We start from the raw sequence: 45,407 nt of genomic DNA, 5'->3' as shown, positions 1-45,407 counted from the left end.
GGCTCATTCTATGGACCTAAAATGACAACAGATGAACTGACAACATACAGACGGTATGAAACCACGATCCGCAACAACACCGGCTATGCGACCGGGTTACGCCCGGTCAGGATCAAATGCCGGTTCGGCGCAGGGGAAGTCCCGAACGACAGATGTCTGGTGGTGACGGATGCAGCTGGCACGGTTTATCCATGCCAGTGGGCGGGAGAGCCGGATTTCAACCCGCGCCGGGGTCGCAATCTGAGTTACTGGGGCGATGACTCCCTGCGCAGCGGTGAGCTGCTTATTCTGGATAATCTCGCCGCCGGGGCAGCAAAAAAATATGTGGTTAAAGCCTACCCGACAGAGCAGTCTGCTTCACTGTACAGCCGCACGGTAAGAGAATCGTCCACCAGTTTTCTGGTGACAGCAGATGACGGGACTCAGGTACGTTTTGACAGCGTGGTAGGCTGGCTGCCATACAAACTGACGCGGGACAGCATCACCTATACCAACATTTGTCAGCAGCTTTATGCGACCGTAACGGGGACGGCGTGGTCGTATGTCGCGGCGGGATATACGGATTACCGTTATCAGGTTATCAGCGACGGACCGTTATTTACCGAAGTGGAGACCACCTTCTTTAATGGTGCCCAGACCGGAAATGTGGCGCTCCCGGTTGGGGTGATTAAGCACACATACCGGACGAAGGTCTTCAGGAATGGCTACGTACAGATTGATGCATCCGCTCGTCTTCTGTCAGCCCTGGCGGCGAATATACTGTTTGCGTGTGTGACGCGGATCCAGCTGAACTCCACAGCGACAAAGGCGTACCGCGCTGATTACAACTCGGTGTGGACGGATAACTCGGTTGTCCGGTCAATCGCTATCCGCTACGCCGGAGGGGATGCTATCCGTGACTCGGCGGAATCCGCCACGCTGGGAAACCGTACGCCTGTGGCAGGCCTGACCACGAATACGACCTATTCCCGTTTTGACGGGGGGTGGACGGCGGGGACGTGGAACGCATCAGCATCAACGCTTGGCGCACCGAAAAACTGGGCATGGACAGTGGGATTTAGTATTAACCTGAATGAGTCAGTGACCGATCCGACGGCATTGTCTGACATTGAACTGAACCCCCCGGTGGGGTTTGCGTCAGGAGAGTCGGTTTATCCGCGATTCAGGCAGGCGAAACTGATGAGTCGTCTGGGGGATACTGTCAGCGGTATTGCAGCCTGGAATACGCTGGACGCGACCAGCACCGACAACGGCAACGGGATGTTCAACACGATTGCCGGTGACATCGTGCGCATGCTGCATCTGAAAATCGGCACACTCGATACGGTCTATGCGAAGTTCGACGCCTGGGCAACTACATGGTACGGTGGTATCAGTAATATCCATCTGGGTGCTGCCGCTGACTCTAAGGGGCTACAGTTTGCGTCACGACTGGTGCTGCCGCAGTTATGGTGGCTGTACAAACTGGCGGTGCTGAATGGAGATACTGAAAAGCAAACCGAACTGAAAGTGGCTATCGGTAATATGGCAGCTGATTGCTATTCGGCATTCGGTACTGTTGGTTCAGCAAACAGCAACTTTTATGCAGCAGCGTTCCGTTCCTGGGCGATGGCGGTGGCAGTTGGAATTGATCCGTCTGGCAACTACACAGCCGCGATGGATATGGTTGACGGGCAGTTTTCCAGCTCAACCTATTTTGCCGGAGTGAAAAACATTATTACCGATAATGTCACTGAGAATGTTCCGAAGCGTCGCTATCTGCATTATCAGGTGTATGCCTGGAACAACTACCTGATCGGATGCAAAGCAGCGGGACGGGCATCGGTCCTTAACATGGAAACCTATGCGTTAAATGCTGTATCGGGTTACGGTGGGCTGAAGGAAGTGGACTACTGCATAGCCGAATCGCGTCGCGGGCAGCCGACAACGGTTGGATTCATGCTGTACCCTCTCCTGCATTCTGGTGATAACTCCTGCCTCGAAGCAGCTGAGCGCCTGCTGGATGCTTTTGATGAGTACGGTGGGTCAAATACCAATGGGCAGATTAAGCTGTGGGATCTGGATTTCTTCTCAGAAATTTCAACGACATTCTCAGAATATACCTTTGCCTGCAATATTATGGCTGATGCATGGATGCAGTACTGGATTGATAATAACTGATAATCAAACTTGCGGCTGTCATGGAAATTGATAGCCGCAACCTTTCTTGATCTTCTCGCTCAATGAAATTACTGTATATATAAACAGTATTTATGGGAGGGGAGATCATGCTCAGGCAATCAGACATCAATCAGGCGTTTCGGGAGGCAATTCTTCGGAACTCGAAAGGCTATCAGTATCTACACACACGAGACTTCATCTCTTGTTTGATGCTGCGGGGCATTCATTTCTCAGAGTCAGAAGCTAACCGCTGGATTGAGCGTTATCAGAGTTGCTTCGCTGACAAAACTCCAGAGCACACAGAAAACCGGTTGTGGATTCTCCGCAACATGGGGAGGGTGATGTAATGGGCCCATTTCCATCACCGGCAGCTGATTACATCGAGTCTGCGTTGACGGTAACCGCTGCGTGTGACATCGGCGCTAACTCGCAGGTTATCCAGACTGACCGCGGCTATGTTGTTTTGGACTTGTCGTTAAAAGTGACGCAGGGAAGCGTTGTGCTTATCCGTTGCGCGGGCGAACTGCAATTCGCAAAGCTGATGGGACAGTCGTTTATCACAGTGGAGGGAGAGAGTATTGAAGGGGAGGCGCTGGATGATGTCGAAGTGCTCGGAGTCGCAACCCATGCGATTAACGATCTTAGGCAGGATGTAAGTCCTGTCTGATGTGTCTGATTACAGGTCAAAAAGGAGTCTTAAGTAATTGATATATAGTGACTGGATTTGTAGTGAAATGTAGTAAATTGCAGTGTATTTTTTAATCTCCTTTCTTGTTAACTTGTTGATGTTTATTGTTATTTCATGTTTTTCTTTCTCTTTATGCCTGAAAGCGCCCGCTATTGCAATCGGCGAAGCGGAAACTCTTCGCGGAATTAATATCTTGCAACGATTTCATCGTCGCTGAAAAAAACAGGAAGGCGCCTCGCGTGCGACACAAAGCACAAAGACTTCTCGCCGACGGCTGATGTACACTGTGCGCCAACGTCAGCGGTTTACACAAGGTGAAAACGTGGAATTACTTGCTCAATATGGCCTGTTTTTGGCCAAAATCGCGACCATCGTTGTCGCAATTGCGGTTATCGTCGCCATTATTGTTAACCTGACTCAGCGCAAAAAACAGCGCGGCGAGCTGCGGGTCACCAATCTTAGCGAGCAATATAAGGAGATGAAGGAAGAGCTGGCGGTTTCGTTGCTCGATGGGCCGCAGCAGAAGCTGTGGCATAAAGCGCAAAAGAAAAAGCTCAAGCAGGAAGCAAAGGCGTCAAAGGCGCGGGCGAAGCTCGGCACACCGGAGCCGGACGTCAAGCCGCGCGTTTGGGTGCTGGATTTTAAAGGCAGTATGGATGCCCATGAAGTCAGCAGCCTGCGCGAAGAAATCACCGCCGTTCTGGCGGCGGCAAAAGCGCGCGACCAGGTCGTCATTCGCCTTGAAAGCCCAGGCGGCGTGGTTCACGGTTACGGCCTGGCGGCTTCGCAGCTGCAGCGCCTGCGCGACAAGCAGATCCCGCTAACGGTCGCGGTCGATAAAGTCGCGGCCAGCGGCGGCTATATGATGGCCTGCGTGGCGAACAGAATCGTCAGTGCACCCTTTGCTATCCTGGGCTCTATTGGCGTTGTGGCGCAAATTCCCAACATCAATCGCTTCCTGAAAAATAAAGATATCGACATTGAGCTACATACGGCCGGGCAGTACAAACGCACCCTGACGATGCTGGGTGAAAATACCGAAGAAGGGCGGCAGAAATTTCGCGAAGACCTCAACGATACTCATCGGCTGTTCAAAGATTTTGTCCACCAGATGCGCCCCGGGCTGGATATCGAGCAGGTAGCGACGGGTGAACACTGGTACGGCGTTCAGGCGCTGGAAAAAGGCCTTGTGGACGCGGTGGAAACCAGCGATGAACTTCTGCTGGGGCTGATGGATAAGCACGAGGTTATCAGCGTGCGCTATCAGCAGCGTAAGAAAATGCTCGAGCGGTTTACCGGCAGCGCGGCGGAAAGCGCCGATAAACTTCTGCTGCGCTGGTGGCAGCGCGGGCAAAAGCCGCTGATGTAAACAAACAACGCGAGGCTTCGGCCTCGCGTTGTTGTCATGGCCCTGCAGGCAGCGGTTAATCCGCCAGGTGGTACTTATCAGACAGCTCGTGTGCGAGGTATTTAAACATATTAAATACCGCCGTACTCTTCGCCGTTGGCAGACCCTGCTCGTCAAGATAGAACTCGCCGCTGAACACCAGCACGCCGTTACGCTGAACGACGTCGGTGGCCTCGATCCCGGCTAACGTATCTTCATGTTCGCGAATGAGTTTGTTGGCTTTTTCCAGAAGCGTCTGGCGATCGATGGGTTGGGTTGTACCTTGCATAAATGCCTCCTGTGTTTCTTCGCGGCTAGTCTACGCCGCGCGGCGGCGAGGGGCAAATTTTCCATTGATCTTGCAGGGGTAATCGCAGAAGCCTAATAAACATCAGTTTAGTGGCGGGATTTGCTTTTGCATGCTAATAAAGTTGCGTAACGAATTTTATCAGGTACAGTGTGACGCTTTCAGCGATCTGGCAACAGATTTGCTTGACATTCGGCCAAAAATTATTCGTGCTATGTCGCCTGGCGAGAAAAAGCCAGCAAACTCAGCTATCTGGTTTATGGATGCGAAACCGGTGCAAGGGGTTGATATCCATCGATAACGACGCAACATAGGTTGTGACGTGTCGCCAGTGGATGGTGAATCAATGTGCGATGTATTCCTGGATGAATCAAATTAGGTAAAGGTGAATATGGGTAAAGCTCTCGTTATCGTTGAGTCCCCGGCAAAAGCCAAAACGATCAATAAGTATCTGGGTAATGACTACGTGGTTAAGTCCAGCGTCGGTCATATCCGCGATTTGCCGACCAGTGGCTCAGCTTCCAAAAAGAGCGCCGACTCTACCTCCACCAAAGGGGCTAAAAAGCCTAAGAAGGATGAACGCGGCGCTCTGGTCAACCGTATGGGCGTGGACCCGTGGCATGACTGGAATGCGCACTATGAAATACTCCCGGGTAAAGAAAAGGTCGTTTCTGAACTCAAACAGTTGGCGGAAAAAGCTGACCACATCTATCTCGCAACCGACCTTGACCGCGAAGGGGAAGCCATCGCATGGCACCTGCGGGAAGTTATCGGCGGTGATGAACAGCGCTATAGCCGCGTGGTGTTCAACGAGATCACGAAGAATGCGATTCGTCAGGCTTTCGAAAAGCCGGGCGAACTGAATATTGACCGTGTCAACGCTCAGCAGGCGCGCCGTTTTATGGATCGCGTGGTGGGCTACATGGTCTCTCCACTGCTGTGGAAAAAAATTGCCCGCGGTCTGTCAGCAGGCCGCGTCCAGTCGGTTGCGGTGCGTCTGGTGGTCGAGCGCGAGCGCGAAATTAAAGCGTTCGTTCCGGAAGAGTACTGGGAAGTTGATGCCAGCACCACGACCCCTGGCGGCGATGCGTTACCGCTGCAGGTCACGCATAACGGCGATAAGCCGTTCCGTCCGGTAAACCGTGATGAAACCATGGCGGCGGTCGCGCTGCTTGAGAAAGCCAGCTACAGCGTGCTGGAGCGTGAAGACAAGCCGACCAGCAGCAAGCCGGGCGCGCCGTTTATCACCTCCACGCTGCAGCAGGCCGCCAGCACGCGTCTTGGCTTCGGCGTGAAGAAAACCATGATGATGGCGCAGCGTCTCTACGAAGCGGGCCACATTACCTATATGCGTACCGACTCGACGAACCTGAGCCAGGACGCGCTGAGCATGGTGCGCGGCTACATTGGCGACAACTTCGGTAAGAAATATCTGCCGGAGAGCGCGAATCAGTACGCCAGCAAAGAAAACTCGCAGGAAGCGCACGAGGCGATTCGTCCATCCGACGTCAACGTGCTGGCCGAAACGTTAAAAGATATGGAATCTGATGCGCAGAAACTGTATCAGCTGATCTGGCGCCAGTTTGTCGCCTGTCAGATGACGCCTGCGCAGTACGACTCCACCACGCTGACGGTGAAAGCCGGCGATTTCAAACTGAAAGCCCGCGGCCGTACGCTGCGCTTTGACGGCTGGACCAAAGTAATGCCAGCTCTGCGTAAAGGCGATGAAGACCGTACTTTACCGATGGTCAATAAGGGCGACAGCCTGAGCCTGGTCGAGCTGACCCCTGCGCAGCACTTTACCAAGCCGCCGGCGCGTTTTAGCGAAGCCTCGCTGGTTAAAGAGCTGGAAAAACGCGGCATCGGTCGTCCGTCCACCTATGCCTCGATCATTTCGACCATTCAGGATCGCGGCTACGTGCGGGTGGAAAACCGCCGCTTCTATGCGGAAAAGATGGGCGAAATCGTCACCGATCGTCTGGAAGAGAACTTCCGCGATCTGATGAACTATGATTTCACCGCGCAGATGGAAGACCGCCTCGACCAGGTGGCTAACCATCAGGCCGAGTGGAAGCAGGTCCTCGACAGCTTCTTCGGAGACTTTACCTCGCAGCTGCAGACGGCAGAGAAAGATCCGGAAGAGGGCGGCATGCAGCCGAACCCAATGGTGCTGACCACCATCGACTGCCCAACCTGCGGGCGCAAGATGGGGATCCGTACCGCCAGCACCGGCGTATTCCTCGGCTGCTCGGGCTACGCGCTGTCGCCGAAAGAGCGCTGTAAAACCACCATTAACCTGGTGCCGGAAAACGAAGTGCTCAACGTGCTGGAAGGCGATGACGCTGAAACCAACGCGCTGCGCGCTAAACGCCGCTGTAAAAAATGCGGCACGGCGATGGACAGCTACCTCATCGATCCGAAGCGCAAGCTGCACGTCTGCGGTAATAACCCGACCTGCGATGGCTACGAGATCGAAGAGGGCGAGTTCCGCATCAAGGGCTATGACGGCCCGATCGTTGAGTGTGAAAAATGTGGCTCCGAAATGCACCTGAAGATGGGGCGTTTTGGTAAGTATATGGCCTGCACCAACGACGAGTGTAAAAACACCCGTAAGATCCTGCGTAACGGGGAAGTGGCGCCGCCGAAAGAAGATCCGGTACCGCTGCCGGAGCTGCCGTGCGAGAAATCGGACGCTTACTTTGTTCTGCGCGATGGCGCGGCGGGCGTCTTCCTGGCTGCCAACACCTTCCCGAAATCGCGCGAAACCCGCGCGCCGCTCGTGGAAGAGCTGTACCGCTTCCGCGACCGCCTGGCGGAGAAGCTGCGCTATCTGGCCGATGCGCCGCAGCAGGATCCGGAAGGCAACAAAACGATGGTGCGTTTTAGCCGTAAAACTAAGCAGCAGTACGTTGCCTCAGAGAAAGATGGCAAAGCCACCGGCTGGTCAGCTTTCTATATAGATGGCAAATGGACTGAAGCAAAGAAGTAACTGCTATCATCTGATAAAAGGGCCGCGCCGCGGCCCTTTTTTGACATCACATGTTGTTGATATCCAAGATATTACTCTGTTCCTCCTCTCTCCTTATAACCGCCTTATTATTTTTTGTTAGTATCTATACACTGTAGATATAAATGATATAGTGGTTATAGCTAATCCCTTTTTTATTATCTTATCGTCTTATACATCACCGTCATCAGGATACGTTGTGGCGCCAACACGGCGAGTCGCAGGGAGGTTCGGGCTAGCCCGTCCACCGCCAAGTGACCTGAGCGTAAAATGTATTAAGCGGGTTTATTTTACGTGCTATCGGATATCAGCCATGAAACTACAGCAGCTCCGCTATATCGTTGAGGTTGTTAACCATAATCTGAACGTCTCCTCCACGGCCGAAGGCCTGTACACCTCACAGCCGGGTATCAGCAAGCAGGTTCGCATGCTGGAGGATGAGCTGGGAATTCAGATTTTCGCCCGCAGCGGCAAACATTTGACCCAGGTCACGCCCGCAGGCCAGGAGATCATACGCATCGCTCGCGAGGTCCTGTCGAAGGTCGATGCGATCAAATCGGTAGCGGGTGAGCATACCTGGCCTGATAAGGGGTCGCTGTACGTAGCAACTACCCACACCCAGGCCCGCTACGCGCTACCGGGCGTTATCAAAGGCTTTATCGAACGCTATCCCCGCGTCTCCTTGCACATGCATCAGGGGTCGCCAACGCAAATCGCCGAGGCGGTGTCGAAAGGCAATGCTGACTTCGCTATCGCGACCGAAGCGCTTCATCTTTATGATGATTTGGTGATGCTGCCGTGCTACCACTGGAACCGCTCCGTGGTCGTCACGCCAGAGCATCCGCTGGCGTCGCGAGAGTCGGTATCGATTGAGGAGCTGGCGCAGTATCCGCTGGTGACCTATACCTTCGGCTTCACCGGTCGCTCCGAGCTGGATACCGCCTTTAATCGCGCCGGCTTAACGCCGCGCATCGTATTCACCGCCACCGACGCCGATGTGATTAAAACCTACGTGCGTCTGGGCCTTGGGGTAGGGGTAATTGCCAGTATGGCGGTGGATCCGGTTTCCGACCCGGACCTGGTGAAGCTGGACGCCAATGGTATTTTCAGCCACAGCACCACGAAAATAGGTTTCCGTCGCAGTACCTTCTTGCGAAGCTATATGTATGATTTTATTCAGCGATTTGCGCCGCATCTGACCCGGGATGTGGTCGATACCGCCGTTGCTTTGCGCTCAAATGAAGATATTGAAGCGATGTTCAAAGATATTAAATTACCGGAAAAATAACCACATAAAAAATAATGGCATCCTCTCGGGGATGCCAAAGCCTATAATGGCCTGAAATGGAATATCTAAACCTCGTCTGAATCACAATTTTTGTTAACTCCTCGTACCACATTTGCAAATATACCTGCCGCGATCAAATTAATGATGAAAGATATCTGCTGAAAAGCGAATTCACTGGATTAATAGGCAATCCATAATTAAGATTTATCTGTGGTTAGTAATTCTTAGCGATTGGTGGTGAAAAAATGATTAGTGATATCGATTATATGAAGTTTGCGATGTCACAGGAACGTGACAAGACTGAGATAGATCCAGTTTTGAGAAGTAAGGCCTGGAGCGCCGTTATCCTTGGGCTTGCGATGTTCTGGAGCGTCATTGCTCTGGTTGTCTGCAACGTTTGGTTACTAAGCTAGAGCACCTTCCAGTCATAGCGGTTATGTCAGTTTTATGACAAGTGAATTATTGAGAATTATTTCTATCTGATAAAATAGCGGTAATAAGGAGGATATAATTTTTCCCTTTTTAGACTCGCTCGATAAACTTTCTCTATTGGACTAATCGCCAGAATAATGGCGATTAGTCTTTCTTTGTACTCGTGTACTAATACGTCGCGCTCGCCGACGCAAACCTGACTTATTCAATCCTTCTCAATATATCCGCCCTCATTATTCAAATTTCCTGTCTTAATGCGTTACGCCTATTTTAGCAATTTGAGTTGTTATCAAAATGTTACATCAAAGATGTGTTATCTTTAATAATGACCCTGAGGAGGATCAGGGGATGCTATCCCTAAGGTAAAGGAGGAGCTATGTCGTCAACCCTACGAGCAGCCAGTAAGGATACGCTCCAGGTTAAAGATAAAACCTGGCATTACTACAGCTTACCGCTGGCCGCTAAACAACTGGGCGATCTCTCGCGCTTGCCCAAATCGCTCAAAGTGCTACTGGAAAACCTGCTGCGCTGGCAGGACGGCGATTCCGTGACCGCCGAAGATATTCATGCCCTGGCCGGATGGCTGAAGCATGCCCATGCCGACAGGGAGATTGCCTACCGTCCGGCGCGCGTCCTGATGCAGGACTTTACCGGGGTTCCTGCCGTGGTGGACCTGGCGGCGATGCGCGAAGCGGTCAAACGCCTGGGCGGCGATACCGCTAAAGTGAACCCGCTTTCGCCCGTCGACCTGGTGATTGACCACTCGGTCACCGTAGATCGTTTTGGTGACGATGATGCTTTTGAAGAGAACGTCCGGCTTGAGATGGAGCGCAACCATGAGCGCTACGTCTTTTTGCGCTGGGGGCAGCAGGCATTCAGCCGCTTCAGCGTAGTACCGCCGGGTACCGGTATTTGCCACCAGGTAAACCTCGAATACCTTGGCCGGGCGGTGTGGAGCGAACAGCAAAACGGCGAGTGGGTGGCTTTCCCCGACACCCTGGTCGGCACCGATTCCCATACCACGATGATTAACGGTTTAGGCGTTCTGGGCTGGGGCGTCGGCGGTATCGAAGCGGAAGCCGCCATGCTCGGTCAGCCGGTTTCCATGCTGATCCCGGACGTTGTTGGCTTCAAGCTGAGCGGCAAGCTGCGCGAAGGCATTACCGCGACGGACCTGGTCCTGACGGTCACCCAAATGCTGCGTAAACACGGCGTTGTGGGTAAGTTTGTTGAATTCTACGGCGATGGCCTCGATTCTCTGCCGCTGGCGGACCGCGCGACGATTGCCAATATGTCCCCGGAGTATGGCGCGACCTGCGGCTTTTTCCCGATCGATGCGGTAACGCTTGACTATATGCGTCTGACCGGCCGCAGCGAAGAGCAGGTGGCGCTGGTAGAGGCCTATGCGAAAGCGCAGGGTATGTGGCGTCAGCCCGGAGATGAACCGGTATTCACCAGCACGCTGGCGCTGGATATGGGAACCGTTGAAGCCAGCCTGGCCGGGCCGAAACGCCCGCAGGACCGCGTAGCGCTCGGCGATGTGCCCCAGGCCTTTGCCGCCAGCACCGAGCTGGAAGTTAATCACGCGCAGAAAGATAAACGGCCAATTGACTACACGCTGAACGGACAGCAGTATTCGCTGCCTGACGGCGCGGTGGTGATTGCCGCCATTACCTCCTGTACTAACACGTCGAACCCCAGCGTCCTGATGGCCGCCGGCTTGCTGGCCAAAAAAGCCGTTGAGCGGGGGCTGAAACCGCAGCCGTGGGTTAAAGCGTCGCTGGCTCCCGGGTCGAAGGTCGTTTCCGACTATCTGGCCCACGCAAAGCTGACGCCGTATCTTGATGAACTGGGCTTCAATCTGGTCGGCTATGGCTGTACCACCTGCATCGGTAACTCCGGACCGCTGCCGGACCCGATCGAGCGCGCAATCAAGCAGGGCGATCTGACCGTCGGGGCTGTGCTCTCCGGGAACCGCAACTTTGAAGGACGTATTCATCCGCTAGTAAAAACCAACTGGCTGGCGTCGCCGCCGCTGGTGGTTGCCTACGCCCTGGCGGGGAATATGAATCTCGATCTGACCCGTGAGCCGTTAGGGACGGGTAAAGATGGTCAGCCGGTGTATCTGAAGGATATCTGGCCGAGCGGAATCGAAGTCGCGCAGGCGGTTGAGCAAGTCTCAACGGAGATGTTCCGTAAAGAGTACGCCGAAGTGTTTGAAGGGACAGCCGAGTGGAAGGCGATTAAAGTGGATCGCTCTGATACCTACGACTGGCAGGATGATTCCACCTACATTCGCCTGTCGCCGTTCTTTGATGAGATGGGCGTTGAGCCTAAACCGGTAGAGGATATTCACGGCGCGCGCATTCTGGCCATGTTGGGCGACTCGGTTACCACCGACCATATCTCCCCGGCGGGCAGCATTAAAGCCGACAGCCCCGCGGGCCGTTATCTGCAAAATCACGGCGTCGAACGCATCGATTTTAACTCCTACGGCTCCCGTCGCGGCAACCATGAGGTGATGATGCGCGGGACGTTTGCCAATATTCGTATTCGTAACGAAATGGTCCCCGGCGTGGAAGGGGGGATGACCCGTCATCTTCCTGATAGCCAACCCATCGCTATTTACGATGCCGCTATGCTCTACAAAGCGGAGGGCACGCCGCTGGCGGTGATCGCAGGCAAAGAGTACGGTTCCGGCTCCAGCCGCGACTGGGCGGCTAAAGGACCGCGTTTGCTCGGCGTTAGGGTAGTGATTGCCGAGTCTTTCGAGCGCATCCACCGCTCCAACCTGATTGGGATGGGGATTTTACCGCTGGAATTCCCGCAGGGGGTGACGCGTAAAACGCTGGGACTGAGCGGCGAGGAGCGGATAGATATCAGCAACCTGCAGGCTCTGCAGCCCGGTATGACGGTGCCGGTCACGCTGACGCGCGCTGATGGCCGGCAGGAAGTGATTGATTGCCGCTGCCGCATCGATACCGCGACTGAGCTGACCTACTATCAGAACGACGGTATTTTGCACTATGTGATCCGCAATATGCTGTAAACCCGCGTCTGATATAAAAAGGGCCAGCACAGGCTGGCCCTTCATTTTTCAACGGAATTACTTGCTCAGCAGGTGCCCCATTTTGGCAGCCTTAGTATCCAGATAGTGGGCATTTTTCGGGTTGCGTCCCACAATCAGCGGCACGCGTTCCACAATGTTAATTCCCGCTTCAGTCAGAATTTCGACCTTCTTCGGGTTGTTGGTCAACAGGCGTACCTGGTCGACGTTGAGCAGCTTAAACATATCTGCGCACAGCGTGAAGTCGCGTTCATCGGCGGCAAAGCCCAGCTGATGGTTGGCTTCCACGGTGTCATAGCCTTGATCCTGTAACGCGTAGGCGCGGATTTTGTTCAGCAGACCGATATTGCGCCCTTCCTGGCGGTGATACAGCAGAATGCCGCGCCCCTCTTCGGCAATATGCGACAACGCCGCTTCCAGTTGAAATCCGCAATCACAGCGCAGGCTAAAAAGGGCGTCGCCCGTTAAACACTCAGAGTGTACGCGAGCCAGAACCGGGGATTGCCCCGAAATATCGCCAAATACCAGCGCGACGTGATCCTGCCCGGTTGCCAGTTCTTCAAAACCCACCATGAGAAAATCGCCCCATGGGGTTGGCAGTTTGGCTTCTGCCACACGTTTAAGCTGCATGTGATTCTCCAGATTCTATCAGCACCTGACTGTGCTTCTGTTTGCCGCTATTTTGCCACAATGGCGCGACGTTCTCCTAATTGCGTAGGGTTAGCTGCGCGCAAAGCGCACAAACGAACTACTTTCCGTTATGATATTGAGGTTAATGAATAAGGAGACGAGATGCTGTTGATTGCCAGACGAACCGCCGTTGGCGCGGCCCTGTTATTAATCATGCCTGCTGCGATCTGGATTTCGGGCTGGAAATGGCATCCCGGGCTGTCGGCAGGGACGATGAAGCTGCTGTACTGGGTGACCGAAACGGTGACGCAGCCATGGGGCATCATTACGCACGTTATCTTATGCGCCTGGTTTCTGTGGTGCCTGCGTTTTCGTCTGCGAGCGGCGATAATGCTGTTTCTCATTCTGGCCGCAGCGATACTGGTTGGGCAGGGAATGAAGACGTGGATTAAAAGCCGCGTCCAGGAGCCTCGTCCCTTTGTCATCTGGCTGGAGCAGACGCAGCAGGTGCCGGTCACGCAATTCTACGCGTTGAAACGCAAAGAACGCGCTAAACTGGTGCATGAGCAGCTGGCGCAAGAGCAGCAAATCCCCGGATTTTTGCGCAAGCACTGGCAAAAAGAGACCGGCTTCGCTTTCCCATCTGGCCATACGATGTTCGCTGCCAGCTGGGCGCTGCTCGGCGTTGGTTTGCTGTGGCCGCGGCGTCGCTGGGTCACCCTGGCGCTGCTGCTAACGTGGGCGACGGCGGTGATGGGCAGCCGCCTGGCGCTGGGCATGCACTGGCCGCAGGATCTGATCGTCGCAACGCTGATTTCCTGGCTACTGGTGACCCTGGCGACCTGGCTTGCCCAGCGGTTCTGCGGCCCGCTATCGCCGCCGGGAGAAGAGGCGCAGGATATTAAAAAAAGGGCGGCAGCGCCGGAATAATGTTGATATTACCCCTGTCAGGCCGCATATCCTGTACTGGTGTCATGCATTTCCATTTCACCGCTGCGGCGAAAATGGTACTTTATAGGGCTGAACGCGGGATTTTTTCGCGCAACCCACAGAACGGGAAGTCATGTGAAATATTTTCTTATTTTCTTACTGGTGTTAGCCATCTTCGTCATTTCAGTGACGCTGGGCGCGCAGAATGACCAGGTGGTCACGTTCAACTATCTCCTCGCGCAGGGTGAGTTCCGTATTTCGACGCTGCTGGCCGTGCTTTTTGCTGCCGGTTTTGCTATCGGCTGGCTGATCTGCGGTCTTTTCTGGCTGCGCGTTCGCGTCTCTTTGGCGCGCGCTGAGCGTAAAATTAAGCGTCTGGAGCATCAGATCGCGCCAGCCAGCGCTACGCCTGCGGAAGCCGGTGTTCCTGCGGTGAAGGAATAATCATTTATGCTGGAGTTGTTGTTTCTGCTTTTGCCCGTTGCCGCAGCGTATGGCTGGTACATGGGGCGCAGAAGTGCACAACAGTCCAAACAGGACGATGCGAGCCGTCTGTCGCGTGACTACGTTACAGGGGTCAACTTCCTGCTGAGCAATCAGCAGGATAAAGCCGTCGATCTGTTCCTCGATATGCTGAAAGAGGATACCGGCACCGTCGAAGCCCATCTGACGCTGGGCAACCTGTTCCGCTCGCGCGGTGAAGTTGACCGCGCTATCCGCATCCACCAGAGCTTAATGGAAAGCGCCTCGCTGACTTACGACCAGCGCCTGCTGGCGGTTCAGCAGCTGGGGCGCGATTATATGGCCGCCGGGCTCTACGATCGGGCGGAGGGGATGTTCAAACAGCTGGTGGATGAAACGGATTTTCGCCTGAGCGCCCTGCAGCAGCTGCTGCAAATTTATCAGGCAACCAGCGACTGGCAGTCGGCGATAGAAGTGGCCGAGCGTCTGGTTAAGCTGGGGAAAGAGAAACATCGCGGCGAAATCGCCAATTTCTGGTGTGAACTGGCGCTGCAGCAAATGGCGGGCAACGATCTGGATAAGGCGATGGCGCTGCTGAAAAAAGGCGCCGCGGCGGATCGCAACAGCGCTCGTGTCTCCATCATGATGGGTCGGGTATGGATGGAGAAGGGCGACTATGCCAAAGCGGTAGAGAGCCTGGAGCGGGTGATTGAGCAGGATAAAGAACTGGTGGGTGAAACCCTGGAGATGCTGCAAACCTGTTACCAGCAGTTAGGGAAAACCGACGAGTGGGAAGCATTTTTGCGCCGCTGCGCGGAGGAAAATACCGGCGCGACGGCCGATCTGATGCTGGCGCAGATCCTCGAACAGCGGGAAGGGGTTGACGCCGCGCAAAACTACGTGACTCGCCAGCTGGAGCGTCATCCGACGATGCGCGTTTTCCATAAGCTCATCGATTACCACATCAATGAAGCCGAAGAGGGGCGCGCGAAGGAGAGCCTGGGCGTGCTGCGCCACATGGTGGGCGAGCAGGTCCGCAGCAAGCCGCGCTACCGCTGCCAGAAATGCGGCTTTACCGCCCATACGCTGTACTGGCACTGTCCATCCTGCCGGTCGTGGTCAACCATTAAGCCCATTCGCGGACTCGACGGGCAGTAATTTTAAAAAAAAGCCGCACTTTAGTTACAACATACTTATGGATTATTATGTCCGTCTCCTCCGGCTACGGCTATTAAGGCGTCCGGCAGGGAGGGAAATGCAGCCTGTTATTTTCGGCTTATCGCAGGTAGAATGCTGCCCGTTTACCTTTTTTGCGCCGAACCGGCGCTCATCAACAATTAAGGTCCGGTCATGACGTCTACTGCTACATCTTCTTCCCGCGTTGTCACATCCTCTCCCATCGTCGTTGCTCTCGATTATGATAACCGTGATAAAGCGCTGGCGTTTGTCGACCGTATCGACCCGCGCGACTGCCGGCTCAAGGTTGGTAAAGAGATGTTCACCCTGCTGGGGCCGCAGTTTGTTCGCGACCTGCACCAACGCGGTTTTGAGATTTTCCTCGATCTAAAGTTTCACGATATCCCGAATACCACGGCGCGTGCGGTCGCCGCAGCGGCAGAGCTTGGCGTCTGGATGGTTAACGTTCATGCCTCCGGCGGCGCGCGTATGATGACCGCCGCACGTGAGGCCCTGCTGCCCTTCGGAAAAGATGCGCCGCTATTAATTGCGGTAACGGTGTTAACCAGCATGGAAGCCAGCGATCTGCAGGATCTGGGCATTACGCTTTCTCCGGCGGACCACGCCGCGAAGCTGGCGGCGCTGACCCAGCGCTGCGGGCTGGATGGCGTTGTCTGTTCGGCGCAGGAGGCGGTTCGCTTTAAACAAGAGCTGGGCCAGGCGTTCAAGCTGGTGACGCCTGGCATTCGTCCGCAAGGTAGCGACGCGGGTGACCAGCGGCGCATTATGACGCCGGAACAGGCGCAGGCGGCGGGGGTAGATTACATGGTGATTGGTCGTCCGGTAACGCAGTCTGCCGATCCGGCCGCCACTCTGCGCGGTATCAACGCATCGTTGAATAAGGGGGTATGATGAGCGATTCCAACAGTCGTCTGGTTTATTCAACGGACAGCGGTCGTATTGATGAGCCCAAAGCGGTACAGGCGCGTCCGAAAGGGGACGGTATCGTACGTATCCAGCGCCAGACCAGCGGACGCAAGGGGAAGGGCGTGTGTCTGATTAGCGGAATAGATGAAAGTGACGACGCGCTGGCTAAGCTGGCTGCCGAGCTGAAAAAGAAATGCGGCTGCGGCGGGGCGGTAAAAGATGGCGTGATTGAGATTCAGGGCGATAAGCGTGACTTGCTCAAATCGCTTCTGGAAGCCAAAGGCATGAAGGTTAAGCTGGCTGGCGGTTGATTAATAATAAGGCCACGATAAATATCGTGGCCTTTATTTTTGTGCTGGTGTACTGGTCAGCAAATATAAACTTTCATTTTATTGTTCGTGGTTAATATTATTTACCCACCTGGTGGCCGATAATCCCGCCGACTGCCGCGCCGCCGAGGGTACCCAGGGTGCTGCCGTCCGTTAATACCGCACCGCCCAGTGCACCGGCACCTGCGCCGATAGCGGTGTTACGGTCGCGTTTAGACCAGTTAGAACAAGCGCTCAGAGACATTGCAACAGTGACGGCCAGAACCACAGCGGCCATTTTTTTGTTCATTGAAGTCATCATTTTTTTTCTCCTGAATAATCTATTCATGGATACAACTTCCCTTAAGCATAGCTTGTTACGCCAGCCCGGGGGGTATTCCATGAAGCTTTAGTTGCGCAGGTGTTGCTCTATTCACGCAGGTGATAGTTACTTCCTGTTATATCGCTAACATTAATTCTACTTTCTATAAATTTTTCAGGCAGGTAAAAAGTCTGAATTCAGGTGTCAGAAAAGTCTCAGACCAGGGCGATGCCGGGGAGAGCCCGGCAAAGCGGCGGTAAGGCAGAAATAAGGATCAGGGATGGTTAACGATATCGACGGCTAAACCGCACTGGGTTAACTGGTTGCGCACTGCATCATTGAGATTATCATCGGTGATAATGCGATTGAAGCGCCCTATCGGGCCGAGCGGATAGGGATGAACCACGTTGAATTTCGAGCTATCGCTGAGCACAATCGCTTCACAGCCCTTTTCAAGCACCGCGTTGACCACGTCAGCACGCATCATATCCCGTCCGGTAAATCCGGTTTCAGCCTGCCAGCCGTCAATGCCAATAAAGGCCTTGCTGAAGTGGACCTGCTGAATAAACTGGCGGGTTAGCGGACCCACCATACTTTCACTGCGCTTTTGATAGATCCCGCCCAGCAGGATGACTTCTCCGGGCGTCTCTTTCAGCAGATGCGCAATATAGCTGCTGACGGTGATGATAGTGATATCGCCGCGTTCGGCAAGCGTACGGGCGAGCAGGGCGTTGCAGCTCCCGTTTTCGATAAACACCGTTTCCCCGGACGAAACGAGCGTAGCGGCCCGCGCAGCCAGCTCTCGCTTAATGGCGAAGTTGGTCATCATGCGGGTTTCCACATCTTCACTATCCAGCGGAACGGCGAAGCCGTGGGTACGCCGCAGGTAGCTCTGTTTCTCGAGTGAATTCAGATCCTGGCGAATGGTGACTTCAGAGACACCGGTCATCTTCGCGAGATCGGCCACGCTCATACGGCCTTTATCGATGACCATTTGCAAAATACTTTGTTGTCGGGCGTTCATAGCAACTTCGCAGTTAAGGGCTATTTGGGCGCGATCGGCCCTGGATGGCCGATGGCGACGATGAAGATTATCAAATTTCCCACGGCGCTTTAGGCTGACCGGGTTTATTTTCCTGCTCGTCGCTGGAAAGCGCCTGCAGTTCAGCTTTCAGAATTTCCAGATTATGGATTGCGGAGTGATAATCCCCGGCAACCAGAATATCCAGCACGGTATCGATTCGTTGGGCGAGCAGGCGGGCATTCAGATCTGACATGGCGTTATCCTGGTTACAAATGTGAATAAAATCAATGATGCTAAAAACGGATGAAAAAGAGAAGCGAAAAAAACGCACAAACTAACTCATCTACAATGATTCGTGGGCAACGCGCAGAAAAACAACGGGAAGGGCTAAAATGCGGCTCCATATAAGGGAGCCGCACAGGTGAACTATCAGGCGGCTGGACGCGCAATCACGCTACGGGTTTCCATGCGCACTTCGGCAATCGTGACGTCGATAACATCCGTGACTTTGTAGACGACTTCGCCTTTGATCTGCACGGTGCCGTTTTCCTGGCTGCACACCAGTTCATCGCGCACGGCGTGAAGGAACGGCGCCGGGATAAAGGCAACCGCGCCGTTATCAACCAGACGCACGCGCATGCCGCCGCGGCTGACATCGATAATCTCAGCTGCAAAACGGGTAGTGGTGCCGGCCTGCGGATTCAGATAGCGGGCGTACAGCCAGTCTCCAACATCGCGCTCCGCCATGCGGTTGAGGCGACGGCGTTCAGCCATTTGGATCGCAACGTCATCCTGCGGACGGGAGATCGCTTCCCCTTTGATAATCGCTTTCAGCAGACGATGGTTAATCATATCGCCGTACTTACGGATCGGGGAAGTCCAGGTCGCATAGGCCTCAAGACCCAGGCCGAAGTGCGGGCCCGGCTCGGTGCTGATTTCCGCAAACGACTGGAAGCGACGAATACGGCTATCGAGGAAACCAGACGGCTGCGCGTCCAGCTCGCGACGCAGCTTGCAGAAGCCTTCCAGCGTCAGCACTTCCACCGGGTCAACGTGCACATCGTGAGTCTTCAGTAAGGCCGCGAGCTGCTCGGTGTTGGCCGGATCGAAACCGGTGTGGACGTTATAAACGCCGAAACCGAGTTTGTCGCGCAGCACGCGGGCGGCACAGATGTTGGCGGCAATCATTGACTCTTCAACGATGCGGTTGGCGATACGACGCGGTTCGGCGACGATATCCAGCACTTCACCTTTGTCGCCAAGCACAAAGCGGTAATCCGGGCGGTCCTTGAATACCAGCGCGTGGTTTTTACGCCATTCGCTACGACGCAGGCAGGCCTCCTGCAGCAGCTTAATTTGCTGGGCGATAGTCTCGCTTCCCGGCTGCCAGCCACCGTTATTTTCCAGCCAGTCGGAAACATCATCGTAGGCCAGCTTCGCTTTCGACTCGATGGTCGCCGCGAAGAACTGAATATCATCTTCGATGGTGCCGTCATCCGCGAGGATCATGCGGCAGGCCAGAACCGGGCGAACCTCGTTGGGGCGCAGAGAGCAGAGGTCGTCCGAGAGCTCGCGCGGCAGCATCGGAATGTTGAAGCCCGGCAGATAGTTGGTAAAGGCGCGAATTTTCGCCGTGTTGTCCAGCTTGCTGCCTTCGGCAATCCACGCGGTCGGATCGGCGATAGCGACGGTCAGATGCAGCTTGCCGTCAGCGGTTTGCTCAACGTACAGCGCATCGTCCATATCTTCGGTGCTGGCGCTGTCGATGGTCACGAAAGCCAGGGCCGTTAAATCACGGCGTTCCAGACCTTCATCAAGCATCTCGGTCGCCACGCCGTCCGGCGCTTCTTTTTCCAGATTATGACGCGCCAGGGTGACCCACCATGGAACGAAATGATCGTCGCCGTAGGTAATGTACTGGGTGAGCTCAGCGTAGAAACCGCGGTCGCCTTTCAGCGGATGACGGCGCATTTCGGCAACGGCCCAGTCACCCTCTTTAAAATCATGCTCTACGCCGCGCGCGGCGCGGCAAGGAATGGCATCTTTCAGCAGCGGATGGTCAGGAACGATGGAAAGACGATCGTCTTTCTTATGAACTTTGCCGACAAAACGCGTCAGGAACGGCTCAACCAGTTCTTCAGGCTCAGCGCTTTCGCGTTCCTTTTCAGTATTGACCACGGCGATAATACGATCGCCATGCATCACTTTTTTCATTTGCGGCGGCGGAATGAAATAGCTTTTCTGCGAGTCGACTTCGAGGAAGCCAAATCCTTTTTCCGTCCCCTTAACGACCCCTTCAACGCGCGGAGTCTGGGAATGCAGTTGCTGTTTAAGCTGCGCTAGCAGCGGGTTGTCCTGAAACATAATTTCGTATTTTCGTGGCTAAAAGAGCGGCTGACATTTTTACGCGAATATGCCTGCCGCAGCAAGCGCTGTTTCAGCATTTTACGTCTCCTGACGTACATTCCCGAGGGCGATTTTCAGCCGATTCATCCAACCGCACAGCCCGCACCAGGCGAGTAGATCGATAGCCGCGCTACGGGAAAGCCCGTAATCAGTGAGGGGAGTTAGCTGGGCGGCGCTGAAGCGGTCGGGCGCGCGGGTCAAAAGCTGTACGGATTGTAGAAGCTGGCGTTCCATTGACGGGTTGTCTCCCCATGGCTGGACGCCGGATTCATTACCACGCAAAGCGTCCGTGAGATCGGCTAAATCTGGACATCGCGAGGCCCACGCGTTAAAGCAGCTGATGCTGCCATTAATTCGCGCAGCGATCAGTGCCACCTGCGCGGCGAACGGTTGCCGATCGCTGAGGTGGGTCAGGAGCTGTTCCAGCAGAGCCAGAGGAGGTTCCTGAGCCGCCAGCAGCGGGGCCAGTTCAAACAGGCCCGGATGTTTTCGCCAGTTCGCTAAAAGAGACTGGCGCTCATCGTCGGCATAGCGTAAGTCCGCGTCGTCAAGTCCTGGCTGCCAGTCACTCTCCCTCGCGACGAAAAGCGCTTCCGGGGCATCTTCCTGCTGCGGCATGCCGGGGATCCAGCGCACCGGGTAACCCAGCGCGGCATGGAAGGCGGCGATAGCGCGGGCCTGGAAGCTGATAAAGCCAATAATCTGATTGATAAGGATAATATCGCGACTGGTCAGGCCGACTTCGTCCAGCTGGCTGCGGGCGAGCGCGTTGATCAGCGAAGGAGAGCTCGCGAGCTGACGCGCATACTGGGTAATTTGCGCCAGACGACGGTTGCTCTCACGCGAGGAGTCCGGGCCGGGAAGCGGCGCCAGGCGAGCGGCGTAGTGATTACACAGGCGCTGTACGCCATAAACCTGGGCGACGGTCAGCGCCGTACTTAGCCGGTCATAGGCGCTAAATGTCTGTAGACGGTTAACCGTCACTGACGCGGGAAAGAGGGCATCTGCCAGCCGACGGGCCGGCGTAAGCCAGCGCGCATGCGCCTCGAGCAGCTCCCGGGGGAGAGTCAGATCGAGTAGAAAACGATCTTCGACATGGGCGGCTTCAGGGACGAGCGGCAATACATCCACCGGGCAGATTGTTGACTGGGTCTCATGATACCAGTGGTTTTTGCCGTTAACGCGGCGTTGCTCCATGGGCGTTCCTTGTTCGGTATGTGGCAAACCGCCGTTTCGCGGTCATGCTATGCGGAACTATCCTGGCTTAACCCTGGAGCGGGAGAAAATATTGATCCGTGCTAACAAATAGCGGATTGGAATAACAGAAGGAAAGCGCGGGGGAAATACCCCTCCTCGCGGGCGCGAGGAGGGTAACGAACTTATTTCAGTTCCAGCTCGTTCATGGCGGCGATGCTGAAGCCGCCGTCAACGTGAACGACTTCGCCGGAGATGCCGGCAGACAGGTCGGAGCACAGGAATGCTGCGCTGTTGCCCACGTCTTCAGTGGTGACGGTGCGACGGATCGGGGTGACCGCTTCGCAGTGCGCCAGCATCTTACGGAAATCTTTAATACCGGAAGCCGCCAGGGTACGGATCGGACCGGCAGAGATGGCGTTAACGCGAACGCCTTCCGGGCCCATGGCGTTCGCCATGTAGCGCACGTTAGCTTCAAGAGAGGCTTTCGCCAGACCCATCACGTTGTAGTTCGGGATGGCGCGCTCTGCGCCCAGGTAGGAGAGCGTCAGCAGGGCGGAGCCCGGGTTCAGCATACCGCGGCAGGCTTTCGCCATCGCCACAAAGCTGTAGGCGCTGATATCGTGAGCGATTTTGAAACCTTCACGAGTGACCGCGTTAACGTAGTCGCCGTCCAGCTGGTCTGCCGGCGCAAAGCCGATAGAGTGGACGAAACCGTCGAACTTCGGCCACACTTTTGCCAGCTCGGTGAACAGAGATTCGATGCTCTCATCTTCCGCGACATCGCACGGCAGGACGATATTAGAGCCCAGCGCGGCGGCAAATTCTTCCACACGACCTTTCAGTTTTTCGTTCTGATAGGTGAACGCCAGTTCAGCCCCTTCACGGTGCATGGCTTGCGCGATGCCGTAGGCGATGGACAGTTTGCTGGCAAGGCCAGTCAACAGAATGCGCTTACCGGAAAGAAAACCCATAGCTTTTAATCCTTATCGTTATTGCGTATTTTTACTTTAACAATCATTTGGTTAGCATTGTTATTTCAAAATAACTCAAATTTAGCCGGGAATTATATCCCACTGACGACCCCTTGTGTCACGATATTTTTCTGCCATTCGCCACGTCATATCGCGCTTTGGCTACCGTGTATACAAGAGTATACCATCGGATATGACGGCGACCTGGCGCTAGCGCCGTGCAAATTACGCCTCGGTTTATTTACCGTCTTTACGCCAGGCATCGGCAGTCAGCGCCTCGCCGAAATGACCGGCAATCAGGCGTTTTGTCAGCTCGTGCAGCGGAGACGCCAGAACGTCGGCGGTGCTGCCGCGTTCGACCACTTCGCCCTGATGCATCACCAGCACCTGATCGCTGATGTGCTTCATCATACCCAGATGCTGAGTCACGTAAATGTAGGAGATACCCTGTTTTTCCTGCAGCTCCAGCATCAGGTTTATCAGCTGCGAGCGCATTGACATATCCAGCGATGCCAGCGCTTCATCGCAGACGATGACCTTCGGACGCAGGATCAGCGCGCGCGCCAGGCCCAGACGCTGTTTCTGTCCCGGCGCCAGCATATGTGGGTAGTAGCTGACGTGGTCCGGCAGCAGGCCAACCATTCGCAACGTTTCGATAATCTGCTTCTGCCGCGCCTCGGGTTCAAGGTCGGTATTCAGGCGCAGCGGAAAATCGAGGATTTGCGAAATACGCTGCCGAGGATTGAGCGAGGTCGACGGATCCTGAAAGATCATGCGAATTTTCTGGCTGCGGAAAGAGTAATCGCCAAACGCCAGCGGGCGATCGTCAATCAGCAGTTCGCCGGTACTGGGTTCGACCATTCCGGCGAGCATTTTTGCCAGCGTTGACTTGCCGGAGCCATTCTCGCCGATAATCGCCAGCGTCTGGCGCTCGCGCAGGGTAAAGCTTAACGGCTTAACCGCCTCCACCGTTTGCCGATGAAACCAGCCGGTGCGGTAGCGAAAGGTCTTACTCAGATTGCGCACTTCAAGCAATGTTTCGACCATTTCACTCTTTCTCCATGTTCAGCGGGAAATGACAGGCATAGAGGTGGTTACGGGCGCCCACCAGCCGGGGCGTTTCGATACATTCGCGCTGGGCATAGGGGCAGCGCGGCCCGAGCCGGCAGCCGATGGGCAGCTGTTCGAGCAAGGGGATCGCCCCCGGCAAGGTGTTGAGCCGACTCTTGTGCGGCATGGCGCTGCCGAAATCGGGAATCGCCCGAATCAGCGCCTGCGTGTAAGGGTGATGAGGAATCGTCACCAGCTCTTCGCTCGGCGCGGTTTCCACCGTCTGCCCGCAGTACATCACGTTGATTTTGTCCGCCCATTTACTGAGCATCTGCATATCATGACTGATCAGCAAAATGGTGGTGTTGTTGTTTTGGTTCAGCCGCGTCAGCAGGCGGATGATTTGCGCCTGCGTCGTGGCCTCCATGGCGTTGGTCGGCTCATCGGCGATCAGCAGCCGCGGCTGGTTAGCCAGCGCGATGGCGATCATGACCTTCTGGCACTCTCCGTCCGTCAGCTCGTAGGGGAAGCTGCGCATCGCATCTTTATGGTCTTTGATTCCGACGCGGTGCAGGAGCTCGATGGCGCGCCGCTTGCGCCAGCCCAGGCGCTGCCACCAGCGGCCTTTAAAGGTCCAGCCGGGAATATTCTGCGTTAATTGCTGGCCGATCCGTTCGGAAGGGTCGAGACAGGATTGCGGCTCCTGAAAAATCATTGAGACGTTGTGGCCCACCAGCTTACGCCGCTCGCGCACCGAGAGACGCAGCAGATCGATGTCGTCGAAGCGCATGCGGTCGGCGGTTACCCGCCAGTTGTCCTTGGTGACGCCGCATATCGCTTTAGCTATTAAGCTTTTGCCGGAGCCGGACTCCCCGACGAGGCCGCGTATTTCCCCCTCGGCGAGAGTCAGGCTGACGCGATCGACGGCTTTCACCCAGCCTTCGTTGGTCTTGAATTCAATGGTTAAATTACGGATGTCGAGTAACGGCATTATTCCACCCCGGCGATGATGGCGCGGCGGATCCCGTCGCCCAGCAGATTAACCAGCAGGACGCTTATCATGATTGCCGCACCCGGCAGCATCACCGTCCACGGCGCCACGTAAATCAGCTCCAGCGCGTCGCCGAGCATCGCTCCCCATTCGGGGGAAGGCAGTTGAGCGCCGAGATCGAGGAAGCCCAGCGCAGCGATATCCAGGATCGCCATCGACAGCGCGCGGGTGATCTCGGTGACCAGGCCTGAGGTAATATTCGGCAGCACCGCGAACCATAAAATATTCAGCGTCGAGGCCCCGTCAAGGCGGGCGGCGATAACGTACTCTTTTTCCAGTTCGTCATGCACCATGCTGTAGACCGAACGCACCATCCGCGGCAGAAGCGCCAGCCAGACGGCGAACATCGCGTGGCTGAGGTGCGGCCCGGCGAAGGCGACCACGATAATGGCCAGCAGCAGGGACGGGATCGACAGCAGCGTGTCAAGAATATGGTTCATCACCGCCGACCGCAGGCCGTGGGTAGAACCGGCAATCACGCCAAGCACCAGTCCCAGCAGGGCGGCGCCCAGCGTCACCACAAACGCGCCGCCGACCGTCGGCGCCGCGCCGCTCAGCAGGCGGCTCAGGACGTCGCGACCGAGATCGTCGGTACCGAGAAAGAACGACACTTCGCCGTACCGCGACCAGGACGGCGGTAGCAGCTGGTAGCCGAGAAACTGCTGATCGATGCCGTAAGGAGCGAACCAGCCGCCGAAAACGCACAGCAGCGCCAGCGCCGCACAGCCGTACAGGCCGATCATGGCGGTCGTATCGCCGTAGAATTTTCGCCATACGGTGCGCAGCGCACCCGGCGGGCGCTTCTCCAGATAGACGCTATCGTAGGGCATACCATTCCTTATGTTTCAGTGGGTTAGCCATAGCACCCAGAATATCGGATATCACGTTCACAATAATCACCAGCGCGCCGATGACCATCACGCCCGCTGAGATCGCGGCGTAGTCCTGTTGGCGAATCGCGTTAATCAGCCAGCGGCCCAGCCCCGGCCAGCTAAAGACCATTTCGGTAATCATCGCCAGCGTTAGCATGGTGGAAAACTGCAGTCCCAGGCGCGGGATCACCGGCGGCAGGGCGTTGTGCAGGACGTGGCGGTGTAAAATCGTCCGCCGCGATACGCCGCGGGTGGCGGCGGCTTTGACATAGTTGGTGTCGTATACTTCGCTGGTGCTGATACGCATCAAACGGATCACTTCCGTCGTCGGCGCTACCGCCAGGGTTAGCACCGGCAGCACCATGTGGCGCGCCGCGCTGACGATCATTTCATGGCGCCACGGAGAGTCGGATAGCCATGCGTCGATCAGCGCAAAGCCGGTGACCGATTTCACTTCATACAGCAGATCGAAGCGCCCGGAGACCGGAAACCAGCCCAGGGTAAGGGAGAAAAACAGGGTCAGCAGCAGCGCCAGCCAGAAGACGGGAATCGAAAAGCCCAGCAGCGCCAGGGCGCTGATCAGGGTATCTTGCCATTTGTTGCGCATAATGCCCGCCAGCATACCGACGGGGATCCCGACCACCAGCGCGAAGCCGAAGGCGAGGATACAGAGCTCCATGGTGGCGGGAAAGACCTCTTTAAGCTGCTCGGAAATCAGCTGACCGTTGATGCTGGAAACGCCGAAATCCCAGTGCAGCACGCCCTCAAACCAGAATAGCCAGGCGTTCCACAGCGAGGCACCCTGCAGCGGCGCGTGGGGCGTAAAATAGCTCAGGCTAAAACCGACAAAGGTCAGCAGGAAGAGGGTAATCAGCAGCAGCAGCAGGCGACGTAGAGTAAAAATAATCATGGTTTTTTCACCTCGTCTTCTTTTTCCCGCGAGACGCCTGCGAAAGAGGCGTTGCCAAACGGGCTCAGCACCAGGCCTTTCATGTCGTAACGATAGGCCTGCAAACGCAGGGAGGAGGCCAGCGGCAGCACCGGCAGTTCATTGGCAAGAATGCGCTGCGCCTCTTTATAGGCCTCAATGCGCGAGGCTAGCTGCTGCGAAGTGAGCGCCTTTTGCAGCACCTCGTCGAATTCGCGATGACACCAGTGAGCATAGTTGGTTTGTGAGGTAATCGCCGCGCAGCTCAAAAGCGGACGGAAAAAGCTGTCCGGATCGTTACTGTCCGTTGCCCAGCCGGACAGCGTCAGGTCATGACTCATATCCATTAATCTGGCCTCCTGGAAGCGACCTTCTACCGGCACAATAATCACCTTCACGCCAATTTGCGCCATATCCGCCTGAATAAGCTCGGCGGTTTTCAGCGGGCTGGGGTTCCAGGCCTGCGAGCTGGTTGGCACCCACAGCTTAAGCGTTAGATTTTCCAGCCCCAGGGCTTTCAGCCGGGCTCGGGCTTCCGCGGGGTTATATTCGGTGATCCTGGCGTCGTTATCGTAGGCCCAGGAGGCGCGAGGCAGCATAGACGCGGCGGTTTCCGCGGTGCCGTAGTAGATCGACTGCATCAGGCGCTGATTATTGATGGCCAGCGCCAGCGCATGGCGCACCTCAGGATTATCGAGCGGCGGCTTAGCGGTGTTAAACGCCAGCCAGGCGATGTTCATTCCCGGGCGCAGGGTCAGGCGCAGACGCGGGTCGTCACGCAAAATAGAGAGCTGGCTTGCGGCGGGCCAGGCCAGCACGTCGCACTCGCCGGTCAGCAGTTTTGACAAGCGGCCGGTGCCGCCGGAGCCGAGGTCGACCACCACCTGCGGCATCAGCGGTTTACCGCGCCAGTAGGCCGGATGGCGCTGCAGGCGAATGTACTGACCGCTGCGATACTCCTCCAACTGGAACGGACCGGTGCCGACCGGTTGCCGGTCGATCAGTTCCTGGCGATCGTTCTGCGCCAGCTTCGCGGCATACTCTGCCGACATCACCGAGGCGTAGTGGGTGGCCAGATGCCACAGGAACGAGGCGTCCGGGCGTTTGAGGCGAAACTCGACGGTATGACTATCCAGCTTACGCACGCTTTCCACGCTGTCGGCAAACTGTAAGCTATCGAAATAGGGAAAGCTGCTGCCGTTAACGTTGTGCCACGGGTGGTCGCGATTAAAAATGCGGCCAAAGGTGAAAATGACGTCATCGGCATTAAAATTACGGGTCGGTTTGAACCAGGCGGTGGTCTGAAAAGGCACGTTGTTGCGCAGGTGGAAGCGGTAGGTTGCGCCGTTGTCCAGCACCTCCCAGCTTTCTGCCAGTTCGGGAACCAGGCGATAAGTATAGGGGTCGACGTCAAGCAACCGGTCATAGAGCTGGGCGGCCAGGGTATCGACAATCAGGCCGCTGCTGACCTTTTGCGGGTTGAAGGTGTTGACCTGTCCGCTCACGCAATAAACGAAGCCGCTATCGCGAATATCCGCGTGCGCAGGCAGCGCTGGCGCGGCAAAAGCTTGCCCGTACAGCATACATACCGCTGCCAGGAGAGAAGACAATTTCAGGCGCATAGTTTCTTTTTGATTATAGAGCAAGGCTCTATCTTATTAATATTAAATAACATTTACCACCACCTTATTGCTCATGGAGATAATATAAGCGAGGGCTGCGTCGGTTATTTGACCAACTGATTCAAATTCATACTGCTTATTAACTTCGAGTATACCTCGTAAATCATCCGACGTTTGTCATCAGGCAAGCGAGGGGTTGAGCAAAGCGTATTTTCGATTCATCTGCCGCACGGCTTGAGGAAGCTATGGGTATTGAGCATGGCGCTTATTTGCGTCGAAGCCCCGATATCCGCCACATGGTATCTTTTTATTGGCGGTTTCTCCAGCCAGCCGTGGCTGTACGGCTGGCTGGCGGTCGAGGCGCTACAGGGGAAGGAGTCGGTTATAGCGGGCGATGTAATCTTTGGGATTAATTTCCAGCTTTTCGCCATCGTGATGGTGGGCAACATAAGTACGCAGTACCAGGCCGCTGTTTTGCGGCGTAATTGTCCAGCCCTGTTGACGATATGCATCTTCGGTTGAGCGGATAAGCAGGTCCGAAAAGATCATCATGACCGAGAGCGCCGGCGCGCGGTGGCTTTTCATGGTATGGACCAGGCTGACGTGCGCCGCATAGCGGCCGAGCGTTGAAGGATTAACCGGAATCATCTTTATTTTCAGTCCATTGAGTCATGATGCGCTGATGATAGTTCACATGAGGATATCTTGCTAGTTACAATTTTTTAACCCCATGCGAACGGGCTGCCGCGCAAGCAAAAGCTATTTTTCACGGCACAGGCCGCTTGCAGAAAGAAGCAGGGTAGTGACGCTGTCACTTTTCAATCGCCGAGCGGCGTGAATTCATAAAGCGCCAGCGCATTGCTCTCCAGCGAATCGACAAGCTGCCAGCGGTCGCTATCCGGCGTCTCTTCACTGACGCGCAGCGCCGGACGCGCTCTGTGCATCAACCAGCGATAGTCCTCATCGTCCGGGCCGCTTTGGCTGCGAAAGGCCTCAAACAGCGGGAAGAGCGCGCCATGGTGCCGATCGAACAGATGATGTTTGATTCGCCAGCGTCCTTCAAGGCCGAGCAGGCGCACGCTCCAGGGCTGACTAAAGCGCTGGATAAACGCCTCCTCGCTGGAAAGCCAGGGATTGAAAACTACCGTGTTGCGCAGCAGTAGCTGATAATGGCCGTTATGGCGCAGCAGCAGCAAGTTCTTGTCGTTGATCACCACCTCGCCCCGCAGCCTGCGCCACAGCCATAGCACCCAGTAGACCGGTCGCGGCAGACCGTGGAGATAGTGCAGCGCCAGGCTGGAAGTATCCAGCTTGCCGTTGGCGCGGGCTTCCCCCTGCAGCCCTGAATTCAGCCAGAACCCCGCGAGCCAAACCTGATCCGCCAGTCCCAGCAGATTATCCATCAGCAGCGCGCCGCGAAAGAAACGGCCGTTGGTATCGCGGGTATCGCCGGTGAGGGTATTCCACGAGAGCAGCCAAAGCGGCAGCAGGAGCTGCCGCTGGCGCAGCGCGCTATGAAGTTTGCGCAATTTGTGTACCGGATAGTTTTCGCTGGCGGCCAGTTTCTGGCTATCCACCTGCGCGAGATCCAGCAGTTCATTAGCATCGGCCTGGCAGGCCAGAAAATCCGCCTCGACCAGCAGCGGTGAACGCAGAAGGGGATCGTCCTCCACCTGTTGAGGAAAACGGTGCCAGATCCCCAGCGCCGACTGCGGCGATAGCCTCTGCAGGATCGTCTTTTGTTGCCGCCAGGCGTGCTGGCGGGCCTCGTCGCTGGCCTGAGGGGACCAGTGCCAGACGAAGTGCCAGCTGGCGAGGGTTGCCGGCGGAAAATGGTTAGCGGACAGAGAGAGGAAACGTTGCAGCAGGTCGCCGCGGGTGGTGAGCCCGGTATGCAGTATCACCGCCAAGCCCTGGGTCGCCAGCCAGCTAAAAATGCGCTGCAGGTTATACCAGCAGGCATACCCGGCCATTTGCGGATCGTCCCAGCCGGTGCCGAACAGGCGGCTGCTGAGAAACGGATCGTGAATATCGATGGCGAATATCGGCAGCGCGTCGTGCAGCTGTTCCAGTTCGCGGCGGACATCCTCGCGCAGCAGATCGTCCAGTTCACGAACGGTAATCACCATTCGGGTGTGACGCAGCGGCGCGCCGCGCGCCGGGAGTTCGCGAACATCGAGATGGCGGGTTTGTTGGGGGCTGAGCCGCAGCGGCGGGCTATCCAGACCGTAGGTTTGCGGCGCGTTGAGCCGGGCGTACAGCCGATCGATTGACACCGGCTGCCATCGCTCGGTCTGCTGTAGGTGCGGGCGGAGAGATTCGACCGCCGTCTGCGGGTGCTGCTGGCGGAACTGGCGCGGCGTCAGGCCGTGCTCGCGTTTAAACAGGTCGCTCATCACCCGGCTGCTGGCAAAGCCCTGCTGCTGAGCGATCTGCTGTATCGATTGACGCGTCGTCGTCAGCTGCTCCGCGGCTTTGCGCAGGCGCAGCCCGGTGATGTACTGCATAAAGCTGACGCCCACCTCTTTGCGGAACAGACGCGAGAGCCAAGCCTCAGAAACAAACTCCGCGGCGGCTATCTCCTGCAGCGACAGGCGCCGTTGATAGTTGGCGTCGATTCGCGCCACCACTCTGTTAATTCGCTGGCTCCAGCGTTCGGCTCCGCGAGGCGCCTGGGCGGTGAGGGGACGGCTGAAGCGTGACGCCAGCAGGAGAGCAATTTCGCTAAGCCAGCGGTTGGCCTCCAGCCGGTAGTGGGCCTGCGGATTGACCAGACCGAGGACCAGCAGCTGGCGCATCAGGTAGCGCAGGGTGTCTTCGGCATCGCGCGTTTCGCTGCTGCTCTGGTAGGCGGAGGCAAAAAAATCGCCGTCGAGGCGGGTCAGCCATCCGGCGTTCAGCGACAGCGCCATCACGACGTTCGCCGTCTTGCTGTGCAGGCTCCAGCGGCGATGACGATTCACTATCGCCAGTTCATCGGCCTGCAGGTACCGACCCGTCTCGCCATCGCGGAGTTCGACGCTGCCCTCAAGCAGCCATAGCAGCGTCAGAGCATCGTTTTCCTGCTGGCTCAGCTGCCGGATATCGCGAACCACAACCTGAAAGTCGCCTGAATGATGCTCCACCGTCGCCTCCTGAAGACAAAAAACAGCACGTCATTTTTTGTCATAACCGTTTTGTATGAAAAACACTCATTAATAATCCGTCACTATAAAACAAAAAAGCGCATTTTAAAGCCAACAGGGATGCATAAACTCGAAAGTGTCGTGCAAACACAACACAGGAATAATAAAAATGACACACCCGATTATTGAGGCATTACAGGTTAACGAGGCGCAGTTTGTCGCGCTTCGCCGCCGTTTCCATCAGCAGCCGGAAATTGGTTTTGAAGAGCATAAAACCAGCGAAGAGGTTGCCCGCCTGCTCGGCGAATGGGGCTATCAGGTTCATCGCGGTCTGGCGGGCACCGGCGTGGTCGGTACTTTACGCGTCGGCGAGGGTAAAAAACGGTTGGGGCTACGGGCGGATATGGACGCGCTGCCGATGCAGGAGATGAGCGGCAAAGCGTGGGCCAGCCGGGTCGACGGTCGTTTTCACGGCTGCGGCCACGATGGCCATACCACCACGCTATTGTACGCCGCGGAATATCTGGCGCGCACCCGGCAGTTTAACGGCACCCTGCAGCTTATTTTTCAGCCTGCTGAGGAATTACTCTACGGCGGTCGGGTCATGCTGGAAGACGGCCTGTTTGACCAGTTCCCCTGCGATGCCATTTTTGGCCTGCATAATATGCCGGGGCAGCCGTTAGGCAGAATCGGCCTGCGCGATGGGGCGATGATGGCCTCCTCGGATACTCTCCATATTGAAGTCAAAGGGGTGGGCGGACACGGCGCGGTACCGGAGCATACCGTCGACGCCACGCTGGTTGCCTGTCATATCACCCTGGCGCTGCAATCCATTGTTTCCCGAAACATCACGCCGTTTGAACCGGCGGTCGTGACCGTGGGCAGCATTCAGGCCGGGCACGCCCCGAACATTATCAACGACAAGGTGTTAATGAAGCTCACGGTGCGCACCTTAAACGAACAGGTTCGCGAGACCGTCCTGCAGCGCATTCACGATATCGCCGTTGCTCAGGCCGAGAGCTTTAACGCCAGCGCCGCCTTAACCCACGTTAACGGCAGCCCGGTTTTAAGGAACGATCCGGCTGCCAATGAGATGGTCCGCACGGTGGCGACCGCGCTGTTTGGCGAGGCGCAGGTCGGCGAGGTGAAGCCGTTTATGGGCAGCGAAGATTTTGCTTTTATGCTCGAGCGCAATCCGAACGGCTGCTATTTCACCATCGGGGCCGGGGACGAAGCGGATCGCTGCATGGTGCATAACCCGGGATACGACTTCAACGATGCGCTGTTGCTGAAAGGCGCCGCGCTGTGGTGCGCCCTGACGGAACACTATTTGCGTTAATGTCCGCAACGAAGAGGACCCTGCTATGAGTTCTGTATCGCTAAGCGAAGCGCAGTTCGTCGGCACCGATCGTCTGCTGGCGGGTATTGTATTGAGCGTTCTGACCTTCTGGCTGTTTGCCCAGTCGGTGATTAACGTGGTTCCGGCGATGAAGAGCAGCCTCGATATTTCGCTGGAAACCCTGACCCTGGCGGTGAGCCTGAGCGCGTTATTCAGCGGCTGCTTCGTGGTCGCCAGCGGCGGGCTGGCGGATAAATTCGGCCGCATGCGCATGACTACCCTGGGCCTGATCCTCAGCATTGTCGGTAGCGCAATGCTGGTGCTCTCTCAGGGACCCGCGCTGTTCCTGGCCGGGCGCGTTTTACAGGGGCTGTCGGCCGCCTGCATCATGCCGGCGACGCTGGCGTTAATTAAAACCTGGTATGAAGGCAAAGCGCGCCAGCGGGCGGTCAGCTTCTGGGTCATCGGCTCGTGGGGCGGCAGCGGTCTGTGTTCGTTTGTCGGCGGGGCGATCGCCACCGGTCTGGGCTGGCGCTGGATCTTTGTTTTCTCCATCGCGGTAGCGCTGGCGGCGCTGTTTTTGCTGCGCGGTACGCCGGAAAGCCGCAGCGCCAGCGCGCAGCAGCATAAGCTGGACATCAGCGGCCTGCTCAGCCTGATCCTTGCGCTGGTGCTGCTAAATCTGTTTATCAGCAAAGGCCACGGCTGGGGCTGGACCAGCGCAACCTCGCTGGCGATGCTGGCCGGCGCGCTGGCATCGGGGCTGTTTTTTATCCGCAGCGGCCAGCGTAAGGGCGACGCGGCGCTGATTGATTTCGCGCTGTTTCGCAACCGGGCCTACAGCGCCGCGGTGTTGTCGAACTTTATGCTCAACGGCGCCATCGGTACGATGATGATTGCCAGCATCTGGCTCCAGCAGGGGCATCATCTGAGCCCGCTGGAGAGCGGAATGATGACGCTCGGCTATCTGGTTACCGTGCTGGCGATGATTCGGGTGGGCGAGAAGCTGCTGCAACGCTACGGCGCGCGTTTGCCGATGATGAGCGGCCCGGTCTTTACCGCGGTCGGTATTCTTCTTATCTCCTGCACCTTCCTCGATAAATCGACCTATATCGTCACGGTCTTTTTCAGCAACGTGCTGTTTGGCTTCGGCCTGGGCTGCTACGCCACCCCGTCAACGGACACCGCGGTGGTTAACGCTCCTGAGAATAAGGTAGGCGTGGCCTCGGGGATCTATAAGATGGGCAGTTCGCTCGGCGGAGCGATGGGCATTGCGGTGACAGCGTCACTTTTTGCGCTGTTTTTACCGCTCGGCATGGCCAGCGCGGCGCAGTATGCGCTGTGGTTTAACGCCGCGCTCTGCCTGGGTTCAATGGCGGTGAGCGCGCTGCTGCTTCCGCGTACAGGTCAAAGCTGATGTTTTTTCAGCAGCGCCCGCAGCTGGTGGTAGGTTAGCCCCAGCAGTTCGGCCGCCTGCTTTTGATTGTACTTCGCCTGTTCGAGGCTTCTCTCGAGCAGGCTTTTTTCTTGCTCCTGCTGGAAAGCGCGTAAATCGAGCGGCAGCGTGGGGCCAGGCGTCTTCTCCACTTCGACGGGCGTCGCCGCGTGCTGCTGGCGGAAGGGGTTAATAATAATATTATCCAGCTCGCGCTCGCTGCTGCCGTGGCGGTAGACCGAGCGTTCAACCACGTTTTTTAATTCACGGATATTCCCCGGCCAGCGGTAGTTCTGCAGCGTCATGGCGGCGCGTTCGCTAAAGCCGGGAAACAGCGGCAGTCCGAGCTCGCGGCACATCTGGATAGCAAACTGGGTGGCGAGCAGCATGATGTCGCTCTGGCGCTCACGCAGCGGCGGCAGCTGCACCACATCAAAGGCCAGACGGTCGAGAAGGTCGGCGCGAAAAAGTCCGTCTTCCACCATTTGTGGCAGGTCGGCGTTGGTCGCGCACACCAGGCGGACGTTAACCTGCAGCGGTTGGCTGCCGCCGACGCGCTCCAGTTCGCCATACTCAATCACGCGCAGCAGTTTTTCCTGTACCAGCATCGGCGCGGTGGCCAGCTCATCGAGAAACAGGGTACCGCCGTCGGCGCGCTCGAAGCGCCCCGGGTGACGTTTACTGGCCCCCGTAAAGGCGCCGGCCTCATGCCCGAACAGCTCCGAATCGAGCAGATTTTCATTGAGCGCCGCGCAGTTCAGGGAGATAAACGGCCCCTGCCAGCGGGAAGAGAGGAAGTGCAGACGGCTGGCAATCAGCTCCTTGCCGGTTCCGCGCTCGCCAATAACCAGCACCGGTTTATCGAGCGGCGCCAGTCTTGAGACCTGCTCCAGCACCTCAAGAAAGCTATTGGCCTCGCCGAGCAGGTTGTCCTTGTAATCCGCCATGATGAATTTCGCCATTTAGTAGTGTGATTCACCAGGTCACTTTAGCAATGCGCTGGCCGGATAACAACCACTTCCATTAAAATCAATAAGATAAAAACTTGGCACGGCATTTGTATTAGTCATGGCACAGGCCGGTGCCTGATACCAGAACTATGAGGATTGAAATTATGGGTATTTTTTCTCGTTTTGCCGACATCGTGAACGCCAACATTAACTCTCTGCTGGAGAAAGCGGAAGATCCGCAGAAGCTGGTTCGGCTGATGATCCAGGAGATGGAAGACACGCTGGTTGAAGTCCGTTCGACCTCGGCGCGGGCGTTGGCTGAAAAGAAACAGCTGAGCCGTCGTATTGAACAGGCCGTTGCCCAGCAGGCGGAATGGCAGGAAAAAGCCGAGCTGGCGCTGCGTAAAGAGAAAGAGGATCTGGCCCGTGCGGCGCTGATCGAAAAGCAGAAGCTGACCGACCTTATCGGCAGCCTGGAAAACGAAGCGCAGCTGGTTGATGAAACGCTGGCGCGGATGAAAAAAGAGATTGGCGAGCTGGAAAACAAACTCAGCGAAACCCGTGCCCGTCAGCAGGCGCTGATGCTGCGTCATCAGGCAGCAAGCTCCTCCCGCGACGTTCGCCGTCAGCTGGACAGCGGTAAGATTGACGAGGCGATGGCGCGTTTTGAATCGTTTGAACGCCGTATCGATCATATGGAAGCCGAAGCCGAAAGCCACCGCTTCGGTAAAGATAAATCGCTGGATCAGCAGTTCGCCGATCTGAAAGCGGACGATGAAATCAGCGAGCAGCTGGCGGCGTTGAAAGCCAAAATGAATCAAAATAACCAGTAATGTCTTCGGGCGGCACCAAGACGTGCCGCCGCCATCAGCAAGGAGTTCACATGAGCATGCTTTTTCTCGCCATCCCTTTGACGTTGTTTGTGCTGTTTGTTTTGCCGGTCTGGCTCTGGCTGCATTACAACAACCGCACCGCCAGCGGCAGCCTATCGCAGAACGAACAGCAGCGCCTGCTGCAGCTGACCGATGACGCGAAGCGTATGCGCGAGCGTATTCAGGCGCTGGAGGCGATTCTTGACGCTGAGCATCCGAACTGGAGAGAGAAATAATGAGCGGACTGGATCTGAGTAAAAAACTGTGGCGCATTCCGCAGCAGGGCATGGTGAAAGGGGTTTGCGCCGGCATCGCGCAGTACCTGGACGTGCCGGTTAAGCTGGTGCGCCTGATTACCGTACTGGCAATGATTTTTGGCCTGTTCCTGTTTGTGGTGGTGGCCTACATCATTCTTTCGTTTGCGCTGGATCCTATGCCGGAAAGCGAGCTGTATGGTGAAAAAACGCCGAGCAGCGGAGAGCTGTTGGCCGCCGCGGATAAGGAGCTGGCAACAGGGGAGCGTCGTCTGCGTGAAATGGAACGCTACGTCACTTCCGACACCTTTTCGCTACGCAGTCGTTTTCGCCAGCTATAACTGAAAGTTGAGGTTAATAATGAACATGAAATGGCAGCAGGCCGGGCAAAAAGTCAAACCGGGTCTGAAAATCGCAGGTAAGCTGGTGCTGCTCACCGCGCTGCGCTACGGCCCGGCGGGCGTCGCAGGCTGGGCGGTAAAATCCGTCGCGCGTCGGCCGCTGAAAATGCTGCTGATGCTTGTTCTGGAACCGATGCTCAGCCGGGCGGCGCAGCGGTTTTCTAAACGTCGCGGATGGCGTATGTTATGAGTGCCTAAAAACTCACTCTATCAGGATGATAAAATGCGAAAACTGCTTCTGGGTTTAGCGCTGGCCATGGCCTTACCCGTCTTCGCGGCGGAGCACTGGATTGACGTCCGCGTTCCGCAGCAGTATCAAAAAGAACACGTCGACGGGGCGGTGAATATCCCGCTGGCGGATTTAAAAACGCGGATTGCGGCTGAAGTACCGGATAAAAACGATACCATTCACGTCTATTGCAACGTTGGCCGGCAATCTGGCCAGGCTCAGCAGATGCTGAGCGAAATGGGCTACACGCAGGTGGTGAATGCCGGCGGCCTCAGTCAGATCGCCAGGCCGAAAAGCGCCAGCAAATAATCTTCAGCCCCGTCGCAGCGGGGCTATTGCACTTTATGATTAGCCCTCATGTCTATTTCCCTCGTTCTTCAGGCTCAACAGGATGGCGATGAAGCGACTCAAAACAGAATTTAATGCGCTGGTGAATCGTGGGGTTGACCGGCACCTTCGCCTGGCCGTCACCGGCCTTAGCCGCAGCGGCAAGACCGCCTTTATCACCGCGCTGGTAAATCAACTGCTCAATATTCACGCCGGGGCGCGGCTGCCGCTGCTCAGCGCAGCGCGTGAAGAACGCCTGCTGGGCGTCAAGCGCGTCCCGCAGCGGGATTTCGGCATTCCGCGTTTTACCTATGACGAAGGGCTGGCCCAGCTGTACGGTCAGCCGCCGGTCTGGCCAACGCCCACCCGCGGCGTCAGCGAAATCCGCCTCGCTCTGCGCTATCGCTCCAACGATTCGCTGCTGCGCCATTTTAAAGAGACCTCGACCCTCTACCTGGAGATTGTCGACTATCCCGGCGAGTGGCTGCTGGATTTGCCAATGCTGGCCCAGGACTATCTGACCTGGTCACGGCAGATGACCGGATTACTGCAGGGGCAGAGGGCGGAGTGGTCAGCGCGCTGGCGGCAGCTATGCGAAGGACTGGATCCGCTGGCGCCCGCCGATGAAACCCGTCTGGCGGAGATCGCCGCGGCGTGGACCGACTATCTGCATACCTGTAAGCGCGAAGGGATGCACTTCATTCAGCCGGGGCGCTTTGTGCTGCCCGGCGAAATGGCCGGCGCGCCGGCGCTGCAGTTCTTTCCCTGGCCGGACGTTGATGCCGCCGGTGAAGCTAAGCTGGCGCAGGCGGACAAACAGACCAATGCCGGAATGCTGCGCGAGCGTTTTAAATACTACTGCGAGAAAGTGGTTAAGGGCTTCTACAAAGATCATTTCCTGCGCTTCGATCGGCAGATCGTGCTGGTAGATTGCCTGCAGCCGCTTAATAGCGGGCCGCAGGCGTTTAACGACATGCGTCTCGCGCTGACGCAGCTGATGCAAAGCTTCCACTACGGGCAGCGCACGCTGTTTCGTCGCCTGTTCTCACCGGTTATCGATAAGCTGCTGTTCGCCGCGACCAAAGCCGATCACGTCACCGTCGATCAGCACAGCAACATGGTGTCGCTGCTGCAGCAGCTGATTCAGGATGCCTGGCAGAACGCGGCGTTTGAAGGCATCAGCATGGATTGTCTGGGGCTGGCGTCGATTCAGGCGACGCAGAGCGGCCTTATCGAGGTGAACGGTGAGAAGATCCCTGCGCTGCGGGGGCATCGGCTAAGCGACGGACAGCCGCTGACCGTCTATCCCGGAGAAGTGCCCGCGCGCCTGCCGGGTCAGGCCTTCTGGGAGCAGCAGGGCTTTCAGTTTGAAAACTTTCGCCCGCAGGTAATGGACGTTGATAAACCGCTGCCGCATATTCGCCTTGACGCGGCGCTGGAATTTTTGATCGGAGATAAATTGCGATGACCGAACCTTTAAAACCGCGTATCGATTTCGATGGCCCGCTGGAGGTGGAAAAGGCGCAAATTCTGAAATCCGCGCGCGCTTTTGACGGTGCCGATGCGGAGAAGTTCGCTCCTGCGCGGTTCGACGCGCCGGAAGAAGAAGAGGGCGCGGCGGAAGCGGTGGTGGAATCGGTGCTGCGACCTAAGCGCAGCCTGTGGCGAAAGATGGTCAGCGCCGGGCTGGCTATTTTTGGCGTCAGCGTCGTGGCGCAGGGCGTGCAGTGGACGATGACCGCCTGGCAAACGCAGGACTGGATCGCCCTCGGCGGCTGCGCTGCCGGCGCGCTGATCGTCGGGGCGGGCGTCGGTTCGGTGGCGACCGAATGGCGCCGGCTGTGGCGGCTACGCCAGCGCGCCCACGAGCGCGATGAGGCGCGGGACCTGATGCACAGCCATGCGGTCGGCAAAGGGCGCGCCTTTTGCGAAAAGCTGGCCCAGCAGGCGGGGCTGGATCACTCGCACCCGGCGCTGCAGCGCTGGTATGCGGCGATCCATGAAACGCAGAACGATCGTGAAGTGGTGAGCCTGTACGCGCAGATCGTGCAGCCGGTATTGGATGCGCAGGCGCGGCGTGAGATTAGCCGTTCGGCGGCGGAATCGACGCTGATGATTGCCGTCAGCCCGCTGGCGCTGGTGGATATGGCGTTTATCGCCTGGCGTAATTTACGTCTGATCAACCGCATCGCCACTCTGTACGGTATTGAACTGGGCTACTACAGCCGCCTGCGCCTGTTCCGCCTGGTGCTGCTGAATATCGCTTTTGCCGGCGCCAGCGAGCTGGTGCGGGAAGTCGGGATGGACTGGATGTCGCAGGATCTCGCGGCCAGGCTATCGGCGCGCGCGGCGCAGGGAATTGGCGCCGGTCTGCTGACGGCGCGGCTGGGTATTAAGGCGATGGAGCTGTGCCGTCCGCTGCCGTGGATCGCCGACGATAAACCGCGGCTGGGGGATTTTCGCCGCGAGCTGATCGGCCAGCTAAAAGAGACGTTGCAGAAGAGCAAAAGCGGCGCGGAAAAATAAGTCGCTTAAGCATTCCCGGCTTGCGGCGTGAACGCCTTAGCCGGGCTACCGTTTCACAGAAGGCTGTAACCTGTAGCCCGGCTACGCGCAGCGCAAGCCGGGGAGAAAAGCAGAAGCGATGATAGCCGCTTCTCTCATCGTCATTTTTCCTCTGAGCGCATAACTTTACGGCAGAAAGGCCATTTTTCCGCCATACTGTCAATAATTGTTGACAGCTATCTTCACGCCAGCAAATAACTGTCCTATCATTCATCGGTTATTGGCCTCTTTAGGGTGAAAACGCCTATGCGTCTTGAAGTCTTTTGTGAAGACCGTCTTGGTCTGACTCGTGAATTGCTCGATTTACTGGTGCTGCGCGGTATCGACCTGCGGGGCATCGATATTGACCCTATCGGCCGAATTTATCTCAACTTCGCCGAGCTGGATTTCGCCAGCTTCAGCAGCCTGATGGCGGAAATTCGTCGTATCGCCGGCGTCACCGACGTGCGCACCGTGGCGTGGATGCCGTCAGAGCGCGAACATCTGGCGCTCAGCGCGCTGCTGGTGGCGATGCCTGAGCCGGTGCTGTCTCTCGACACCAAAGGAAAAGTCGAACTGGCTAACCCGGCCAGCTGCCAGCTGTTTGGCCAGAGCCAGGAGAAGCTACGCAGCCACCCGGTCGCGCAGCTGATTACCGATTTTAACGTCCAGCGCTGGCTGGAAAACAGTCCGCAGGAGTCCCACGCCGAGCACGTGGTGGTCAACGGGCAGAACTTCCTGCTGGAGATCACCCCGGTTTATCTCGAAGGCGAACACGGCGAGAAGGTACTGACCGGCGCGGTAGCGATGCTGCGTTCAACGGTCCGTATGGGGCGCCAGCTGCAAACGATGACCATTCAGGACACCAGCGCCTTTAGCCAGATCCTCGCCGTAGGCCCGAAAATGCGCCACGTTGTCGAGCAGGCCCGTAAGCTGGCCATGCTCAGCGCGCCGCTGCTGATCGTCGGTGATACCGGCACAGGGAAAGATTTGCTGGCCCACGCCTGCCATCTGGCCAGCCCGCGCGCGGGGAAACCTTATCTGGCGCTGAACTGCGGCTCCATCCCGGAAGACGCGGTGGAAAGCGAGCTGTTCGGCGACGCCGTTCAGGGTAAGAAAGGCTTCTTCGAGCAGGCTAACGGCGGCTCGGTTTTGCTGGATGAAATTGGCGAAATGTCGCCGCGCATGCAGACCAAGCTGCTGCGTTTCCTCAACGATGGAACTTTCCGCCGCGTTGGTGAAGATCATGAAGTCCACGTTGATGTCCGGGTGATCTGCGCTACCCAGAAAAACCTGGTGGAGCTGGTGCAAAAAGGGCTGTTCCGCGAGGACCTCTACTATCGTCTTAACGTCCTGACCCTGTATCTGCCGCCGCTGCGCGATTGCCCGCAGGACATCATGCCGCTGACCGAGCTGTTCGTGGCGCGTTTTGCCGATGAGCAGGGCATCCCGCGGCCGAAACTCTCCGCTGATTTGAACAGCGTTTTGATGCGCTACAGCTGGCCGGGCAACGTGCGCCAGCTCAAAAATGCGATCTATCGCGCGCTGACGCAGCTGGACGGTTTCGAGCTGCGCCCTCAGGATATTCTGCTGCCGGATCATGACGTCTCCTCGCTGGCGGTAGGCGAAGAAGCGATGGAAGGCTCGCTGGATGATATTACCCGCCGTTTCGAACGCTCGGTGCTCACCCAGCTTTATCGCAGCTTCCCCAGCACGCGTAAGCTGGCCAAGCGTCTTGGCGTCTCGCATACCGCCATCGCCAACAAGCTGCGTGAATATGGCCTGAGCCAGAAAAAGGGCGATGAGTAATGCCCGTCGGCCGGCTGCCTGCGCCGCCGGCCGGCATTTCCAGAAAAGGGAGGGGGGCTGGCGTCAAATGAATCGGTATATACTGCGTTTTTACCCTCTTTATGGCAGGCATACGCATGTGGATCTGGCGTAGTCATTTTTTTCAATGGATGAAACTGCTGGCGCTCTCCAGCGCGATCTCTTTTGTGCTGTTCTGGTTTCACCTTCCCGCCGCGCTGCTGCTGGGGCCGATGATTGCCGGCATCACCCTGAGCCTGCGCGGTGCGGCAATTCGCGTACCCCGTCCCTTTTTTATTGCCGCCCAGGCGATTATCGGCTGCATGATTGCCCGCAGCCTGACGCCCTCCATTTTCGGCGTTCTGCTGGCAAACTGGGCGCTGGTGCTGCTGATTCTCTTTTCCACGCTCGCTATCAGCGCGCTGGCGGGATGGCTGCTGGTGCGCTACAGCGACCTGCCCGGCGCCACCGGGGCGTGGGGGAGTTCGCCGGGCGGCGCCTCGGCGATGGTGATTATGGCCCAGGAGTACGGCGCCGATGTCCGGCTGGTCGCGCTGATGCAGTATCTGCGGGTGCTGTTTGTTGCCGGCGCCGCGGCGCTGGTGGTGCGCGTCGCGCTCGGCGGTGAAGCGCAGGAGATGACTCAGCAGGTCGCCTGGTTTCCGCCGATCAGCCGGCAGCTGCCGCTTACGCTTCTGTTGACGGCGGCGGCGGGGTGGCTTGGGCTGCGGCTGCGCTTTCCTTCCGGGGCGATGCTCTTCCCGATGCTGATTGGCGCGCTGGTGCAGGGAGAAGGCTGGCTGCTGCTCGAACTTCCCGAATGGCTGCTGGCGCTGGCCTATGCCGCCGTCGGCTGGAGCGTTGGTCTAAAGTTTAATAAACAGATTTTCCTGCTGGCGCTGAAAACCCTGCCGCAGATCCTGGCATCGATTATCGGCCTGATCCTGCTGTGCGCGCTGATGGCTTATGGGCTGACGCAGATTTTGCCGCTGGACTTTATGACCGCCTATCTGGCAACCAGTCCGGGCGGACTGGACACGGTGGCGATTATCGCCGCCGGTACGCGGGCGGATATGTCGTTTATTATGGCAATGCAGACGCTGCGCCTGTTCACCATCTTATTGACCGGCCCGGCGATTGCGCGCTTCATCTCCCGCTATGCGGCGCGGCAATAAAAAAAGCCCCCGTTTAACGAGGGCTTATATTACCTGGCGGGGATATTACGCTTTCAGCGCGGCCAGGGCTGCGTCGTAGTCCGGCTCTTCGGTGATTTCATTCACCAGCTGGCTGTAAACAACCTGGTCATTTTCATCAATGACGACCACAGCACGCGCCGCCAGACCGGCGAGCGGGCCCGCGGAGATAGCGACGCCGTAGTCGGCCAGGAACTGCGCGCCGCGCAGGGTAGACAGAGTGACAACGTTGTTCAGGCCTTCAGCGCCGCAGAAGCGAGACTGCGCGAACGGCAGGTCAGCGGAAATGCACAGCACGACGGTGTTGTCCAGTTCAGACGCCAGCTGGTTAAATTTACGTACCGATGCCGCGCAAACGCCGGTATCGATGCTTGGGAAAATGTTCAGCACTTTACGGGAGCCGGCGAACTGGCTCAGCGCGACGTCAGAGAGATCTTTGGCCACCAGCGTAAACGGCTGCGCTTTAGCGCCTGCCTGCGGAATGGTGCCTTGAACAGAAACGGGGTTGCCCTGGAAATGCACGGTTTGTGACATGGTTATCTTCCTGTTTACATATAGTTAACGTCGCGGCTAGTGTATGACATCCGTCATCAGCACGGCAAATCCTTTTAATACTTACCTGCGAGGTTCAGGGAATGCGAAATCTGCGAGTCTATGAAGAAGCCTGGCCGTTACATACTCCGTTTGTGATCGCCCGCGGCAGCCGCAGCGAGGCAAAAGTCGTGGTGGTGGAGATTGAAGAGAATGGCGTCAAGGGGACAGGTGAGTGCACGCCCTATCCTCGTTACGGAGAGAGTATAGCCTCGGTGATGGCGCAGATTATGGCGATTGGCGAACAGATTGAACGCGGCGTCTCTCGTGAGCAGATTCAGCACCTGCTGCCCCCCGGGGCCGCGCGTAACGCCGTGGACTGCGCGCTCTGGGACTGTCAGGCGCGCAGCGCGGGTAAGAGCATCGCGCAGCTGTTGGGCGTGACGCTGCCCAACCGGGTGGTTACGGCGCAAACGGTGGTTATCGGCACGCCGGACCAGATGGCGGCGAGCGCGGCGGCGCTGTGGGAAAAAGGGGCCACGTTGCTGAAAGTGAAGCTCGACGATCATCTGATTAGCGAGCGGTTGATTGCCATTCGTGAAGCGGTTCCGCAGGCAACGCTCATCGTGGATGCCAACGAAGCCTGGCGCAGCGATGGCCTGGCCGAGCGCTGTCAGCTGCTGGCGGATATTGGCGTGGCGATGCTGGAACAGCCGCTTCCGGCTGGGGCCGATGAAGCGCTGGAGAATTTTATCCACCCGCTGCCCATTTGCGCCGATGAGAGCTGTCATACGCGCGACAGCCTGGCGGCGCTGCGCGGCCGCTATGAGATGGTCAATATCAAACTGGATAAGACCGGCGGTCTGACCGAAGCGCTGCTATTGGCTGAGGAGGCGGAGCGCCTGGGATTTGCGCGGATGCTGGGCTGCATGCTGTGTACCTCAAGAGCCATCAGCGCGGCGCTGCCGCTGGCGCCGCTGGCCCGATTTGCCGACCTCGATGGCCCGACCTGGCTGGCGGTGGACGTTGAGCCGGCGCTGCATTTCAGCACCGGCGTGCTTCATCTTTGAGGATGCCAGTGCAGCAGGTCCGTCATCGCCTGAAGGTATTTATCCGTCGCCTCGTCGGCGGATATCGGCGGGAATTCGGCGGTGATGCAGGGCAGGCCGATATCCGCGCACCAGCTGCCAAAGGAGCCGGGCGTTTCATAGCCGACGCTGCCTACCAGCGGCAGGCTGAACGCCCCGGCAAGCCACTGCCCCAGCGCGCTGTGGCCGGGGTCTTCAATACAGGCCAGCGGATCGTGAAACGAAACCACCCATGCGGGATGGATCTGGTGGATCAGCTGGCACAGCGCCTGGGTTTCCGGTTCTGAACCGGGTTTTTCGCCGGTGAGCAGAACCACATCGCGCTGTTCCGCCGCGCTGTTCCAGCGATAGACCGTTTCGCCTTCTTTCCAGTTTGCCGCCGGAAAATTCCGGTTCAGGTCGATGCCGCGCGCGTTGGCGCGCAGCCCCAGCTGGCAACCGTCCGGGTTGACCGCCAGCACGACATGATGGCGGCGCAGCTCGGGTTTGAGCGTACGTAGCGCGCAGGAGAGGGTGACAATCGATGCGTTTTCATCGCCGTGGGTACCGGCAAGGATCAGGCCGCTGCGGCTATCGGCCAGCGGTGCAGGGAACCACAGCAGCGGCGCGCCGAGGTGAGACTGGCCATAGCGTTGTGTGCCGGGCGGAAAATCACCGCGCTGAGGGCGAGGACGAGAAACGGGCATAGGGCATCCTGTTGTCAGGTTATTTTTCAGCAGTGTTGTGTAAAACCGTCCCGGAATCAAATAGTTTCCAGCGAGGACGAAATCAGCATATATGTCAACTTTCTTTCACAAGCCGTTTGCAATTTCAGGTGATGAAACAAATAATTATCGCACTGCCAGCTCTGGTTTTTTTATTTTAAAGGGGATCTTATGAAGTATCCTGTCACATTGACATGCGGCGCGCTGTGGTTAGCCAGCGTCTCTTCTCTTGCCTGGGCGGCCGATGTCCCGCCGGGCACCGTATTAGCCGAAAAACAGGTGCTGGTGCGGCACATTAAAGATGAACCCGCCTCCTTAGATCCCGCCAAAGCCGTCGGTCTGCCTGAAATTCAGGTTATCCGCGATCTTTTTGAAGGTTTAGTCAATCAGGACGAGA

44 protein-coding genes (1 of these 44 running past the window's edge) are annotated in these 45,407 nt (G+C 57.0%); 26 read left to right on the top strand and 18 right to left on the bottom strand.

Translation table 11 applies throughout. From position 1 onward, the window contains the following. The first annotated feature begins 21 nt into the window (after window positions 1-21). From ABLU87_RS03425 to sohB, 4 genes are all read left to right on the top strand, one after another. Window positions 22-2,160, top strand: coding sequence for a hypothetical protein (locus ABLU87_RS03425; protein ID WP_348868970.1), 2,139 nt, complete (start codon window positions 22-24; stop codon window positions 2,158-2,160). Window positions 2,161-2,267: 107 nt separating this feature from the next. Beyond that, complete coding sequence (locus ABLU87_RS03420) at window positions 2,268-2,507, top strand: hypothetical protein (RefSeq protein ID WP_348865990.1); 240 nt, start codon at window positions 2,268-2,270, stop codon at window positions 2,505-2,507. After that, a complete protein-coding gene (locus tag ABLU87_RS03415) occupies window positions 2,507-2,827 on the top strand; it encodes a hypothetical protein (protein ID WP_224373609.1) in 321 nt (106 codons plus the stop codon). The genes ABLU87_RS03420 and ABLU87_RS03415 overlap by 1 nt, the downstream gene beginning before the upstream one ends. Before the next feature lie 343 nt (window positions 2,828-3,170). Further along, window positions 3,171-4,217: a protease SohB gene (gene sohB / locus ABLU87_RS03410; protein ID WP_004850151.1), complete on the top strand. Its 1,047-nt coding sequence runs from the start codon at window positions 3,171-3,173 to the stop codon at window positions 4,215-4,217. A gap of 55 nt (window positions 4,218-4,272) precedes the next feature. Here sohB and ABLU87_RS03405 read toward each other — a convergent pair whose 3' ends face one another. Then, window positions 4,273-4,524 carry a YciN family protein gene (locus tag ABLU87_RS03405; protein WP_004101388.1) on the bottom strand — a complete coding sequence of 84 codons (252 nt, stop codon included), beginning with the start codon at window positions 4,522-4,524 and terminating at the stop codon, window positions 4,273-4,275. A gap of 409 nt (window positions 4,525-4,933) precedes the next feature. On the opposite strand from ABLU87_RS03405, the gene topA reads away from it, so the two are divergent. From topA to acnA, 4 genes are all read left to right on the top strand, one after another. Continuing rightward, a complete protein-coding gene (gene topA, locus ABLU87_RS03400; protein WP_014229012.1) occupies window positions 4,934-7,531 on the top strand; it encodes a type I DNA topoisomerase in 2,598 nt (865 codons plus the stop codon). A 331-nt stretch (window positions 7,532-7,862) separates the two neighbouring features. Then, the gene (gene cysB, locus ABLU87_RS03395) at window positions 7,863-8,837 is read left to right on the top strand and encodes an HTH-type transcriptional regulator CysB (protein WP_004121248.1); all 975 of its coding nucleotides are present in this window, start codon (window positions 7,863-7,865) and stop codon (window positions 8,835-8,837) included. A gap of 245 nt (window positions 8,838-9,082) precedes the next feature. Beyond that, window positions 9,083-9,250: a YmiA family putative membrane protein gene (locus ABLU87_RS03390; RefSeq protein ID WP_004121247.1), complete on the top strand. Its 168-nt coding sequence runs from the start codon at window positions 9,083-9,085 to the stop codon at window positions 9,248-9,250. A gap of 395 nt (window positions 9,251-9,645) precedes the next feature. Further along, on the top strand, window positions 9,646-12,318 hold the full coding sequence (gene acnA / locus ABLU87_RS03385; protein ID WP_004850158.1) for an aconitate hydratase AcnA: 2,673 nt from the start codon (window positions 9,646-9,648) through the stop codon (window positions 12,316-12,318). A 57-nt stretch (window positions 12,319-12,375) separates the two neighbouring features. Here acnA and ribA read toward each other — a convergent pair whose 3' ends face one another. Beyond that, complete coding sequence (ribA, locus tag ABLU87_RS03380) at window positions 12,376-12,966, bottom strand: GTP cyclohydrolase II (RefSeq protein ID WP_004121245.1); 591 nt, start codon at window positions 12,964-12,966, stop codon at window positions 12,376-12,378. 162 nt (window positions 12,967-13,128) lie between these two features. On the opposite strand from ribA, the gene pgpB reads away from it, so the two are divergent. The 5 genes from pgpB (at window position 13,129) to yciH (ending at window position 16,772) form a co-directional block, all read left to right on the top strand. Then, the gene (gene pgpB / locus ABLU87_RS03375) at window positions 13,129-13,896 is read left to right on the top strand and encodes a phosphatidylglycerophosphatase B (protein ID WP_004850159.1); all 768 of its coding nucleotides are present in this window, start codon (window positions 13,129-13,131) and stop codon (window positions 13,894-13,896) included. Window positions 13,897-14,031: 135 nt separating this feature from the next. Next, on the top strand, window positions 14,032-14,340 hold the full coding sequence (locus ABLU87_RS03370) for a LapA family protein (RefSeq protein WP_014229014.1): 309 nt from the start codon (window positions 14,032-14,034) through the stop codon (window positions 14,338-14,340). Between the two features lie 6 nt (window positions 14,341-14,346). Then, on the top strand, window positions 14,347-15,516 hold the full coding sequence (lapB, locus tag ABLU87_RS03365; RefSeq protein ID WP_004850164.1) for a lipopolysaccharide assembly protein LapB: 1,170 nt from the start codon (window positions 14,347-14,349) through the stop codon (window positions 15,514-15,516). A gap of 192 nt (window positions 15,517-15,708) precedes the next feature. Then, entirely contained in the window at window positions 15,709-16,446 is a 738-nt protein-coding gene (gene pyrF / locus ABLU87_RS03360) for an orotidine-5'-phosphate decarboxylase (RefSeq protein ID WP_014229016.1), read from the top strand. Beyond that, window positions 16,446-16,772 carry a stress response translation initiation inhibitor YciH gene (gene yciH / locus ABLU87_RS03355; protein ID WP_014229017.1) on the top strand — a complete coding sequence of 109 codons (327 nt, stop codon included), beginning with the start codon at window positions 16,446-16,448 and terminating at the stop codon, window positions 16,770-16,772. The genes pyrF and yciH overlap by 1 nt, the downstream gene beginning before the upstream one ends. Before the next feature lie 97 nt (window positions 16,773-16,869). Here the strand turns inward: yciH and osmB are convergent, their stop codons facing one another. The 13 genes from osmB to ABLU87_RS03290 all read right to left on the bottom strand — a co-directional run bounded on the left by osmB (window position 16,870) and on the right by ABLU87_RS03290 (window position 31,337). Next, window positions 16,870-17,088, bottom strand: a complete 219-nt coding sequence (gene osmB, locus ABLU87_RS03350; protein ID WP_004139496.1) for an osmotically-inducible lipoprotein OsmB — start codon at window positions 17,086-17,088, stop codon at window positions 16,870-16,872. A 277-nt stretch (window positions 17,089-17,365) separates the two neighbouring features. After that, window positions 17,366-18,115: a DNA-binding transcriptional regulator YciT gene (locus tag ABLU87_RS03345; RefSeq protein WP_014229018.1), complete on the bottom strand. Its 750-nt coding sequence runs from the start codon at window positions 18,113-18,115 to the stop codon at window positions 17,366-17,368. 70 nt (window positions 18,116-18,185) lie between these two features. Further along, window positions 18,186-18,368: a hypothetical protein gene (locus ABLU87_RS03340; RefSeq protein ID WP_004121231.1), complete on the bottom strand. Its 183-nt coding sequence runs from the start codon at window positions 18,366-18,368 to the stop codon at window positions 18,186-18,188. A gap of 176 nt (window positions 18,369-18,544) precedes the next feature. Next, a complete protein-coding gene (locus ABLU87_RS03335) occupies window positions 18,545-20,479 on the bottom strand; it encodes an exoribonuclease II (protein ID WP_032749434.1) in 1,935 nt (644 codons plus the stop codon). A gap of 81 nt (window positions 20,480-20,560) precedes the next feature. Beyond that, entirely contained in the window at window positions 20,561-21,718 is a 1,158-nt protein-coding gene (locus ABLU87_RS03330; RefSeq protein ID WP_048261850.1) for a carboxymuconolactone decarboxylase family protein, read from the bottom strand. 182 nt (window positions 21,719-21,900) lie between these two features. Further along, window positions 21,901-22,689 carry an enoyl-ACP reductase FabI gene (fabI, locus tag ABLU87_RS03325; RefSeq protein ID WP_004121225.1) on the bottom strand — a complete coding sequence of 263 codons (789 nt, stop codon included), beginning with the start codon at window positions 22,687-22,689 and terminating at the stop codon, window positions 21,901-21,903. A gap of 237 nt (window positions 22,690-22,926) precedes the next feature. Next, window positions 22,927-23,736, bottom strand: a complete 810-nt coding sequence (gene sapF / locus ABLU87_RS03320) for a putrescine export ABC transporter ATP-binding protein SapF (protein ID WP_004850180.1) — start codon at window positions 23,734-23,736, stop codon at window positions 22,927-22,929. A gap of 1 nt (window position 23,737) precedes the next feature. Then, window positions 23,738-24,730, bottom strand: a complete 993-nt coding sequence (sapD, locus tag ABLU87_RS03315) for a putrescine export ABC transporter ATP-binding protein SapD (protein WP_004850183.1) — start codon at window positions 24,728-24,730, stop codon at window positions 23,738-23,740. Continuing rightward, window positions 24,730-25,620, bottom strand: a complete 891-nt coding sequence (gene sapC, locus ABLU87_RS03310) for a putrescine export ABC transporter permease SapC (protein WP_004139490.1) — start codon at window positions 25,618-25,620, stop codon at window positions 24,730-24,732. The genes sapD and sapC overlap by 1 nt, the downstream gene beginning before the upstream one ends. Further along, entirely contained in the window at window positions 25,607-26,572 is a 966-nt protein-coding gene (gene sapB / locus ABLU87_RS03305; protein WP_004850191.1) for a putrescine export ABC transporter permease SapB, read from the bottom strand. The genes sapC and sapB overlap by 14 nt, the downstream gene beginning before the upstream one ends. After that, complete coding sequence (sapA, locus tag ABLU87_RS03300; protein ID WP_048261852.1) at window positions 26,569-28,212, bottom strand: ABC transporter substrate-binding protein SapA; 1,644 nt, start codon at window positions 28,210-28,212, stop codon at window positions 26,569-26,571. The genes sapB and sapA overlap by 4 nt, the downstream gene beginning before the upstream one ends. 363 nt (window positions 28,213-28,575) lie before the next feature. Further along, window positions 28,576-28,860: a hypothetical protein gene (locus ABLU87_RS03295; protein ID WP_004850195.1), complete on the bottom strand. Its 285-nt coding sequence runs from the start codon at window positions 28,858-28,860 to the stop codon at window positions 28,576-28,578. A gap of 170 nt (window positions 28,861-29,030) precedes the next feature. Beyond that, window positions 29,031-31,337: a helix-turn-helix domain-containing protein gene (locus tag ABLU87_RS03290; RefSeq protein ID WP_064381451.1), complete on the bottom strand. Its 2,307-nt coding sequence runs from the start codon at window positions 31,335-31,337 to the stop codon at window positions 29,031-29,033. Between the two features lie 169 nt (window positions 31,338-31,506). On the opposite strand from ABLU87_RS03290, the gene ABLU87_RS03285 reads away from it, so the two are divergent. Continuing rightward, entirely contained in the window at window positions 31,507-32,676 is a 1,170-nt protein-coding gene (locus tag ABLU87_RS03285) for a M20 aminoacylase family protein (protein ID WP_032719778.1), read from the top strand. Window positions 32,677-32,701: 25 nt separating this feature from the next. Next, complete coding sequence (locus ABLU87_RS03280; protein WP_004850201.1) at window positions 32,702-34,093, top strand: MFS transporter; 1,392 nt, start codon at window positions 32,702-32,704, stop codon at window positions 34,091-34,093. On the opposite strand, the gene pspF is transcribed toward ABLU87_RS03280, so the two are convergent. Continuing rightward, window positions 34,084-35,073 carry a phage shock protein operon transcriptional activator gene (gene pspF, locus ABLU87_RS03275; RefSeq protein ID WP_014838225.1) on the bottom strand — a complete coding sequence of 330 codons (990 nt, stop codon included), beginning with the start codon at window positions 35,071-35,073 and terminating at the stop codon, window positions 34,084-34,086. The genes ABLU87_RS03280 and pspF overlap by 10 nt on opposite strands. A gap of 152 nt (window positions 35,074-35,225) precedes the next feature. Here pspF and pspA point away from each other — a divergent pair, with 152 nt between their 5' ends. The 9 genes from pspA to ABLU87_RS03230 all read left to right on the top strand — a co-directional run bounded on the left by pspA (window position 35,226) and on the right by ABLU87_RS03230 (window position 42,669). Further along, the gene (gene pspA, locus ABLU87_RS03270; RefSeq protein WP_004121203.1) at window positions 35,226-35,894 is read left to right on the top strand and encodes a phage shock protein PspA; all 669 of its coding nucleotides are present in this window, start codon (window positions 35,226-35,228) and stop codon (window positions 35,892-35,894) included. Window positions 35,895-35,944: 50 nt separating this feature from the next. Beyond that, window positions 35,945-36,169 (top strand): envelope stress response membrane protein PspB, encoded by a 225-nt coding sequence (pspB, locus tag ABLU87_RS03265; protein ID WP_004101459.1) that lies wholly within the window; start codon window positions 35,945-35,947, stop codon window positions 36,167-36,169. Further along, a complete protein-coding gene (gene pspC / locus ABLU87_RS03260; RefSeq protein ID WP_025106993.1) occupies window positions 36,169-36,528 on the top strand; it encodes an envelope stress response membrane protein PspC in 360 nt (119 codons plus the stop codon). Before pspB ends, pspC begins: the two co-directional genes overlap by 1 nt. A gap of 19 nt (window positions 36,529-36,547) precedes the next feature. After that, complete coding sequence (gene pspD / locus ABLU87_RS03255) at window positions 36,548-36,778, top strand: phage shock protein PspD (RefSeq protein WP_004101464.1); 231 nt, start codon at window positions 36,548-36,550, stop codon at window positions 36,776-36,778. Between the two features lie 33 nt (window positions 36,779-36,811). After that, complete coding sequence (gene pspE, locus ABLU87_RS03250; RefSeq protein ID WP_014229028.1) at window positions 36,812-37,126, top strand: thiosulfate sulfurtransferase PspE; 315 nt, start codon at window positions 36,812-36,814, stop codon at window positions 37,124-37,126. A gap of 88 nt (window positions 37,127-37,214) precedes the next feature. Next, entirely contained in the window at window positions 37,215-38,612 is a 1,398-nt protein-coding gene (locus tag ABLU87_RS03245) for a YcjX family protein (protein ID WP_014229029.1), read from the top strand. Further along, window positions 38,609-39,670 carry a YcjF family protein gene (locus tag ABLU87_RS03240; protein WP_064381449.1) on the top strand — a complete coding sequence of 354 codons (1,062 nt, stop codon included), beginning with the start codon at window positions 38,609-38,611 and terminating at the stop codon, window positions 39,668-39,670. The genes ABLU87_RS03245 and ABLU87_RS03240 overlap by 4 nt, the downstream gene beginning before the upstream one ends. A 285-nt stretch (window positions 39,671-39,955) precedes the next feature. Then, on the top strand, window positions 39,956-41,497 hold the full coding sequence (gene tyrR / locus ABLU87_RS03235) for a transcriptional regulator TyrR (protein ID WP_004850219.1): 1,542 nt from the start codon (window positions 39,956-39,958) through the stop codon (window positions 41,495-41,497). A gap of 116 nt (window positions 41,498-41,613) precedes the next feature. Further along, window positions 41,614-42,669 carry an AbrB family transcriptional regulator gene (locus tag ABLU87_RS03230; protein WP_064377177.1) on the top strand — a complete coding sequence of 352 codons (1,056 nt, stop codon included), beginning with the start codon at window positions 41,614-41,616 and terminating at the stop codon, window positions 42,667-42,669. A gap of 45 nt (window positions 42,670-42,714) precedes the next feature. Here the strand turns inward: ABLU87_RS03230 and tpx are convergent, their stop codons facing one another. After that, window positions 42,715-43,221, bottom strand: coding sequence for a thiol peroxidase (gene tpx, locus ABLU87_RS03225; protein ID WP_004850226.1), 507 nt, complete (start codon window positions 43,219-43,221; stop codon window positions 42,715-42,717). 101 nt (window positions 43,222-43,322) lie between these two features. Here tpx and ycjG point away from each other — a divergent pair, with 101 nt between their 5' ends. Next, window positions 43,323-44,288, top strand: a complete 966-nt coding sequence (gene ycjG, locus ABLU87_RS03220; RefSeq protein ID WP_004850227.1) for an L-Ala-D/L-Glu epimerase — start codon at window positions 43,323-43,325, stop codon at window positions 44,286-44,288. Here ycjG and mpaA read toward each other — a convergent pair. Next, window positions 44,279-44,992: a murein tripeptide amidase MpaA gene (gene mpaA / locus ABLU87_RS03215; RefSeq protein ID WP_004850230.1), complete on the bottom strand. Its 714-nt coding sequence runs from the start codon at window positions 44,990-44,992 to the stop codon at window positions 44,279-44,281. The two genes, ycjG and mpaA, sit on opposite strands and share 10 nt — an antisense overlap. A 189-nt stretch (window positions 44,993-45,181) precedes the next feature. On the opposite strand from mpaA, the gene ABLU87_RS03210 reads away from it, so the two are divergent. Continuing rightward, window positions 45,182-45,407, top strand: the 5' end (the start) of a protein-coding gene (locus tag ABLU87_RS03210) for a peptide ABC transporter substrate-binding protein (RefSeq protein WP_064358851.1). The gene runs 1,391 nt beyond the window's last position; only the first 226 of its 1,617 coding nucleotides appear in the window; the start codon lies at window positions 45,182-45,184; its stop codon lies off the right edge, out of view.

Origin of the sequence: Klebsiella sp. CB_Kp196 (assembly GCF_040061575.1) — a bacterium.
Lineage (GTDB): Bacteria > Pseudomonadota > Gammaproteobacteria > Enterobacterales > Enterobacteriaceae > Klebsiella > Klebsiella michiganensis.
This window is presented reverse-complemented; position numbering and strand designations above follow the sequence as displayed.

Coding starts and splice junctions, on each gene's coding strand:
- ABLU87_RS03420 (WP_348865990.1), top strand. CDS start 2,268: ATGCTCAGGCAATCAGACATCAATCAGGCGTTTCGGGAGGCAATTCTT.
- pgpB (WP_004850159.1), top strand. CDS start 13,129: ATGCTGTTGATTGCCAGACGAACCGCCGTTGGCGCGGCCCTGTTATTA.
- sapF (WP_004850180.1), bottom strand. CDS start 23,736: ATGGTCGAAACATTGCTTGAAGTGCGCAATCTGAGTAAGACCTTTCGC.
- ABLU87_RS03230 (WP_064377177.1), top strand. CDS start 41,614: ATGTGGATCTGGCGTAGTCATTTTTTTCAATGGATGAAACTGCTGGCG.
- ABLU87_RS03295 (WP_004850195.1), bottom strand. CDS start 28,860: ATGATTCCGGTTAATCCTTCAACGCTCGGCCGCTATGCGGCGCACGTC.
- ABLU87_RS03240 (WP_064381449.1), top strand. CDS start 38,609: ATGACCGAACCTTTAAAACCGCGTATCGATTTCGATGGCCCGCTGGAG.
- pspA (WP_004121203.1), top strand. CDS start 35,226: ATGGGTATTTTTTCTCGTTTTGCCGACATCGTGAACGCCAACATTAAC.
- ABLU87_RS03285 (WP_032719778.1), top strand. CDS start 31,507: ATGACACACCCGATTATTGAGGCATTACAGGTTAACGAGGCGCAGTTT.
- tyrR (WP_004850219.1), top strand. CDS start 39,956: ATGCGTCTTGAAGTCTTTTGTGAAGACCGTCTTGGTCTGACTCGTGAA.
- ABLU87_RS03415 (WP_224373609.1), top strand. CDS start 2,507: ATGGGCCCATTTCCATCACCGGCAGCTGATTACATCGAGTCTGCGTTG.
- ABLU87_RS03330 (WP_048261850.1), bottom strand. CDS start 21,718: ATGGAGCAACGCCGCGTTAACGGCAAAAACCACTGGTATCATGAGACC.
- mpaA (WP_004850230.1), bottom strand. CDS start 44,992: ATGCCCGTTTCTCGTCCTCGCCCTCAGCGCGGTGATTTTCCGCCCGGC.
- ABLU87_RS03425 (WP_348868970.1), top strand. CDS start 22: ATGACAACAGATGAACTGACAACATACAGACGGTATGAAACCACGATC.
- fabI (WP_004121225.1), bottom strand. CDS start 22,689: ATGGGTTTTCTTTCCGGTAAGCGCATTCTGTTGACTGGCCTTGCCAGC.
- pspD (WP_004101464.1), top strand. CDS start 36,548: ATGAACATGAAATGGCAGCAGGCCGGGCAAAAAGTCAAACCGGGTCTG.
- ABLU87_RS03280 (WP_004850201.1), top strand. CDS start 32,702: ATGAGTTCTGTATCGCTAAGCGAAGCGCAGTTCGTCGGCACCGATCGT.
- ABLU87_RS03335 (WP_032749434.1), bottom strand. CDS start 20,479: ATGTTTCAGGACAACCCGCTGCTAGCGCAGCTTAAACAGCAACTGCAT.
- osmB (WP_004139496.1), bottom strand. CDS start 17,088: ATGACTTCAATGAACAAAAAAATGGCCGCTGTGGTTCTGGCCGTCACT.
- topA (WP_014229012.1), top strand. CDS start 4,934: ATGGGTAAAGCTCTCGTTATCGTTGAGTCCCCGGCAAAAGCCAAAACG.
- pspE (WP_014229028.1), top strand. CDS start 36,812: ATGCGAAAACTGCTTCTGGGTTTAGCGCTGGCCATGGCCTTACCCGTC.
- pspB (WP_004101459.1), top strand. CDS start 35,945: ATGAGCATGCTTTTTCTCGCCATCCCTTTGACGTTGTTTGTGCTGTTT.
- tpx (WP_004850226.1), bottom strand. CDS start 43,221: ATGTCACAAACCGTGCATTTCCAGGGCAACCCCGTTTCTGTTCAAGGC.
- ABLU87_RS03345 (WP_014229018.1), bottom strand. CDS start 18,115: ATGAACGCCCGACAACAAAGTATTTTGCAAATGGTCATCGATAAAGGC.
- sapB (WP_004850191.1), bottom strand. CDS start 26,572: ATGATTATTTTTACTCTACGTCGCCTGCTGCTGCTGCTGATTACCCTC.
- ribA (WP_004121245.1), bottom strand. CDS start 12,966: ATGCAGCTTAAACGTGTGGCAGAAGCCAAACTGCCAACCCCATGGGGC.
- pspF (WP_014838225.1), bottom strand. CDS start 35,073: ATGGCGAAATTCATCATGGCGGATTACAAGGACAACCTGCTCGGCGAG.
- pspC (WP_025106993.1), top strand. CDS start 36,169: ATGAGCGGACTGGATCTGAGTAAAAAACTGTGGCGCATTCCGCAGCAG.
- sapC (WP_004139490.1), bottom strand. CDS start 25,620: ATGCCCTACGATAGCGTCTATCTGGAGAAGCGCCCGCCGGGTGCGCTG.
- sapD (WP_004850183.1), bottom strand. CDS start 24,730: ATGCCGTTACTCGACATCCGTAATTTAACCATTGAATTCAAGACCAAC.
- cysB (WP_004121248.1), top strand. CDS start 7,863: ATGAAACTACAGCAGCTCCGCTATATCGTTGAGGTTGTTAACCATAAT.
- ABLU87_RS03390 (WP_004121247.1), top strand. CDS start 9,083: ATGATTAGTGATATCGATTATATGAAGTTTGCGATGTCACAGGAACGT.
- acnA (WP_004850158.1), top strand. CDS start 9,646: ATGTCGTCAACCCTACGAGCAGCCAGTAAGGATACGCTCCAGGTTAAA.
- ABLU87_RS03405 (WP_004101388.1), bottom strand. CDS start 4,524: ATGCAAGGTACAACCCAACCCATCGATCGCCAGACGCTTCTGGAAAAA.
- pyrF (WP_014229016.1), top strand. CDS start 15,709: ATGACGTCTACTGCTACATCTTCTTCCCGCGTTGTCACATCCTCTCCC.
- sapA (WP_048261852.1), bottom strand. CDS start 28,212: ATGCGCCTGAAATTGTCTTCTCTCCTGGCAGCGGTATGTATGCTGTAC.
- ABLU87_RS03340 (WP_004121231.1), bottom strand. CDS start 18,368: ATGTCAGATCTGAATGCCCGCCTGCTCGCCCAACGAATCGATACCGTG.
- lapB (WP_004850164.1), top strand. CDS start 14,347: ATGCTGGAGTTGTTGTTTCTGCTTTTGCCCGTTGCCGCAGCGTATGGC.
- ABLU87_RS03245 (WP_014229029.1), top strand. CDS start 37,215: ATGAAGCGACTCAAAACAGAATTTAATGCGCTGGTGAATCGTGGGGTT.
- ycjG (WP_004850227.1), top strand. CDS start 43,323: ATGCGAAATCTGCGAGTCTATGAAGAAGCCTGGCCGTTACATACTCCG.
- yciH (WP_014229017.1), top strand. CDS start 16,446: ATGAGCGATTCCAACAGTCGTCTGGTTTATTCAACGGACAGCGGTCGT.